This window comes from Actinomadura scrupuli, from assembly GCF_050971785.1.
GTDB lineage: Bacteria > Actinomycetota > Actinomycetes > Streptosporangiales > Streptosporangiaceae > Actinomadura_E > Actinomadura_E scrupuli.
The window spans coordinates 225,854-281,967 of record NZ_JBPCCU010000002.1; the positions used below are offsets into that span (position 1 = coordinate 225,854).

A 56,114-nucleotide genomic window follows, 5' to 3' on the forward strand; every position below is an offset into this window, starting at 1 on the left:
GTGCTCCTCCGGCTTGAGCGCGGAGTCGGAACCGGCGAAGGCGACCTGGCCAGAGGTGAAGGCCTGTACACCCGCGCCCGAGCCGCTGGGGTTGTAGTTGAGCGTGGAGCCGGCGCAGGTGGCGCTGTAGCCCTTGCTCCACTCCTCGATGGCGTTCTTCTGCGCGCTGGAGCCGGCGGCGTTCACCGAGCCCTTGACGCAGTCGCCCGAGGACGCGGCGGGGGCGGAGCTCGAGGAGCCGCCGCTATTGTTGTCAGACCCGCACGCAGAGAGTGCGAGCGCACCCGCAACGACTACGCCGCCGAGCGCGGCGAACCGAGTGCCGTTCTTCACGGGGAATTCTCCTCCTGAGTTGATGGGCGGTGGGATCCCCGTGTTTGTCCAGGCTGTGGGGCCACCGTCAGGCATGAACCTAGGGAGGAGAGGTGTCCAAGCCCCCCGATCCAGGTGAACGGGGGGTGAACTGGATTGGACGCTGCCAGGAAGAATGTCTCGATTTGATATTGACGCCAGGTGAACAGGTCACCAGATGAGGGTCAAGCCGCTGCCCGGTACATGACGTCGGTGTTCCAGCGGATGAACCCCAGGGACTCGTACAGCCGTACCGCCGCGGGATTGTCCTCGTCGACGTACAGCATCACCTGTGACAGGCCCAGCGAGCGCAGGTGGTGCAGTCCGGTGAGGGTCAGCGCGCGGCCGAGCCCGGTGCCCTGCTCGCCCGGATCCACGCCCACCACGTAGACCTCCCCGATGGGGGGATCGTCCGGGTGCACCTTGGTCCAGTGGAACCCGGCGAGTTCGCCGTCCCGCTCGGCCAGGAAGAACCCCGCCGGGTCGAACCAGGCCTCGGCCTCCCGGTCCCGCAGGTCGTCGATGGTCCAGGAGCCCTGCTCGGGGTGGTGCGAGAAGGCCCGCGCGTTGACGCGCAGCCAGGCCTGCTCGTCCCGTCCCGGCTGGAAGGTCCGGAGCCGTACGCCCGGGGGGAGGCTCACCTCGGGCAGTGGGGGGACGAGGGGGCCGGCCAGCGGGCGCCCCAACTGCAGCAGCGCGCGCGTCCGGGTGAAGCCGAGGGCGTCCGCCAGCGCGGCGGCGGCGGCCAGGTCGCCGTGCGCCCACACCCGCAGGCCGCCCGCTCGTTCCAGCAGGGCCTCGGCCAGGGCCCGGCCGTGCCCGTGCCGCCGATGGCCGGGATGGACGACGAGTTCCGCCGCGGCGGACTCGGTCCCGGTGGGCAGGTCGAGATGGCCGTAGCCGACCACGGAGCCCGCCGCCCGCACCAGCAGGCCCAGCGACCGGCCCTTGCCGCCATGGCGCAGGGCCAGCAGCGAGTGCTCGGAGAGCGGGTGGACGCCGTCGTGCCCGGCGGCGGCCTCGGCCAGCCGCAGCACCTCGTCCACCTCGTGCCCCGTCAGGCGCTCCCGTACGACCACGTCCCGCTCAGTCATGATCGTGAGCTTATGCCGGTCCGGCCGGCACCGGCCACGGGGGCGGCGTCCGTCCCGTCGGCCCGGGGGGCGGCGGTGACCTCCGGGCCAACGAAATCAGAGCGTTCCAAAATCAGGTGCGGACGGCCACCATCTCTTCGTTGTCGCCCGGACGGTGATCGGGCACGAACCGGTACCCGACGTTGCGCACGGTGCCGATGAGCGACTCGTACTCCGCGCCGAGCTTGGCCCGCAGCCGCCGTACGTGCACGTCCACGGTCCGGGTGCCGCCGAAGTAGTCGTATCCCCAGACCTCCTGCAGCAGCTGGGCGCGGGTGAAGACCCGGCCCGGATGCTGTGCGAGGTACTTGAGGAGCTCGAACTCCTTGAACGTCAGATCCAGCACCCGCCCGCGCAGGCGCGCGGTGTAGGTCGCCTCGTCGATCGTGAGATCGCCGCTGCGGATCTCGCCGGGCACGTCGTCGGGCTCGCCGACCGACACCCGCCCGACCGACAACCGCAGGCGGGCCTCCACCTCGGCGGGCCCCGCCCCCTGCAGCAGGACGTCGTCGAGACCCCATTCGGGGCTCAGTGCCGCCAGGCCGCCTTCGGTCACGATCGCGAGCAGCGGGCAGTCCAGGCCGGTCGTCCGCAGCAGCCGGCACAGGCCCTTGGCCTGTACGAGGTCACGGCGGGCGTCGACGAGAATCACATCTGCAGGTGGTGCGTCGATCAGCGCGGATGCCTCCGCGGGTGCGACGCGAATCGAATGCAACAGCAACCCCAGCGCGGGGAGCACCTCATCGGACGGCTCAAGCGCGTTGGTGAGCAACAGCAAGCTGCTCAAATGCCGCCTCCTCGTCTCCTACCAGCCCCTAAAAGACGTCAAGGACCCGGAGGCCTCATCGCCCGGATCCCTGGTTCGAGGATATCCGACCATGACTTCCCGGCAATGGGCGGCTACGGATGGATTGCCGACGTTGCGTGAATGAGACCATGACGAGATGGGCAGAGGCGTGATCAGATACTGGGCGGCGGCGCGGTCCGCCGCGGGCGTCGAGGAGGAGCCGTTCGACGCCGCGACGCTGGCGCAGGCGCTCGAAACCGCCCGGGGGACAAGGGATGCGGAGTTCTCCCGGGTCCTGGCGCGCAGCTCGTTCCTGATCGACGGCGACCCGGTCGGCACCCGGCCGCACGACACCGTCACCCTGCCCGAAGGCGCCACGGTGGAGGTGCTGCCGCCCTTCGCGGGCGGGTGACCACGTGGCGGAAGTCACACGTGACCGGCCGCCGTGGCTCTGCCGGATGATCCCTTCTCCCGGATCTCACCATGTGGAGTGACTGCCCGGACGGGCCGCCGTCGCTAATGTAAGGCCCGCCCGACGCCCTCGGTAGGGGGTCGTCCCCTGGATGGCACTGCGACCGAGGAGAGATATGCGGAAGGTACTGCTCGTACTGGTGATCCTCCTGATCGGGGGCGTCATCGCGGCGGACCGCATCGGTGTCCGGGTGGCGCAGAACGAGATCGCCAAGCAGATCGCCGCCGAGTACAACCTGCCCCGCAAGCCCACGGTGAGCATCCACGGCTTCCCCTTCCTCACCCAGGCCATCGGCGGGGAGTACGACCAGATCGACGTGGCCATCGGGGACTGGACCGAGCAGGACGTCACCGTCCGCGACCTGAAGATCGTGCTCTCCGGGCTGAAGGCGCCGCTGTCGGACGTCATCAACGGCGACGACTCGAAGATGGCCGCCCGCACCGCCACCGCCTCGGCGATCGTCCCCTACGACGTCATCAAGAAGCGGGCACCGCAGGGCGTCAAGGAGATCGCCGCCGAGGGCAAGGACCTGCGGCTGCAGGGCACCTTCGCCTTCCTCGGCTTCAACACCGACGTGACGATGGTCGTCTCGGTCAAGGCGACCCGGCAGGGCATCGCGATCACGCCGGAGTCCGTGCAGACCGGCGGGGCCACCATCCCGATCTCGATCCTGCAGCAGCGCCTGACCTTCACCGTCCCGGTGCAGAACCTGCCGATCGGATCCCGGATCAGCAAGGTGGAGGTCAAGCCGAACGGCCTGCTGGTCGCGGCGACGGCGGACAACGTGAAGTTCAACGACCTGCCGAAAGCCTGATCCGCGCAGCCCAGGTGATCTTGGCCGGGAATTGACCCGGGCTTGTGAACCGGAAGGCGATGGCGTACGTGTCGTAAGTGTGGGACCGACCGCTGATGAGCAGCTGCTCCGAGCGATGTACACCGAGCACGGTGGGCCGCTGCTGGGCTACGCCCTCCGGCTGACCGGCGGCGACCGCCAGCAGGCCGAGGACGTCGTCCAGGAGACGCTGCTGCGCGCCTGGCGCCATCCGGAGGCGCTGACCGGCCGGCCGGTCCGCCCGTGGCTGTTCACGGTGGCCCGCAACCTGGTCGTCGACGCGCACCGGGCCCGGCAGGCGCGGCCCGCCGAATCGGGTGACTCGTCGTTGGTCGCGATGCCGGCCGCCGACGACATCGACCGGGCGCTGGAGTCGTGGACCGTCGCGGAGGCCATGGCCGATCTCAGCCCCCAGCACCGCGCGGTGATCATCGAGACGTACTACCGGGGCTGCTCGGTGGCCGAGGCCGCGTCCCAGCTCGGCATCCCGCCGGGCACGGTGAAGTCCAGGACCTACTACGCGCTGCGTGCGCTCAAGCTTGCCTTGGAGGAACGGGGGTTGGCGCCGTGAACTCGTCCATGATGGGGCCGTGCCCGCAGGTGCGTTCGGCTCTGGGCGTCTACGTACTCGGTGCGATCGACCCGGCCGAGCGGAGCCAGGTCGATGCCCATCTGAGCATGTGCCCGAACTGCCGTGACGAGCTGGCCGGGCTGGCCGGGCTCCCCGCGCTGCTCGGCCGGGTCAGCGAACCCCAGATAGAGCACGTCGCGGGCCCGCCGGTGGAGCTGCTCGACTCGCTGCTCGCCAAGGCCGCGACCCGGCGCCGGTCCGAGCAGGACCAGGCCGAGCTGGCCGAGCGGGAGCTGGCCGAGCTGCGCACCCGGCGGGCCCGGTGGCGCCGCTGGCCGTCGTTCGCCGTCGCGGCGGCGGCCCTGCTGGTGGCGGGGGTGTTGCTCGGCGGCCTGCTGACCGGCGGCCTGCCGGGTGTGGGCGGCGGTGGCTCCTCCGGTGGCGTCGGTGCCTCCGCCGACCAGATCGTCGGGACGGACCCGAGCACCCACGTACGGGCCGAGATCTCGCTGGCCACGAAGGACTGGGGCACCGCGCTGAAGCTACGGGTCAAGGGCGTCCCGCCGGGATCGCACTGCCATCTGACCGCCGTGGCCAGGAACGGGGACCGCGATGTCGCGGCGAGCTGGCAGATCGAGCCCGACGAGTACGAGGAGTACAGCTTCTACGGCTCGACGATGATCCTGCGCAACCAGCTCAGGTCGTTCGAGATCGTCACCACCGACGGCCGCACCCTCGTCTCGGTCCCCGTCGGCACGTAGGGGGTGCCCCGATCTCACCCGCCCGGATGGGAATCGCCGGCCGGTCCCGTAGGTTGGACCGGACATGGTCGGTGGGATCGTCGCAGCCGTGGTGCTGCTCGTCGCAACGGTGTTCGGCCTGGTGAGGCGGCGCCGGGACGGTGTGCTGCGCCCGGTCGCGGGTTCGGCCGCCGGTGAGACGGCGGGCGGTGAGACGGTGGGCGGTGAGACGGCGGGAGACGGCGTGGCGCGGGCACGGGACGGCGACACGGCTCCGGCCGGGATCGCACTGGACGGCACGGAGCTGGGCGCCGCGCTCGGCTCCCGGGCCACGCTGGTGCAGTTCTCCACCGCCTTCTGCGCTCCCTGCCGGGCGACCAAGCGGATCCTCGGCGAGGTCACCGACATGGTCGACGGCGTGGCCCACGTGGAGATCGACGCCGAGACCCATCTGGAGCTGGTCCGCCGGCTGGGCATCGTCCGCACGCCCACGGTGCTGATCCTCGACGGCGCCGGCCGGGTGGTGCGCAAGGCCGTCGGCCAGCCGCGCAAGGCCGACGTGATAGCCGCGCTGGGCCATGCGATCTCTTGACCTTCCGGGTTCCGGACCGGTCCAATCGGCCGCCGTGACGGCAGGAAACCCGCTGACCTGCATGAAGATTGTTGTCACCGTCTCGCAAGGCGAGACAGATGTGACAACGGCCGGGCACGCGCCTAGCATCGTGTCCGTGCGTTACTGGACAGAGCAGCTCCTGACGAAGCGTCGCGCGGTGGACTTCTGCCGCGTGTCCGCTGCGCTCTGTCGCGTGGCCTGAGGCATCGAGCCCTTCTCTGACCGCTTGTGGAGGCCACGCCCCCACAACCCCGGGCCCACTCGGCTCCACGCACTTGCTCTCTGATCCAGGAGCTCCCACATGCAGGTCGATCCTCGAGGGCAGCGCTTCGCCGCGGTCCTTACCTCGGTCGTGCTCATTGTGGTTCTCGTGACGGGAAGCTGGGAGCTGCTCGCCGCTCAGGCCGTGGTGTTCGCCCTGAGCACCCTCCCCGGGCTGCGCCACTCACCGTACGGACTGATCTACAGGACGTTCGTACGGCCCCGCATCGGTCCACCCCGGGAACTCGAAGCAGCGGGGCCGCCCCGGTTCGCCCAGGGGGTCGGTCTCACGTTCGCCCTGGTGGGAGTCGTCGGGTACGCCTTCGGGAACGGTTGGGGAATCACCTGGCTCGGTATCCTCGCCACCGCTTTCGCACTGGGAGCCGCATTCCTGAACGCCGCGTTCGGGTTCTGCCTCGGTTGTGAAATGTACGTGCTGATCCAGCGTCTACGCGGGGGGCTCCGCTCCCCGCACAAGTCCAAAGCAAACTCCGACAGGGAGGTTCCCGCATGAGCCGTTCCGACGTTCTGGTGGATTCCGCGTGGGTCGAGGAGCACCTCGACGACCCGGGTCTGGTCCTCGTCGAAGTCGACGAAGACGTCTCCGCCTACGACAAGGGCCACATCCGTGGCGCCGTGAAGATCGACTGGAAGACCGAGCTGCAGGACCCGGTCCGCCGTGACTTCGTGGACAAGACCGGTTTCGAGCAGCTGCTCTCCGGCAAGGGCATCGCCAACGACGACCTGGTGATCCTCTACGGCGGCAACAACAACTGGTTCGCGGCCTACGCCTACTGGTACTTCAAGCTCTACGGCCACGGCAACGTCAAGCTGCTCGACGGTGGCCGCAAGAAGTGGGAGCTGGACTCCCGCGAGCTGGTGACCGACGTCCCCACGCGCCCCACCACGGACTACAAGGCCCAGGACCAGGACCTGGACATCCGGGCCTTCCGTGACGAGACCGTGGAGGCCATCGGCACCAAGGGCCTCATCGACGTGCGTTCCCCGGACGAGTTCAGCGGCAAGCTGCTCGCCCCCGCGCACCTGCCCCAGGAGCAGGCGCAGCGTGCCGGTCACGTGCCGACCGCGCGCAACATTCCCTGGTCCAAGGCCGCCAACGACGACGGCACCTTCAAGTCCGACGACGAGCTCCGGGAGATCTACACCGAGGCCGGCGTGGACCTGAGCAAGCCCATCATCGCCTACTGCCGCATCGGTGAGCGTTCCTCGCACACGTGGTTCGCGCTGCGCGAGCTGCTCGGCCTGCCGGACGTGAAGAACTACGACGGCTCCTGGACCGAGTACGGCTCGCTCGTCGGGGTCCCCATCGAGCTCGGCGCCCCCAAGTAACGAAGTCCGCCGTACGCGGACCTATCCGCCGTACACGGAGATTAAGGAGAGCATGATGACTCAGGGCTGCGCAGCGCCCGCGCAGACGGCGCACGTCCCGGCGACCGTCGACCTGGCCAACGAGGCTGTCATCCAGGGCACCGTCACCCGTGACGGCACCCCGGTGTCCAGCGCCTATGCCCGCCTGCTCGACTCGACCGGTGAGTTCACCGGCGAGGTCGTGACCGGTGACGAGGGCATCTTCCGGTTCTTCGCCGCTCCCGGCGACTGGACCATCCGCGTGCTCGCCGCCGGTGGGGTGAGCGTCGACCACACGGTGACCGCCGCAGTCGGCGAGGTCGCCGCCCTCGAGGTCTCGATCTGACCTGAGACACCGCAGAGCCCGCCCACGGAGGTTCCGTGGGCGGGCTCTGGCGTTCTTCCACAGATGCCGGTGATCTGGAAGGTGATCAGCTGAATCCCGGTACCATCTCCTCGATGCCCGGAATGTCGCTGTCGCCGCTCACCCTTCCGTGGGCGACCCTCAAGCTGGCCGCGCGCTTCGCCCTGCCCCTCACCCTGTGGTACACCCTGGGCGAGCTGCTGCGCTTCATCGTCCTGTGGGCCGGTTACAAGCTGGGCCAGTACAACAGCGCGATTCCGATCGCCGCGCTGAGCCTGCTGGTCATCGTGTCGCTGGGGGTGTCGCTGGCGATGATGCACAGCGTCCGCGACGGACTGGCGGCCATCAGGGAACGCGACGAGCGCGGGGCGCTGGCCTCCTGGTCGATGGCCGAGGACGAGAGCGTCTACGACGCCCTGGGCCGGGCCCTGCTGCCCTTCATCATCTTCTACCTGGCCTGGCAGTGGTACTCCCGGGACGCTCGTGAGTTCGTCGGCGCCGCGGAGGGACGGGGTTTCGCCGAGGGCGGGATCGAGGGACAGCTCCGGGGCCAGAAACTGCTCCTCGACCTCCAGCAGCATCTCTACATCGCCATCGTGCTGACCGTCGTCTTCTTCATCGCCAAGTTCATCTGCGAGCGGTATCTCCAGCCCCGGGTGCCCCGGTCCGGCGGCCTCCTCACCGCCCTCCTCGAGGTGAACTGGACCCTCTACGGCGTCTTCACGATCGACGTGCTGCGCGGCAAGGCCAGCGACTGGATCGTCGGCCGGGAGTTCTGGGGCTGGATCGGCGGAGGCCTGGGCCCCGTCCTGGACTACTGGCCGACGTTCAAGGACGCGGTGCTCGGCTCCCTGGTGTGGCTGGTGATCGCCGGGGTGATCCTCGGGGTGGACGCGGCGGACGAGCACGGCGCCCTGGGCGAGGGCCGCACCGCACGCGGGCTGGCGCGGGTCAGCGGCATCAACCGGACGCACACCCCGCACGAGGTGCTGACCCGGGAGTTCCGCGAGAAGTGGCTGCCCACCTGGTTCGGCATGCGGCTCGTCAAGCGTGCCGGGCTGGTGCTGTTCGGGACCTTCTGTGTCCTGTTCGTGGGCCTCGACGTGGCGGAGACGCTCACCCGCCGGGGGATCTACTACCTGATCGGCCCGCATCCGATCGTCTGGTGGAGCACCCGGCTGCACTTCGTCGAGTTCGGCACGGGACTGCTGTTCCAGATACTGCGGATCTGCCTGCTCGCCGCCGCGTTCAACCTGGTGGTGGCACGGGTCAGTGGGCGAAGCGCAGCACCGGAACAGCCGCCCCCCGCTTCACCAGAAAGGCCGTGGGAAGCAGCTCGAGCACTACCGAGGTGACCTTCTCGCTGGGCACCAGGGCCGTCACCTCGACCCGGGCGGGCTGCCCCGGGCTCAGCGAGTCGGGTACGTCACCGTCCGCGGTCCACACATGGCCCTCCCGGTCCCGGAGCCGGTAGACCAGCCTGGTCTTGGAATCCTTGACGCCCTGCGCGTCGAGCGGGCGCATCTCGAGCGCCAGCACGATCGTCTCGGCGCCCGGGGCCGTGCTCCGCCGGCTGCTCGCGGGCCCGCCGACCTGGCGCCCGACCATCCGCCAGGTGGCGTGTCCCAGCGTGCCGGTGCCGCCGCGCGCCACCGTGGTGAGGTGCTCGTGCTTGCGCAGCTGCTTGCCCAGCGTGTGGTCGTCGTCGTACCAGTGCAGCCCGAGCGTGGCCGGCAGCAGGACCAGCAGCACGCCGGCCTCGACCAGCCGGCGGGTCCTGGGGCTCAGCCGCCGCCGGCGCCGCGCCGGCTCCTCCGGGCCGGCCGGCTCGCCGGAGCCCGGAGGCTGAGGCTCCTCCTCCCAGGGCGGCCGATCCGGTCCCCTCTCCCACGGGGGCGGCGGTTCCGCCGGTGGCGCGTACTGCCGCCCCGGCGGTGGCCCGTACGGCTGCCGGGCGGGTGCGGGCGGGCCCTGCGGCCCGTACGGACCCTGCGGCCCGTACGGCCCCGGCGGCGGCCCCTGCGGGCCGTACCGGCCGGGCCGCGGCGGTGGGGGCGGGGGTGGCTGGGGTCCTGGCATCGGGGCCGGATTTCCCGGCGGCGGTGCGGAGGGGCCCGGCCGGCGGCCGCCCGGATAGGGGCCCTGCGGCGGCGGGCCGTAGGGCCCCTGCGGGCGCTGGTACGGCCCGTACGGCTCGGGCGGGGGCCCACCGGGGGGCGGGTGGCCGTTCATTGCCCGCCCCGGGCGGCGTAACCGTCCACCGCGTGCGCCATCATGTCGGCGGCCTTGCCGGGGGTGATGCCGAGGTCCACCTCGGTCTCGGGGCTGAGCTGGGTGAGCAGGCCGCCCTGACCGACCACCAGGCGTGCTCCGGCGAGCCGGTTCCTGGGAATCTCGAATCCGGCCAGGGCCTTCCGCCAGATCATCGGCTGGTAGGTCCCTTCGGCCGTGTTGAGGGCGTAGGTCCGGCCGTTGTCGGTGAAGGTGTAGGCGCCGCTCTCCAGCCGGACCTGGTCCATCAGGAACGGCTCCTTGGCGGCCTTGGCCTGGAGATGGACGATGACGAAGATGCCGTCGGTGCCGATGTTCGGCTGCGTGGTCACGCCGAGTGGCGGCGCCAGGGAGCGCGCCAGTTCGACGCGCTCGACCCGGATTGAGAAGGCGCTGTTGGAGAGGGACTGGCCGATCCGGCCGGAGTTGCGCAGCGGCTGGGTGTCATGGCTGCGCGCCCGCGGCTCGACCTGCTTCAGCCACATCGCCGCGGCCAGCAGCGCGGTGCCGACGACGATGATCCCTATCCGCCGGATCATGACGGACTCACCGCCAGCGTGATCTTGGCGGCGGGCTTGGTGAACTTCTTGTCGACCTTCCAGTTGTACTGCGGGTCGGTGAACCCGGTGGAGTAGTCCCACCGCCAGAGGGCGACGGTGATCTTGGCCGGGGTGTTCTGCGGGCTCAGCGGCCAGATCAGCTCCGCCTCGACCGGCAGGCCCGGCTGGACGGCCGTGGTCTCGGAGCCGTTGGCGTAACCGATGACGTTGTCCGGTGCCAGGTAGCTGCCGGGTTTCGGTTCCCCGGCGATGCCCTGGGCGAGGTCGCTGCTCAGCGACGTCGTCTTCCTGCTGTTGTTGGTCACCTTCAACCGCACGATCAGGGAGCGCCTGGTGTCCGTGCCGAACTGGCCCTTGGCCTGGCCGATCCGCGCGGACACGAAGGTGACGGTGAACCGGCGCTGGTCCACCTTCGACCCGACGGGGACCGTCTTGGGCCCGTGGGGAGCGGCGTCGAAACCGCCGACCACCCAGAGCACCGCGACGGCCAGCACGCACGCGCCCAGCACGGCAAGGGACGTCCACCGCCGGCGCGGTCTGTCCTCTCCTCCGGGCACGGGCTCTTCCACGACCCGAATCGTAGCGGTTTGCCACCCTCGACACCCTTTGGTCGCCGAGCGGCCCTGGCCCCGTCGAGTGATCTCCCCCAAGGTGATGGATCGGTGGGTACGTGACCTGGTCGTGATCCGCGTAGAGTCGCAGGACGTGATCCGCCGGTCCTTGGAAGGCTGTCTCCGCATGCGTACGTCCCGGGTTGCCTCGACGATCCGGAGAGCCGTACCGGGACTGGAGGCTCTCTGCGTGGCGCTGGTCGGTGCGGTGGCCCTCTGGCCGTTCCTGACGTCCGGGAGCGACGAGCCCGTGCCTCCCCAGGATCAGGGCCGCACGTGGCGGCTGACCTGGTCGGACGAGTTCGACGGAGTCGCGGGTGCGCCGGACCCGGCCAAATGGACCCTGGTCAACGGTCATCTCGGCTACAACGGCGAGCTGGAGTACTACACCCCGCGGAACGCCGCCGTCGACGGCCGGGGGCACCTGGTCATCACGGCCCGCAACGACGACGCGTGGCAGTACGACTGCAGTCCCAGGAAATGTGCGGCGACCTCGGCCCGGCTGTTCACGGCCGGCAAGTTCTCCCAGACCTACGGGCGGCTGGAGGCCCGGATCAAGGTGCCCAGAGGCCAGGGGATGTGGCCGGCGTTCTGGGCGCTGCGCTCTCCGGAGGGCTCGGGCCGGGGTGAGATCGACGTCATGGAGAACATCGGCCGGGAGCCGAAGCGGATCCACGGCAGCCTGCACGGCGAGAACGGCTACGACGCCACGAAGAGCCACGAGCTGCCCGGCCATCAGGCGCTGGCGGACGATTTCCACGTCTTCGCGGCCGACTGGTTCCCCGACCACATCGCCTTCTCCGTGGACGGCCGCACCTATTCGGTGAAGCACAAGGCCGACGAGCCCGGGGGCTGGAACTTCGACCAGCCCTTCTACCTGCTGCTGAACCTGGCCGTCGGGGGAGACTGGCCCGACGCCCCGGACTCGACCACGGTCTTTCCGCAGCAGATGGTCGTGGACTACGTCCGGGTGTTCTCCGCGGCGCCCGCGCCGGACGGAGCCGGCCGGCCGACCCCGGCTCCGGGCCCGGCGATCTCTGCCGGGCGATGAGGTCTGGCGATGAGGTCTCAGGTGCGCAGACGCAGGCGGAGGCGGTCGGCGTCCGTGGCGAAGTTCAGCACCAGCACGCCGGCTCCGAGCACGAGGGACAGGCCCTGCGCCAGCGCCCAGCCGGTCGCCGCGCCGGTGAGACCGTGCGGCAGCAGCAGGGCCACCAGGCCGAGGACGAGGGCGGCGTTGGCGCCGTTCATGAAGATGTAGGCCCTGGTCCGGTCCCTGCTGATCAGGATGGAGTCGACCAGGTAGTTGCCGCTGGTCAGCAGTGACCCGAGCGCCAGCACGCGCAGGCAGCCGGTGCCCCCCGTGGAGTAGCCCTCCCCGAATATCCGCAGGACGTACGGAGCGGCGAGGACGGTCACCGCGACGGCCGGGATGAGCAGGCCATAGACGCCCACCAGCGTCTTCCGCAGGTAGCGGCGCAGCGACACGCGCTGGGCCTCGGCGAAGAGGACCTGCGCGGTGGCCGACGGGATGAAGTGCAGGAAGGCGGCGACCTGGAAGGCGACGGCGAACCACGCCGTCTCGTGGGCACCCCGCATCGACAGGACCTCCAGCGGCACCACGGTGCTCGGCAGGATGCCCAGGACCGTGCCGAGATGGCTGAGGGCGGAGAACGACACGTAGCGCCTGAGCAGCCCGGCGGGACCCTCCTGGCTCCCCGCGCGGGCGACCCGTGGCCACAGCACCGCCCCGCCGAGCACGCAGGCGAGCACAGTGCCGCTCCCGTAGGCCAGGACGAGCCCGGTGACGCCGAACCGGGTGAGCAGGAGCAAGGCCACGACCTTGGTGACGCTGCCGGCCAGGTTCTTGAGCAGCAGCGGCCCGGTCGCCCGCATGGCGACGAGCCCGGCGTCCAGGGTTCCGCTGACGGCCGTGAACACCACGAGGGCGGTCACCAGGACCACGGCGCCGGCCTGCCGGGCCAGGTCCGGGAAGCCCGGGAGCAGCGGCACGAGGAACAGCTGGAAGACCACGGTGACCACGCCGCCGACCACGCTCACCGCGACGACGGCCACCTTGATGAGCTCGCGGGGGCTCTGCGCGCTCGTGAGATGGCGCAGGAGCGTGTTGGGCAGGCCGAGTGCGGCGATGGCGGCGAGCAGGTTCACGCCCGCGCTGGTTCCGGCCAGCCAGCCGACGGCGGTGGGGGAGTAGCCACGGGCCGCCAGCGTCCAGAACACGAAGCCGAACCCGGCGAGCGACACCGTGTTGGCCAGCAGGAGGAAGGACCCGCGGAAGAAGGCGTCCCGGGAGAGGGCCCCGAGCCGTGCCCGGATCCTCGGCCGCGGGCCGGCGGGCGACCCCGGCGGCGCCACGGCCCCGGCGGAACCGCCCTCCTCTAGGAGGGCGCGGAATTCGGCGTGCGTCGTCGCGGCGATCCCGGCCCAGCCGATGCCGCCCACCCCGGCCAGGGCCGCGGCCGACATGGTCTCGAGCACTGCGGTGTCGGCTTCGGCCAGGCGGCGGAGCGCGCGGGTGAGCGCGGGCACGCTGCCGTCGTAACGGATGACCGCCCCGTCGGGCAGGTCGGCCAGCGGCGCGAGCGCGGGAACGACCAGGGGCCGTCCGTGGCTCAGCGCGAGCAGCGCGCTGCCACTGGTGGTGATCCTCCGGAACGGCAGCACGACGGCGTCGGCGGCGGCGAACATCCCGGGGAGCTCGTCGTCCGGCACGTGGGCGAGGTGCAGGACGACCCGGCGGTCCGAGGCGGCGGCGAGCGCCCTGAGCCGGGCGGCCAGTGCCGGATCGCCGCAGGAACCGGCGACGACGAGACGGACGTCGAGATCGTCGGGCAGGCCCGCGAACGCGAGCAGCAGGTCCTCGACGCCCTTGTACTCCTCGATCCGCCCGAAGAACAGGAAGCGCCGGGCCCGCCCGCCGCCGCCCGGCGCGGGCAGCGCCGGGGCCGGGTAGGGGCCGTGCGGGATCACGGCCGTGCGGGAGGGGGCCGCGCCGATCGCCGCGAGCTGGTCCAGGGTGGCGGACCCGTGCGCGACGACCAGGTCGCACCGGCGTACGAGCACGCGGCGGGCGCCGGGCTCGTCGGCGAACACCGGCCGGTGCGGGAGGACGTTGTGGGCGGTCCACACCAGGCGCAGGCGGAGCAGCCGGATCACGCGGAGGACGATCCGGAACCAGAGCTGGGCGAGCCCGCGCGTCAGTGCGCCGCCCGGCAGCGCGAAGGCGAACACCCAGTGCAGATGGACCAGCCGGGCCCCGGCCAGCCGGCACACGGCCAGCTCGAACGGCAGGAGCAGCAGGTTGAGGGTGTGCGATGGCGTGAGCCGGCCGAGGTACCGCACGCTCACGCCGTACCTCGTGAGCTCGCCGTAGAGGAGTTCCTGGTAGGGATTGCCGTCGCGGGGAAGGACCAGCACCTTCATCGCCGCGACAGCTCCGCGAGGACGCCGGCTCCGTAGACGAGGTGGTCGACGAGGACCCGTACGGCACCGTTGCGCCGGTTGCGCCAGGCCGGGATGAGCAGCAGGGCGGGATAGAGCGGGAACACCAGGGTCAGCGGAAGCCCCAACAGGAACACCGGGTACACCACCACCATCGGTTCCCGGCGCAGCAGCCCGGCGCGGCGGGATCGGTGCTTGCGGTACAGCCGTGCCCGGGCCTTGCCGTAGGCGTAGGAGCGGCGTACCTGGCGGCGCCGGTCACCCCAGTCGTGGGTGACGATCGCCTCGGGTGCGCTGCGGATCCGATGACCGGCGTCCTGGAGCCGCCAGCTGAAGTCCACGTCCGAGCCGTACGCGAACGTCTCGTCGAACCCGCCGACCGAGTCGTAGGCCTCCCGGCGGAAGGCGAGGTTGATCGTGGGGCATTCCTCGAGGTAGCGGGCGGTGGCCGCGCGCCGTGTGCCCTCGTCGTACAGGCCGTCGGCGCCTTCGGGGGCGACGGCGATCCCTGCGACGACGGTCTCGCCGTCCTCCCGCAGGGGCGCGAGCAGGCGGCTCAGCCATTGCGCCTGCGGCAGGCAGCCCGCGTCGGTGAACACGATGATCTCCCCGCGGGCCGCGCGCACCCCGGCGTTGCGCTGGTGGGGGATGGTCACCCCGGCCCCGGGCGGCTGCTCGAACGCCAGCCAGCGCACGTGCGGATGGGAGCGCGCGATCGCGTCGAGGCGCCCCTGTGAGGCGTCGACGACGATGATCTCGCACGGTTCGCCGGCCGACTCCGCCTGCCGGGTGACCTCGGTCAGTGTCACGTCCAGATCGGGCTCGTCCTTGCTGATGGCGACGATCGAGATCATCGGTGGAACACCTCGGAGGATCCGTTCGTGTAGACGAGGTCGTAGTGGTCGTCGATGAAGGTGGCCGGGAAGGCGTAGATGGCCAGCCGGTTGGCGAGCAGCGACCGGGCCCGCCCGTTGACGGTGTTGGTCCGGCTGGCGTAGATCCAGGCCCGCTGGTCCAGGGTCTGTGGGGTGATGTCGAGCTGGAGGCGGGGAATGGCCGGCAGCTCGGCGGCCAGCCGCAACTGTCCGTATCGATCGGCGTAGACGAGGTCGTCGGTCCCGTTGATCCATGTGCCGAGCCAGCGCGCTCCGGCCAGCTCCGGCCGCACCATGTAGAAGCGCTCGAAGTCCTCGCCACGGTCGGTGAGGTTGGCCGCCGTGCCGCCGCCGAGCGGGACGTTCGCCAGGCCGCTGGTGTTCACGAAGATCGTGATGACCGTGGCGGCGGCCACCGCGCAGACCACGCGGTCCAGCTTGCGGACCGGCCGGCGGATCTTCATCCGGCGCATCCGCGGCGCGATCCGGTGCAGGAACCAGCAGAGGGCGACCGAGACGAGCGTCAGCGCCTGTACCTGGGCGCGGCCCTGGTTGTAGGCGGCGGCGAAGGTGCCCGACACCCGGAACAGCATCAGGCAGGCCAGCGCGGGCAGAGCGAGCAGCCCGACCTGCCGGGTCAGCCCGGGCGAGCGGCGCTTGAAGGCCATCATCGCCGCACCGGCCAGGCCGAGCAGGTTGGCCAGCTGCTGGACCACCAGCAGCAGGAGGTCGAGTGCTCCGCTGAGCGCGGGGACCACCTTCGCGGGGGCGGGCGACAACGCGTCGCCGAGCACGTAGCGGGGATCGCCGGCGTCCTGGGCGGGCACGACCGACGACTTGGGCGGGCGGTATTTCGGGATGACCTCCTTGGCGTAGTAGTAGGTGGCCAGGCGGGTCACGTCGGTGCCGCCGAGGTAGCCGGCGATGAGGCTCTTGCCGGTGGAGGCGTTGGGCAGCAACTGCAGGCCGTCGGAGCTCAGCGCCTGGCGGAGGTCGCCGACGTTCGACGCCGACTGGGTGATGGGCACGTACCAGAGCACCGCCGCCAGCGCCGCGGTGAGCAGGGACGCCGCGACAGTCCAGCGCACCGGCGAGGACCGGCGTATCGCCCAGAGCACGAACTGCAGGGCCAGCGCGCCGCCGAGCATGGCCACCGCGAAGTAGGCCGTCGAGTAGTGCGAGACGACGATGGCCGGCCCGAACAGGCACAGCAGCGCCACCTTCGGGAACGTCGGCATGCCGACCTCGAGGATGGCCCCGCACAGCGCGGCGAACAGCAGCAGTGCGATCTCCTGCCGGGCCAGTGCCGGAAGCTGCTGGGACAGGCTCCCCTGCGCCAGCACGAAGGCGGCGGCGACGAAGGCCCAGCGGCGCGGCAGGAAGCGCACGGCGATACTGAAGATCCCCACGGGGAACATCGCGAAGACGGCCGGGTAGACGAGCTTGAGCACGAGCACGTCGGTCAGCCCGGTCAGGGCGTGCAGTTGCGCGGGCAGCACCGTGATGCTGAGCATGGCGCCGTAGGCGTCGGGGTGCGGCCCGGTGCGCCAGATGCCCGCCACGATGGTCTGGTGCGCCGCCGCGTACTCGGTGGCGATGTCGTAGCCGTAGACCAGGTCGCTGCGCAGCGAGAAGGACCACATCATCGCCAGCGAGACGGCGAAGAGCAGGACGGCGAGGTGCGCGGAGCGCAGGCGGCCGGCCCTGACGGCGGCGAAGACCAGGACCAGCGCGCATCCGGCCACGGCCACCACCGCCACGGCCGGGCCGTGCCCGTGGTCCAGCCGGAGCGCTCCGGCCGCGCCCAGCAGGGGCAGCGGTATCGCCACGGCGAGCACGCCCGGCGACGGGAGCGACCGCCAGGGGATCGCCGTGGCCGGGGGCGCGGGCACCCCCGCCAGGAACAGCACGACGCAGGTGAGCTGGAGCCCCACGAGCAGCGGCGCGGGACGCAGCGGCTCGGCGGCGCCGGCGAACGGCCCGAGCACGTCCACCGCCAGCCCGGAGACCATGAGGACGACCAGTGACGCGGCGGGCACGTACAGCGGGAAGGCCGCGACCTTGTCCCCCGGCACGCGGAGAGCGCGCAGCAGCAGGCAGCCGGGCACCGTCAGCAGCAGCGGCACGAGGAGCAGCTGGGCCGCCCACAGGTCGTGCAGCAGCGTCAGCCCGACGATCAGGAGCAGCGCCGTCCCGGACGGCACCAGGCGGCGAAGCGGGGAGGGCCGCCCGCCGGCCGCGGGCGGATCGCCGGGCCGGTCGCCGGGCCGGTCCCGGGCCTCGGCGGGGCCCTGGCCCGCGGTCACGTGACCGGCTCCGGCTTCCCGCCCGGCCGCCCGGAGGGGGCCGCCGCGGGCCCGGAGACCTCTGAGGTCTCCCGGGGGAAGCGGCGGAACGCCCAGGCGCCGCGGAGGAAGCCGAAGTTCTCGCAGGCCTCCTGCACGAGCTGGAGGTACGGGTCGGCGAGGGCTTCCGGCCTGCCGTGCAGGACCGCGTTCCTAAGCCCGGCGGGGTAGAGCAGCAACGGCAGTGCGGCCGCCGCGAGGGCCGTCGCGGGCTGCCAGGCGGCGGCCGCCAGCAGGGCCGCGACGAGCGGCGGCCACGGGAAGAGCGTCGGACGCACCGACGGCCATTTCCGGTACTGCATGGCGTTGCCCCGGCCGTAGGCGAGGCTGCGCCGCAGGACGCCGCGGAGCGTGGGCTCGAACCGATGGGAGACGCCCGCCTCGGGGACGAACACCAGGCGGCCGGGATGGTCCCGGCGAAGCCGGCGCGATAGGTCCTCCTCCTCGGAGGCGAAGCGGAACCGCTCGTCGAACCCGCCGACCGCCAGCAGCGCCGCACGCCGGAAGGACATGTTCCCGCCGATGAAGGCGTACACGTCGCGGCGGGGGCGCGGCGCCGGAGCCGTCCACTGCCGCCGCAGGTAGAGGGCGAACCTGTACGGCAGCGCCTGGCCGCGGGTGAGTTCCAGCTCCAGGGGCTCGTGCCGGTTGTTGCGTTCGAGGAACCGTGCCAGGAAACCGTCGCCGGTGACCGGGAGCACGGGGCCGCCCACTCCGGCGACCTGCTCCTCGTAGCCGTCGAGCAGCAGCTCCGACCATCCCGGCACGGGCTCGCAGTCGTCGTCGAGGAACGCCACGACCGGGGCGGACGCGGCCCGCAATCCGGTGTTGCGCGCGGCCGGCGCCCCCAGGTTGCGCTCGTGCGTGATGACGGTCGCCCCGTGGGCCCGGGCGAGGTCACCGGTCGCGTCGTCCGATCCGTCGTCGACGACGATGACCTCCAGCCGGTCGCCGAGGGTCTGGGCGGCCAGCGCGTCGAGACAGCGTCCGATCCGGGCGGCACCGTTGAGGGAGCACACGACCACGCTGATGCTAGGCGGCATCGGGGTCCTTCCCCTGGGTACGGGCGCGCACGGCGCCGTACATGGTGATCGTCTCCGTCGCGACCGAGTCGAGGTCGGCCGCCCGGCCGTGGACGCCCACGGGGGACTGTGGCTCCCGGGAATCCTGGGAGGAAACAGGATAATCCTGACTGAGGAGGTCGGCGATCGCCGTCGCCAGCCGGTCCGGTGAGCGCGGGGGGACGGTCCACCGGGAGTCCGCGAACAGTTCGGCGAGCCCGCCGGCCGTGCTGGCGATCACCGGTACTCCGAAGGCACGCGCCAGGTTGGCCACACCGCTCTGCTCGGCACTCCGGTACGGCAGGACGACGGCCTCGGCCGCGGCGAACCAGGCCGCGATGTCGCCCTCGGGCACGAACCCGGTGAACACCGGGCGCAGCCCGTTCCGGCGGGCGAGATACCGTACGCGGGCCAGATGCAGCCGGTCCCGGAGCTCGAAGATCCGGAAAGGCCCCTGCCGCCGCCGGACGGTCCCGGCCACCACCAGGTGGACGTCGCGCAGCACCGCCGGGTCCGCGCGGCGCAGCACGGCCATCGCCCGGACCAGATCGTCCAGCCCCTTGGACACGTGGATGAAGCCGAAGGCGAGCAGGATGCGACCGTCACCGAGGCCGAACCGGGCGCGCTGTTCCCCGGCGGTGCTGGTCGCGGGGGGCGGCTCGGCGGAGAAGTGCGGGATGACCTCCGCCCGGGTGCCGGCCACCCCGACCTGTCCGGTGAGGGTGCCCAGGGCCCCCTGGGTGTGCACGACGACGTGGTCGCAGCACGCGGTGATCCGCTCGTACAGGATCCTGCCCGGGCGGCGCAGCAGCGCGAGGTCACGGCCGGCCTCGTGCAGGGTGGCCACCACGGGCACGCCCGGGGCCGCCGCCCGCGCCTGCTCCAGCCAGCGGGCGACCGCGATCGTCCGGGCTCCGAAGGCGGGCACCGCGAACTGCACGTGCACCACGTCGGGGGCGAACCCGGCGACGGCATCGCGCAGCCCGCGCGAGCCGCCGAGGACGCCGAAGGCGCCGATCACCTCCGCCGGAGCGTCCCCGTGCGGATGGGCGGCCACCACCGCGATCTCGTGGCCCCGGGCGCGTACGGCGCCCGCGAGCACGTGCGTGTAGGTCCCGATGCCGTCGCGGGCGGGGGGATAGGGGCTGACGTACAGCACCCTCATGGGAGCAGGACTCCCGCGACCCTCGCGGCCATCGACTCCCACGTGTACTCCGACAGCCAGGGGTCCTTGGCCAGTCCGTCCGGCGGTGCGTCGAGCGCGGCGTCGAGCGCCGCGGCGAAGGCCGGCAGCGTGTGGTCGCAGACGACTCCGCGCTGGGAGCGCAGGACCAGGTACTGCGCGAGGTTGTCCCTGGCCGAGGTCGTCACGACCGGCACCTCACAGGCGAGCGCCTCCAGGACCGCGATGCCGAAACCCTCCCGGGTCGACGGGAAGGCGAAGACCCGGCCGGCCTTGATCAGTGAGTAGACGTCCTTCTGCTCGCTGACGTCATGCCGGAAATCCACCACGTGGGCGATGCCCAGCACTGCGGCCTCCTCGTGCAGGGCGTCGCGCTCCGGCCCGTCACCGATGATCCGGCACGTCACCGGCCGCCCGCGCTCGTGCAGCAGCGCGACGGCCTGCAGCAGCAGTTCCAGGCGCTTGTGCTTCATCAGGCGGCTCACGACGACGAGGTCGGTCGGCTTGTCGTCGGGCATCGCGCTGCGCACGCCCTCGAGATCGATCCCGTTGGGGGCGATCGTGATCGAGGCGCGTGCCCCGAGCGCGTCCCGCAGGCGCGCGGCCGTCTCCGGCGAGGCCGCGATGGTGTGATCCGGTGCCCGCATCGCCAGCCACTCGATCCACCAGGCCGGCCGCCATGGCGCGCCCAGGTAGTCCCGCCAGTACGCGGGACCCCACACCTCGTGCCAGGTGGCGATCAGCGGCTTGCGCCTGAGGGTGGCCACCACCCGCAGCACCAGCAGCGGGAAGAACGGGATCTGGTCCACGTCGAGCACGTCGAAACGGCGGCCCAGCAGCCGCAGGCACGACAGTGCGAAGACCAGCGCCTGCCACGTCGAACGGACCCCGTTCCGGTAGAGCGGCAGCAGCGGGGAGATCGCGTGGAAGGTGACCGGGCCCTCGACCCGCGTCCGCGGGCCGTCCCACCAGTGCATGGTGAACACGTGGACGTCGGCGTGCTGGGCGAGGTGCCGGGACAGCTCGTGGTACCGCATCTCCCGGCCGCCGAAGCTGTAGGGATGGATGGCGTCGGTGACGAGCGCCACGATGGGCCGTGACGTCATCCGGAGCGTCCCTCGGTGTCGTCGGCGTCCGAGGTGCAGGTGGTCAGGAATCTGATGGATCTGATGCCGTCGCCCAGCCGGACGCCGACGGTGAGGGGACCTGGTGTGCACGGAATCCGGGAGAGCGGCGTGATCGTCACGGCTTGACCGTCGGCCAGAGTCGCCCGGCCGCTCGCCGCCTCGCGAGTCTGGCCTGAAGTGGTCAGCAGCAGCGACCACGTGTAGTCCTGCGGGCCGCCCATCACGTTGCGGATGACGAAGGCGGGGGCGACGAACATCGACGTGGCGGACGACCGGCGCGGCAGGGACCTGGGGTCGGCGAACGCGAGCTCGGTGTAACCGGCGGGCCGGGCGGTCAGGCCGGCGTCCCTCAGCAGATCCCGTCCCGGACGGCTCTGCAGCCCGCCCGCCACCCCGAGGAGCACGCTCAGCACGGCGGCCGCGGCCACCGCGCGCCGGACGGTTCGCCTCCCGCCGTCCAGACCGCTGTTCGCAGGCCCCTCCTGCTGTGGCGTCGCCGTCTCGCTAGGCGCCCCCATCCCGCTTCCAGCACCCTTCGTGATCCTCGTAACAGAAGGTGAATTTCGAGAAATATGGCGTTAACCGGATCCCACTGATGGTTCGTCCGGATACGACCAACTCTGGATCTTAAGCGCAGGAGGGTGTGCTGGGGCAAATGAATGCGGAGCTGAAACAAAGTTACCAATGGTGACTAAATGACCACTTCATGTGTTCGAGTGGTGAATGTCAGGAAGAGGCGCGGTAGACCCGGATCCAGTCGACGGTCATATGGGCGGGAAACCGGGTTGTGACGTCCGGCGATCCCGGCCACTCTCCCCCGACCTGCAGGTTGAGGATGAGGAAGAAGGGCTTGGTGAACGGCCATCCGGCGTACTTCTGGAATTGGGCGTACGGCATGCCGTCCACCCACCAGGTGATGCTCTGCGGGGTCCAGTCGACGCCGTAGACGTGGTAATCGCCCACGTCGGCGGGCTGCGGCAGCCGCCATATGCCGCCGCCCTTGTGCTTCAGCCCGTGCGCGTAGCCCCTGACCACGTCGGCCTGGGCGCCGATCGTCTCGATGACGTCGATCTCGCCGTAGGTCGACTTCCCCACCAGGCCGGCGTCGACTCGCTGCAGCCAGAACGCGGGCCAGAGCCCCTGGCCCTTCGGCAGCCTGATCCGTGCGGAGAACCGGCCGTACGCCTGGCTGAAGCTCGTGGCCGTCTGCAGGCGGGCGGAGCTGTACTGGCACGGGCCGTACCAGCATCGGGGGCCGCCCGGCTGCTTCGTCCTGGTCGCGGAGATCACGAGGTTGCCCCGGCCGTCCTTCTTCGCGTTGGCCCGGGTGTAGTACTGCAGCGCCTTGTGCGACCAGCCGTCCCCACCGGTGAGCGGGGTCCATTTCGCCGGAGTCCCCTTGCCCTTGAACTCATCGGACCAGGTGAGCCGCCATTTCGCCGCGGGCAGCCGGAACTGCGGAGGCGGCGGCGACTGCGACGGTTGCGGGGTCGGGGCGGGAGGTACGGCCTGGGGGCGAGTGGGCGCGGCCTCGCTCAGCCGGCGTGCGCCCATCGCGGTGACGGCCAGGACCACGACGCATATCGCGATGGCCACCAGCCATGGCCGGTGCAGTCCGGTCGCGCCTCGCGCCTCCTTCATGAACCTGCCCCACGATCGACGATCGGTTGCCGTGCCGCACCCGGCCACATATGTACGCACCTGTCGGGGTTGTTGTGCAAGCCTGCTAGGCGATTTAGCCTATTTATCCCTAAATGTCGCAATACCTGCCTGCTGGTGAACGCGGGGAGGCCGGGGCCGCCCCCCAAGTCGCGCCGGGACCAGGCGGACGTCCGTTTTCGTGCTCTTCGCATCGATAAGATCAATGCGCTGCCGGTCGGCGTACGCACCGGACTGTCCAGGACATCGGCAGCGGCGGGGCATCCTTTGTGCGGCAACGCGTACGACCCTGGGGACGAAAGGAATGATGCGGCGTGGAGCCCAACTTCCTCGGCGGCCCGCTCGAGGCACTCCATGCGGCCTACCTCGATCTGACGGCCCAGATCAATGCCGGGAGCATCAGCCTCGACGAGGCACTGGTCCAGTTGCAGGCCAGGGAGGTCGTGGACGCGGCGGGCAACACCTGGCGGATCGACCCGGTCACCCAGTCGTTCGTCCGGCGCACGCCGGGCGCCGACACCTCGTGGAAGCTGGCCGACCCCGCGGAGTTCGCCTACCAGGCGCCGCAGGGCATGGCTGGGCCCGGGCAGCAGTACTCCGCGCACGTGACCATGCCCGACGGGATCCGGAACGGTCCGCCGAACCTGCCGATGGTTCCCGACCCGGCCGCCCTGGTCCCGCTCCGGCACGATGATCAGCCCGCCTCGCGGCGACGGCTTCGCCCCGTGCTCATCGCGGGCGTCGCGGCGATCATGGTGATCGGCCTGGTCGTCGCGGGAGTGGTGTTGTGGCCGGGGAGCGAATCGGAGGGTTCGCAGAACGGGCGAGCGGCCGGACGGCTCTTCGCCGCCGACCCCGCCGCCCGCACCGACGGCCGTGACCAGGAGCTCAACCGGGTGGCCGCCGCCGGTTCCACGGTGGTCGCCATCGGCGGTGAGGACGACAACCTCGGCTACCGGGCGCAGTTCATCGTGTCGAAGGACGCGGGCCGTTCGTTCCAGCTGGCCTCCGTACGGACGCCGGGCGGTGACGTGCCGCCGGTCGACGAGACTCCGCGGCACGTCGCCGGCTCCGCCAGCGGCTGGGTCGCGCTCGGCGACCACCTCGGCGGGACGGTGGTGTGGACGAGTCTCGACGGCAGGAGCTGGACGAGGCAGCCGGACACCGTCGGTGCCGTGTTCGGAGCGCGCGACCGCGTCTTCTCGGTCGCGTGGACCGGGGCGGGCTTCACCGCGGTGGGCGCCACGTCCGCCACCGGCGACTTCACCGACGCCGCTCCGGTCGTGTGGCTGTCCACGGACGGTCAGCGCTGGCAGCGATCGGCGGGCTGGCAACTGCATCCGCCCACCGGAGAGCCCCTGTCGCTGACCGGTGTCGCGGGCGTCGACGGAGTGACCGTCGCGACGGGCGATCGCGGCGGGAAGCAGAGCGCCTCCGACATCGTGTGGTGCTCCACGAACGGCGGGCGTACCTGGGAGGAGGTCGGCGTGCCCCAGCCCGCGGGGGCGGGCCGCCTGACCGTCGCGGCGGCCGCTGACTCCCTGCTCGCCGTGCGCGAGATCCGCGACGGCGGTGGAGCCCACGGCCAGGTCCTCACCTCCAAGAACGGCCGCGACTGGACCGTGGCCGGTGATCTCCGGGTGCCGGGCTACGCGCAGGTCCTGCGGCTGTCCGGAACACCCCAGGGGGTGACCGCCGCCATCCTGGCGGACCGTCGCGTCCAGCTGGCCCGCAGCGTCGACGGCGGGTCCTGGCAGGTCGCGGGCACGGTGCCGCTGAGCCAGGGCGCGGAGATCCGCGACGCGGCGATGGCCGCCGACACCACGATCCTGGTCGGCAGGAACGACGAGGGCGGGGAAGTGGGTGCCGCTCTCGCCGTGCGCGACGCGTCGGGACAGGCGGTGGCCGCCGAGCTCTCCCGGGTGCCCGGGGCGGTCCAGCCCGACAAGGTCGTGGACGCGCTGGTCACCGCGAACGGCCGGGTGGTCGCCGTCGGCGGCACCAACGGTGACGGGGCGATCTGGACGTCGAAGAACGGTCTGGCCTGGCAGCGGGCACAGGGCGCGGGCCCGGCCCTGACCGGGCCGGGGCGGCAGCGGCTGCTCGGCGTCACCACCGGCGGCGCCGGTTGGCTGGCGGTCGGCTCCGACCGTACGGCCTCGCAGCGGCCACTGGTGGTCACCTCCGCCGACGGGGCCGCCTGGCGCCGGCTCGACGGTGACGCCGCGTTCCAGCCCACCGGCGCGAACCCCATGGTCACCTACGGTGTCGCCGCTGGCCGGCAGGGCTACGTCATCGTCGGCGACGACGGTTTCGGGGCCGGGACGTGGTATTCCACGGACCTCAAGTCATGGGCGCGCGGCATCCCCGGCGGCAAGGACAACCTCGCCGGCACCGTGGCCGCGCGGCGGTTCATGCGCGACGTCGCCGCCACGAAGTCCGGCTTCGTCGCCGTCGGCGGGGTGACCGACCCCAAGATCCCCATCGGCGTGCCCTCGCGGCGCCCCACCATCTGGACCTCTCCCGACGGCCGGAAATGGAGTCTGCAACGGCTGCCCCTGCCGCAGGGGATCCAGGAGGGCTGGCTCTCCCACGTCGCCACCCGGGGTGACCTGGTGGTGGCCGCCGGCACCTTCGCCTCCTTCAACGGCACGAAGGCCTTCGAGTACGTCTCGCGCGACGCGGGCGCGACGTGGCAGCAGGTCCCGCTGCCGACGGGCACCTCCGAGGAGTCCAGCGTCACCGCCGTGACGGCGACGTCCAAGGGGTTCGTGGTGGCCGGCGGCATCGGCCGGCCCCGGGACGCCGTGCTCTGGGCCGGCCGGGACGGCAAGGACTGGAAGGCGCAGCGACTGCGCGGCCCGGTGATGTCGGGGTCCGGTGACCAGGCGCTGATGGGGCTCACCACGCTCGGCGGAGACCTCCTCGGCGTCGGCTCCACCACCAACGGACAGGGCGACGAGCTCACCCTGTGGAGCGGCCCGATCCCCTGAGAACCTCGCGTCAGGGCGTCTCGAGGCTCCACAGGCGGAGCGTGTTGTCACGGCTGCCGGAGATGGCGAGCGGACGGCCGCCGGCCTGTCCGTAGGCGACCGACCAGACCTCCGCGGTGTGGCCGGTGATGGGCCGGCCGAGCTCCTTGCCGCTGGTGAGGTCCCAGATCCGTACGGACTTGTCCGGGCTGCTGGACAGCGCGATGGGCCTGCCGTGGACCTGCCCGTAGGCGACTTCGACGACCTCGTCGGTGTGACCGGTGTAAGGTCCGCCGAGCTGCGTGTGGCGGCTCAGATCCCACACGCGCACGGCCTTGTCCTTGCCGCCGGAGATGGCGATGGGGCGGCCGTCGATCTGCCCGAAGGCGACCGAGGCGACCCAGGCGCCATGGCCGGTGAGAGGGGCGCCGAGCTGGTCGTGATCGGCGAGGTCCCACACGCGCACGGTCTGGTCTCCGCTGCCGGAGATCGCGACGGCCCGGCCGTTCACCTGGCCGTAGGCGACCGACGTCACCCAGCCGGTGTGTCCCGTGAGGGGCCGGCCGAGCTGTTTGCCGCTGACGAGGTCCCATTCGCGTATGGTCTGGTCTCCGCTGCCGGAGATCGCCACGGCCCGGCCGTTCACCTGCCCGAAGGCGACGGACCAGACCTCCGCGGTGTGGCCGGTGAAGGGCCGGCCGATCGCCTTGCCGCTGGTGAGGTCCCATACCCGTACGGTCTTGTCCTTGCCACCGGAGATCGCCACCGGCCGTCCCTGGACGACGCCGTAGGCCACCGACAGGACCTCGCTGGTGTTGCCGGTGAGGGGCGCGCCGAGCTGCCGGTGGCCGACGAGGTCCCATACCCGTACGGTCCCGTCCTTGCTGGCGGACAGCGCCACCGGCCGGCCGTCGACCTGGCCGTAGGCCACCGAGGAGAGCGTCGCGGTGTGTCCCGTGAGCGGCGTCCCGACCGGCGTACCGAAGCTCGAGCGTGCGGTCCCGGATCCGGAGCCGGCCGCTGATCCGCCGAAAGGATTGACGAACGCGAGGACCGCCGCGGTGGCGGCGATCAGCGTCACGGCGCCGGCCGCCACCGCGAGCAGGTTCCAGCGCCGGCGGCCGTCCCGCACAGGCGGGTCCCACGGCGAGACGCCGGGGGGAGGCGCGGACGGTGTGGCCTGGACCGGTGGCGGCGTGGCCCGGGCCGGTGGCGGTGTGGACGGTGTGGCCTGGGCCGGCGGCGGGCTGAGCGGTGCCACCTCGGTGGGGAAGGTGCCGGGCGGGCGGGTGACCGGGGTGACCTCGGCCGCCTGGTCGTCCTGGCCGGGGCCGTGCGGGCGCGGGACCGGGGTGGTCACGGTGTCCTGCTCGTCGGCGTGCACGGCGGGGGCGATCGCGGCGAGCGGTACGTCGGCGGGCCGGCGGAACGGCAGCGTCGTGTTCTCCGGGCGCCGCACGGCGGGCCCGGCCTGACTCGCCGGGGTCTGGTGCCCGAGCAGGGTGAGCAGCAGGTCGGTGGCTGTGGGCCGGTCCTCGGGCCGCTTGGAGAGGGCGGCGGTGACCAGGCCGCCGAGAGGTTCGGGCAGACCGGAGATCTCGGGGTCCTGGTTGATGATGCGGTGCATCACCGTCGGGACGCTGTCGCTGCCGAAGGCCGGCTTGCCGGTCGCGGCGTAGACCATGGTGATGCCCCAGGAGAACATGTCCGAGGGGGGCCCGACGACGTGCCCGGCGATGTGCTCGGGGGACATGTAGGCCGGGGTGCCGACCAGGTCGCTGGCCTGGGTCGCGACGGCGTCGAGCGGCCGGGCGATGCCGAAGTCGATGACCCGGGGGCCGTCCGAGCCCATCAGGACGTTGCTGGGCTTGAAATCGCGATGCACGATCCCGGCCTGGTGGATCGCCGACAGCGCCGTGGCCGTCCCGACCGCCAGCCGCTCCAGCGCCCCGGCGTCCCGGGGGCCCAGCCGGACCACGAGCTGCTTGAGCGACTCGCCCTCGATGTACTCGCTGACCACGTACGGGCTGTGCCCGGTGACCGCGGCGTCCAGCACCCGGGCCGTACAGAACTGCGCGACCTGACGGGCCGCGTTGACCTCGCGAAGAAACCTTCGCATGGCCTTCTCGTCGCTCGACAACCGGGCGTGCAGGACCTTGACCGCCACCTGCCGGCCATCGGGCCCCTCACCCAGGAAGACGGCGCCCTGGCCACCCTCGCCGAGGAAGCCGATCAGCCGGTACGGGCCGATCTCTCCGGGATCGCCGGGCCGCAACGGATCTGGCATCCCAACTCCCATAGCGCCTGGTGAAGCGATAACGCCACGATAGAGGAGACTCGTCCCCCATTTCGCCGTGAGCCGTGCCGGCCTGCGCGCGCCGGACAATTGATCTTTCCGATCCCTCCTGGAACGCGTAAGGTGCCCGGGGCAATCGTGATCTTCGGAGGTTCGAGTGGCCGACAGGCGCCCGCTGGGTTCAGAGCACGGTCATGGCCCGGCCGTCCGATACGCGGGACGGGGGTTGCGCGCGCTGGTGCTCGCGGTCGTCGCGGTGATGCTGGCGGTGCCGCTGCAGGCCGCGGCGGCCGGGGGGTCGCTTCCCCGGGCGTCGGCGGCGCTGGTCACACCGGTCGTCACCTCGACGGACTATCCCGAATCCAACCCGGCCGATCCCGCCGACCCCTGGTACGACGGGGTCGGCAGGTACGGAACGTTCACGGTGAGCGCCCCCGGAGCGAGCAAGATCACCTGGGTGGTCGACAGCGACCCACGCACCTCGGGGAGCGCGCCGGTGACCAACGGCGTCGCCACGTTCGAGCTGATGCCGATCAGGTCAGGGTCGAACTTCCTGGAGGTGAGGGCGATCGCACCCGATGGGAGCAGTAGCGCACCCGTGACGTACGTCTTCCGGGTCGGCGCGGGCAAGCCGGCGGTCGCGCACTGGAAGACGGACGAGACTTCGGGCAGCACGCTGGCGGATTCGGGCGACAAGACCGGCGGGCTGGCCACCTTCGACGCCCGGACGCACGGCGGGGTCACGCTCGGAGCCCCCGGCATCCTCGGCCGGGCGATCAGCACCGACGGTTCCACGGGATACGCCGAGACCTCGGGTCCGGTGGTGGACCCGGCGGCCGGCTACTCGATAGCGGCGTGGGTGAACCTGCGGCAGGCCGGTGCGCAGCAGGCGGCGGTCAGCCAGAACGCGGGAGCCGGGAGCTCGTTCTCCCTGCGGTACTCGGCCGCGGAGAACAGATGGTCGATGTCGGCCGGAGGCGCCCAGGCGTTGTCGGCGAAGGCGCCGGTCCTCGGCACGTGGACGCATCTGATCGGTGAATACGACGTGACGGCGCGCGTGGTCCGGCTGTACGTCAACGGCGTGCTGGAGGGCACCGCGCCCCTGTCCCGTTCGCGTGATGGCCGAGCCGGGCCGCTCGTGATCGGCCGCGCCCAGGCCCACGGCCACAAGACCGACTTCTTCCGGGGCTCCGTCGACGACGTCCGCGCCTACGGGCGGATCGTCAGCGTGGTGGAGATGCCGGAGCTCACCGCCGTCCCGCATCGGGTGACGGGCCGGTGGCGGCTGAACTCGGCCGACGGTTCGCCGCTGACCAGTGCCAACGACGTGGACTCCGGCAGCCCGATGACGCTGGCGGGTCAGTCCGGCATCGACAGCGGCAACGCCTACGTCGGTTCCGGTGCGCTGTCACTGAACGGCACGGGTGGCCAGGAGGACTACGCCTCGACTCAGGGGGTGGACACGCAGGGGAGTTTCACGATCTCCGCCTGGGCGGTGGCACCCGCCGAGCCGACGCGGAAGACGACGCTGTTCAGCCTGGCGGGTTCGGACGGTGCGGGGCTGACCGTCCGCTACAACCCCACGGCCGCCCTCGGCGGGGGCGCCTGGGAGGCCGACCTCGTCAGCAAGGACGCCGATGCGACCGCCGCCACCCATCACTACGCCCACTACTACGGGTTCGGCCAGGGAGGCGGCGGCTGGGACCTCGTCACCGTGGTGTACGACTCGGTGGCCCGGCGTCTCACCCTCTACGTGGACGGCGCCCTGCAGGACACCGCCGACCCGTCCTTCCACGACGGCGTTCGGGGCTTCGCCTCGTCCGGCGGCCTGCAACTGGGCCGCGACGTCGTGGGCGATGCCGCCGGCGCGGAGTTCTGGGCCGGGAACATCGATGACGTGTGGCTGTTCGAGGGAGCCCTGACGCTCAGCGAGATCCAAATGCTCAACATCGGAGCCGAACTGGAGATCGGCGCCATGTCCTGAGCACCTCGTGACGGGCCGCCACGGCCAGGCCGGCCGGACTGGATTCGGCCGGTGTCACGCCACATCTACCCGGCATGGAGCACCACGGGCGCCCGTTGTGCCCACCGCCTGACCCTACGCTTCTGAGTCATTACAGAGAGTAACTCAGTTTCATCTGAGTATGAAGAATCAGAGTCAGATGGATCCGAGTTCGTCTACCAGGCCACTCGTGGCGAACGGCCCGAGACGGAGCGGATGAGGTTCGCGGCTGCCGTGCTGCGATCCGATCTGCCCGGCCGGGAGTTGCTGGAAGGGGTGCGCTTCGGGGACTGGTAGGCGGCGCTGCGCCAGCTTGCGGCCCGAGCGTGGCTGGGCGGCATGGCGCGGGCGCGCGATCGAGCCGATCGTGCGTGATGCCCTCGGCCGGCTGGTTCCCGACCCGCGTCTTCCTCGTACACGCATGGTCGGGGGGTGGTGGAACCGGACCAACAATCCCGAGGTCGACCTGATCGGCGCAGATCGTCAGGCACCTGCGGGCCGGGTCGGTCTGGTCGGCTCGATCAAGTGGCTGGAGAACACCCCCTTCGGCAACCGTGACCTGGGGGTACTGGCCCGCGATGCTCGGGTCGTGCCTGGGGTGACGGATGAGAGTACGGCGCTCATCGCGGTCTCGCGGTCGGGTTTCGCCACCGACGGACTACACGCCAAGGTCGGCCCAGAGGAACTCATGGACGCCTGGGCCACGGCCGGTGGCGGCTGACTGCTGAGCGCGGGCCGTAACACCGCGTGCCGGCCAGGTTTCGCCCGGATGCGGTGTCGGCGTGTCGCGGTGGCCGGATCCGGCCACCGGGACGCGAGGTATCGACCGATCCTTACCGCAGGTGACGATGATGACCGAATTGCCATGCTTGGTGGCCTGGTGCCGGGGGTGTTCCATCGAACGTGGAGCGAATACCTAGGAACCTCCTTACTCTGGAGGAAAAGACTCCGAGTGCCCAGAGGTCTGCAACGTGACCGACGTGACGATCGGGTCCGCCTATCGGAATAGGGCGATGCGGTTGATGCAGTCCGACCGCGTCTACGTGGGCTGGCGTTATGCGCAGGCGCACCAGGACCCAGGGCCGCCCCCGGCCCGGCCGGAGCCGCCGGCGGACCCGCCCGGCCCCGGCGCACAGCGGCCCGTGACACTCGGCGAGAACCTCCTCAACCGGCCCCTCAAGACCGCGATGGCCGGCACCGGAGTGGTCACCCTCATCTTCGTGGCGGCCTGGGCGTCCGGTCTGCTCCCCGGCAGGTTCGCGCTCGTCGGGCTGGGAGCCTGCGGCCTGGTCTTCGGCATCACCGGCTCCGCGATCTGGCAGGGCGAGCAGGCGGCGCGGGCCAGGCGCAGGCAGGAGCGGGACCGCACCGAGCGGGCCCGGCAGAGCCGCCAGCGCAGCGTCGACGCGGCACAGCTCGAGCACGCCATCGCCTACCGCGAGTGGGAGCGCCGGCGGCAGGCCTACCAGAGCCAGCAGGAGTGGTATCCGGTCACGGTCCCGCAGGGCGTGGACCGCGTCGACGTGGCGGGCGGCACCCTGGCCGGCTGGTCCGCGACGGTGACGATGATGGGGGCGGCTCGGCTGGCGGCCGGCTCGCAGGTCACCGTTATCGACCTGTCCGAGGGCGCCGTCGCGCACGACCTCGTACGGCTCGCGACCGAGCGCGGCGACGAGCCGCTGGTGTGGGTGCTCCCGGACGACCTGCCCCGGCTCGACCTCACCCGCAACCTGCGTGGCGAGGCGCTGGCCGACGTGCTCTCCCTGGTCGTCAGCGCCAGCGAGGAGCAGAGCACCACCCGGGACCTGTCGGTCGACAACGCCATCCTGGAGCGCATCCTGCCGGTCTTCGGCGGCACCGCCACGATCCGGCAGATCACCGCCGCGCTGCGGGCGCTCGCCCAGGTCGGCGACCCCCGCGACGACCTCGACCGAGGGCTGATCAGTGAGTCCCAGCTCGACCGCATCACGGCGCTGTTCGGCCGCAGCGCCGCGGACAAGGTGGTCATCGAGCGGGCCTGGGCGCTGGAGGCGCAGCTGCGCAAGCTGGAGGCGCTGGGCACCGACCCGGTCCACCTGCCGCCCGCGAGCCTGCAGGTGGTCTCCATGGACCGTCGCGCCGGGGTGCTCACCAACCGGGTCCTCGGCACGTACGTCACCACCGCCCTCAACCACGCCCTGCGGGCCGCGCCCGGCGGGCGCCGCTGGGAGCACACGCTGTTCCTGTGCGGTGCCGAGAAGCTGCGCGGGGACGTGCTGGACCGGCTGATCGACGCGAGCGAGACCACCGGCACCGGCCTGGTCCTGCTCTACCGTTCGATCCCCGGGCACGTGCGCAGCCGGCTGGGGCGGGGCCACGCGGCGGTCGGCTTCATGCGGCTGGGCAACGCCGAGGACGCCCGGGTCGCCGCCGAGCACCTGGGCGGCGACCACCGCCTGCTGGTGGCCGAGATCACCGAGACCGCCGGAGCGGCGCTGGCCGGGCTGGAGGGTGACCGGCACTACGCGAGCACGGTGGCGTACGCCCGCCGTGGGGAGCGCCCACTGACCGATCCGGTCTGGTCACCGGTACGCCGGGCGACGCGCGGCGGCGCGGCCCTCCTGGACGGCATCACCACGGTCACCCCCTGGGGGCACAGCGTCGCGGCCGGCACCGGTCCGGCGGACGAGCGGCAGCGGTTCCGGGAGTTCCGCGTCGAGCGGCACCAGATGCAGGAACTGCCGCCCACCGCGATGGTCTTCACCCACGCCACCTCGAACGGGCGGCGCATCCAGCTCGTGGACGCCAACCCGGGCATCATGACGCTGCCCACCGCGCACACCCTCGAATACGAGGAGTACGAGCAGGCCATGCGGGACCAGGCCGTACGCGAACGATCGGGCGTGGAGCCCGATGGCCGGCCCGCCCTGAGGCCCCCGGGCGAGACCGCCGGTGAGGTGCCCGTGACGGAGCCGCCCCGGCCGGACGCGGACCCGCCGGCTCCGGCCCCGCGCGCCGCCGAGCCCTCCCGCGCCCGGCACGCCGCCCCGCAGACCCCCGACGCCCCGCGTACCCCCGGTGCGCCCGACGCCGAGACCCCGGCCGCAGCCGCGCAGCGACCCGGCGGAAAACACGCCAGGCACGCATAACCCCCACCCTCCAACCCCCACGCCTCCATGATCACGGAGAGCGGGAGCGGGGGCGGCGGGGAGCGAGGGCGGCGGCGGAGGAGCGTGGGTGCGGGTGAGGGGTGATGGTGGCGCTCGGGGGCGGGCACTGGTAGTCATGCAGAAGTGACCGACCTCCCCGGGCCCTGGTACCGCATCCAGGCGATCCCCACCCCCGAGCGGATCTCCTCCGCCGAGTGGGACTTCGTGACCGTGCTGCCCGCGGTGCTGTCCGCGGCCCAGCGGCGGCGTCCCTTCGTGGCCGGCTGGCTCTCCCTGGGCCATGGGGCACCGCTCGAGCTCATCACCAACGCGGGGCCGGTGACCCCGGCGGCGGGCCACGACCAGGGACTGCTGTTCCCGAACGGCGCCAGCGGAGTCGAGATCGGCGACCACTGGCTCGCCCAGGCCGGGCAGCTGGTCTGGACGCGCTGCCCCGGAAGGCTCGCGGCGCCGCTGACCGGACCCGGCCACGACGGGCCCAGCATGTTCGAGTCGACCCTGGTCACGCTGATGGACCGGCCCTTCGGCTGGCTGGTGGTCGCCGCCCAGTGCGAGGAGCGGGTCCTCGACGCCGAGGTGCGGGAGCTCCAGCACGACCTGCGGATGCTCCGGCGGCCCGGCGACGACCAGGTGCGGCTGTCGGTGGAGCGGGCCGAACGCCGGCTCGCCGAACTCGACGCCTTCCGCGAGGCCGGGCTGTGGAACGTCCAGGTGCTGGCGGGGGCCGCCTCTCCGCAGGAGCTCGACCAGATAGCGCCGGTGCTCGTCGGCTCGATGGAGATGGGCCACCACCCGTACCGGCTGCGCTCCGGCCAGCAGCAGATGCGGCTGGCGCAGGCGCTGGCGGCCGACACCGCCGGCTTCCCGCCGGCCGGCGGCGGGGCCTCGCCGACCAGGTCGGACGGCACCGAACTGCGGTCGCCGTTCCGGGTCACCGCGGGCGCCCTGGCGGGGCTCACCGGGCTGCCGCGGCGCGAGGTCCCCGGCCTGCGGGTCCTGGACCCCGGCTACTTCGACGTCACCGCGGAGAACAGCGGCCCCCGGGGCGGGAGCCAGGACATCGAGCTGGGCGCGATCCTGGACGGGCAGAACCGGCAGGTCGGCACGTTCAGAATCCCGCGGGCGACCCTCAACCGGCATGTCTTCGTCACCGGCGCGACCGGGGCCGGCAAGTCGCAGACCGTCCGGCACCTGCTGGAACAGCTCACCCGCGGCGGCGTCCCGTGGCTGGCCATCGAGCCGGCCAAGTCCGAGTACGCCTCGATGGCCGGCCGGCTGGAGGACCTCGGAGCCCCCGTCACCGTGATCAACCCCTCGGATCCGGGTGCCGTCCCCCTGTCGGTGAACCCGCTGGCGCCCGAGCCCGGCTATCCCGTGCAGGCGCACATCGACATGGTGCGCGCGCTGTTCCAGGCCGCGTTCGACGCCGACGAGCCGTTCCCGCAGATCATGGCGCAGGCGTTGCAGCGCGTCTACGAGGACAACGGCTGGGACGTGGTGACCGGCGGCGGCGTGCCCGGCTCGCTGATCGAACCCGCGGTGCCCACCCTGGAGCAGTTGCAGCACGCCGCCCTCCAGGTCATCAGCGACGTCGGCTACGGCCGTGAGCTGATGGCCGACGTCAAGGGCTTCGTGGACGTACGGCTGCGCTCGCTGCGGATCGGCTCGGCCGGACGCTTCTTCGAGGGCGGCCACCCCGCCGACATCGGCGGGCTGCTGCGCGACAACGTCGTGCTGGCCATCGAGGACGTGGCCAACGACGAGGACAAGGCCTTCCTCATGGGCACGCTCATCATCCGGGTCGTCGAGCATCTGCGCATGCGCGCGCGCCGGGAGCGGCCGGAGGACGGCATGGGCGGTCTCCGCCACGTCATCGTCATCGAGGAGGCGCACCGGCTGCTGCGCAACCGCGGCTCGGAGCGGGCCGGCGCGCACGCGGTGGAGCTGTTCGCCGGGATGCTCGCCGAGATCCGGGCCTACGGCGAGGGCATCGTGGTGGCCGAGCAGATCCCCACCAAGCTGGTGCCCGACGTCGTGAAGAACACCGCACTGAAGATCGTGCACCGGCTGCCCGCCTTCGACGACCGGCACGTCGTCGGCTCCGCGATGAACCTCGACCCCGACCAGTCCCGCGAGGTGGTGTCGCTGCAACCCGGCGTCGCCGCGGTGTTCGCCGACGGGATGGACCGGCCGCTGCGGGTCCGGGTCCCCCTGGGGGAGCGGCGGGAACACGCGCGGCCCGGCCCGCCGCCGCCCATCGCCGGACGCCGGTCGGCGGCCTGCGGGCGCGAGTGCCGCTCCGGCCGGGCCTGCACCCTGTACGAGCTGCGCGAGGCGGACCTGCTCGCCACCGGGACCGAATGGGCCTGGCTGCGGCTGTGGGCCGACACGCTCGTCCTCGCCCACGTGGTCGATCGCCCGCTGCCCGCCGTACCGCCCGAACTCGGCCGCGGGTGGTCCCGGCTCGCCTCCCGGCTGCGCGAGTGCGTGCTGGCCACCGTCGTCGACCGGTGCGTGGCGCGGCGGGCGGCTGCGCTGCGGCGGTCGTACGCGCCCGAGGAGCTCGGCTCGGCCGTCGCGGCCGTGGCCCAGCGGATGCTCGGCGGGGAGCCCGGCCTCGCGGGGACCCTCCCCGGCGCCGCCTGGGTCATCCCCCAGGTGCGGTGGCTGCACGAGATGGACCGGCTCTTCCCCTACGGCGGCGGGGATCCCGACAAGCACGCCCTCGCGCCGCCGATGGACTACCCGCTGCCCGGGCTCAAGCAGCAGCCGGACGCCAGACTCGGTCACCGGCTGCGCGCCCTGCGCCGGCACCCGCTGTCGATGGAGCTCGAGCACAACCGGCCCATCGCCTCGACCGCCATCACCGGCGACGACGAGCACCGGGAGTTCGGCAAGGACCTGGCGATGGTGGCGCTCGGCTACGACCTCGACGACCAGCTCGGCCAGGTCGTCGAGGCCATGCGGGTCGGCTCGTGGCTGGAGCCCGTGCTCAGCTGGCCCCGGACCTTCGTGCACCCGTACGACGAACCCCCCGACCCCCCGCCCTTCGTGACCGAGTGACCCCGCGTACTCCCCTTCCCGCGCCTTCCCTTCCGTGATCATGCAATCAATCGACGATTGATTGCATGATCACGGAAGGGTGCCGGGTTAGATGTGGTCCCGGTCGCGGGCCGGCTGTCCCTCCTTGCGGGCGATCGGCGCCCACAGGGCGAGGAACTCCCGCTTGGCCGGGCTGGCCCGGTCGGCCGAGATGTCGTCGCCCCGCTCGAGGTCGGAGTCGACGGGGGTGTCACCCGAGCAGCCCTGCGCGTTAGTGGCCCATTTCAGGTAGGCGCGGTCGGCGTCCAGCGAGGCCTGCAGCGCCCGGGTCAGCGCGTCCTTGAGCCGGTCTCCCGACTCGAGCGCGCCGACCTCCAGGCTCTTGGCCTTGGCCAGTTGCCGCTCGCGTTCTCCGACGACCTTCTGGATGGTCGGGAGGGCGTCGGGCAGCGCGGAACAGCTCGCCGCGTCCGACATGGCGCCGCCGAGCTCCGAGCGGCTGGCGGCCATGTCGTCCAGCACCGAGTTCACCTCGGCCGCCTGGGCGCTGCCGTCCGGGGCGGCCTCCGGCGAGGGGGTGACGGTGCCGGCGGAGGTGGGGGCGGTGCCGCCCGCCTGCGGGGAGACCGCGCCCTGCGGCGTGGAACCGCCCGTCGGCCAGAAGGCGATCCCGATCGCGACCACCGCGGCGACCAGCACGATCGCCGCAGCCGCCAGGAGCAGCGGCGTGAACCGCCGCTTCGGCCTGGGCGGCGGCCGCCAGGGGGCCGGCGGCTCGAGGCCACGGGGCGGTACGTACGCGGGCGCGGCACCCGGCGACCGTGCCGCCGCGGCCGCGACGGCGGGGTCGAGCCGCCACGGCTGGTCCGACGGCATCGGCTCGGTGCCCAGCGTTCCCGGCTCCCACGGCGTCGTCCCCGGGTCGGGCGACTCCGGCGGCCAGGGGTCGGGCTGCCACGTCCGGGCCTGGCCCGGATCGGCGTCGGGGGCCTCCTGCCCAGCGTCCAGCGCGGTGGGCTCGGGCTGCCAGGGTGCGGGCTCCCAGGGCTTCGACTGCCAGGTCTGCGCCTGGCCCGGATCGGCGTCGGGGGTCTCCTGCCCAGCGTCCAGCGCGGTGGGCTCGGGCTGCCAGGGTGCGGGCTCCCAGGGCTTCGACTGCCAGGTCTGGGCTTGGCCCGGATCGGCCGAGGACGTTTCCGGTCCGGCGTCCAGTGAGGTCGGGTCGCTGCTCGTGGCGGTCTGGTCGCCGCCGGGCGAGGCCGGCAGGGGCCGCCACGGCTCGAAGGGTGCCCGCTCGGTGGGTGCGTGTTCGGTGGGTGCGTGGTCGGCCGGTGCCGGCTCGGGCTGCCATGGTTCGGGAGGCCAGGGCTCACGGCGGAGCACCTCGGAGTCCCAGGGCTCGGCCCGCCGGGTCTGGGCACCCTCGGACGTCGCAGCCGAGATCGTCGGCGCTTCGGCCGTCGGAACCTCGACCGTCAGCGCGTCATTCGTCGGCGCATCGGTCACGGGCGCGTCGGTCGTGGGAACCTCGACCGTCGGCGCATCGGTCAGGGGGGCGTTGCAGCGCGCGCACCTCGACATCGTCGGGGTCGTGTCGCTGCGGCATACCGGACACCGCATCTGGAAGCCCTCGCTGTCGGACCGACTGGTGCCACTGTAACGCCCGGATCGGACAGCGGTCCGCTCAGATCGGACGTGAGGACCGCCGGCGACCAGGATGGGTCAGAACGAGGTCGGCCCGCGGCGGGGCAGGCCCTCCTTCTGCGCCACCGGCGCCCACAGCCCGGCGAACTGCTGCTTGGCGGCACTGGCCTGGGCGGACAGCCGGGCACCCCGCCTGGAGTCGGCGTTCGGCTTGGGCCTGCCCCGGCAGCCGTTCTGGGAGGCCTGCGCCCACGCCAGGTAGGCCTTGTCCACCTCGAGCGAGTAGTTGATCGCCTTGGCGAGGGTCGACCGGATCCGCGCGCCGTTCGCCAGCCCGTCGACTTTCAGCGCCCTGGTCTGGCTGATCTGCGTCTGGCGCTGCTGGGCGACGTTCTGCATCCCGGCGATGGCGCTGCCGAGCCCGTCGCACTTGCGCGCCGAGGCCAGGGCCCGGCCGAGCTCGCCCCGGCTCGTGCCGCTGGCGTTGAGGATGGCGTTCACCGCGACCGCCTGCTGGTGCGCCCCGGCGGACGAGCCCTTGGAGGTCTTCTTCACCGCCGCCGGCGATGAGGTGGTGGTGGTCTTGGAACCGCCGTCCGGCCACATGACGAACGCCACGGCCGCCAGTGCCGCGACCACCAGCGCGGTCACCGCGATGATGAGCGAACGGCTCGCCTCGCTCCGCTTCGGCGGATGGTGGGCGTCCGGTATGCCGGGTCCGGTGCCCAGATGCGTCACCTGATAGGCCGGTGGCAGACCGCCGCCGGGTCCGGGATCCGGCAACAGGGCCGTCTCGTTGCGGCCGGGCCCGCCCGCCCAGCCGTTCTGCGGCTCCGGGCTCCAGCCCGGCCCTGCGGGTCCAGAGCCGAACTGCTGCTGGCCGCCAGGGGGCGGACCGAACTGCTGCGTGCCCTGATCCGGCGCGCCGAACTGCTGGGCGCCCTGACCCGGTCCGCTGAACTGCTGCGGCCCGGGGGGTCCGAACTGCTGCTGCCCGGGCGGTGGCCCGAACTGCTGGGGCCCGGCGGGCGGCGCCTGGGACTGGGCGTTCCAGGGCACCTGCATGGTCGCTTCGGAGTCTCCCGGCGGGGGAGTCCACACCGCCGGGCCCTGAGCCTCCGTACGGGGATCGGCGGCCCGGGGACCGGCGAACCACGAATCCGGCACGATCGATTCGCCGCCCTGGGGAGCCTCCTCCTGCGTGGACCAGGCGTCCCGTACGGTCGGCTCGGCGGCCGGCTCGGGAGGCCTGGCATAGGGGCCGGAAGGGGTCTCCTCGGCCAGCGACCACGCGGCGGTCGACTCGGGATCGAACGACTGCTGGGCGGGCTGAGCCGGCTCCTGGGCGTTCCACTGGTCGGGCGGCGCGACGGGTGCGCCGTGACCGTTGTAAGCCGTCTCCGGCTGCCCGGTGTCGTACGGCGTCCCGCCGGGTGGCGTGCCCTGCGGGGGAGCGCCGTTGGACAGCGCCGTGTCGGCGGGCTTGGCGGCCTGCGCGAACCAGGACTGCTGGTGCAGGGAACCCTGCCCCGGCGCCTGGCCGAAGTCCGAGGGCCCCGGCGCCGGTCCGAACTCCGAGGGTGCCGAGCCGAAGTCGGACGACGTGGACCTGAAGTCGGGAGACGTCGGCCCGAAGTCGGAGGGCGCCGAGCCGAAACCGGGGGACGGCGGCCCGAAGTCGGAGGACGGCTGGCCGAAGTCGGCGGACGGGCCGGGCTGGGGGGCCGGCCGGGGCTCGGGGTTCCAGGGCTCCGGCTCGGGTTTCCAGGGCTCGGGCGGCCACGGCTCGGAGCCCGGCTGCAACGGCGGGGAGAGCGGCCCGGTGCCGCCGGAGGGGGTCCACGAGTCGGGGGACTGGACCGGCGCGGACAACGGCTCGGAAGGCGCCGGGGACCAGGAGTGCGAGCCGTCGGTTGCGGGCTCCTGGGCGCGCGGGTCGGACAGCGACGCCAACGGCGCCGAGAGCGGGTCGAGCGGCGCGGGCGCCGGGGGCTGCCCGGTCTGCTGCTGCGGCTCGGGCGTCCACGACTGCTGGTCCGGCTCGGGCTTCCACGGCTCCGGCGGCCAGGGCTCGGCGGTGAGTGGAGACGAGGACGGGAACGCGGAGTAGCCGTTGTCCGGCTGGGCGGACCCGGAGGCGGAGGCCGGCCAGGACTGGCCCGCCTGGGAGGGCGACGAACCGGCCGGGGCGGTGGCGTCGGTGGCGGAGGGCCAGGGCTGCGGCGCACCGGGGGAGGCCGCGGGCCAGGGCTCGGGTGCGCCGCCCGGCGCGTCGTGCCGGGCCCAGGAGTCGGCCTGCGGTGAAGAAGGCGGGGAAGCGGAGTGGTCAGGCGGCAGGGACCCCGGCGCGGAAGGTCCCTGCTGCGCTGACCCCGGCATTCGGTCCTGCGACGCGGGTGGCTGTTGGAGGGGTGCATCGCAGTGCACGCAGCTGGACAGCGTCCCAGGCGTGTTCTGGCCGCACGTCCAGCACTGCATCGCTCTCAGACCTCACATACATCGCTAGTTTCCGACAAAAGTACTGCCTCGGCGGGGACCCTTGTTGGGCGATCCGCGTTGTCCGACACCAATGTCCGATATCCGATCTTGCCTCGCCTCCACCCCTCCGCGCTGAAGAACAGGCGACAGCGCCGTGGTTCCACCGGGATTGTCGGTGGCCGATGTGAGGCTCGAGGAGTGAGATACCTCGCACTTCCGCTCGTCGTCGTGTCGTCCGCGGGCTGCGGACAATCTCCGTCTCAGCTGCCCGAAGGCGTACGGGCCGAGGTCGTCCGAGTGGTCGACGGGGACACCCTCGTCACCAGGATGGCAGGACAACGGCTCCGGGTGCGCCTGATCGGGGTCGACGCGCCCGAGATACGTCATCGCGGATCCGTCCTGCCCGGCGAGTGCTTCGGCACCGCCGCGACCGCCGCCCTGCGCCGGCTTGCGCCTCCCGGCAGTGTGCTCAAGGTCACTCCCGACCGCCGCCGGCGGGACCCGTACGGCCGGGAACTGCGCTACGCGTGGACCTCCGGTGGGCTTTTCGTGAACGAGGCGCTGATCCGCGGCGGCTATGCGCGGGCGATGGCGGTGCCACCCAACGACCGCTTCATCGGGCTCTTCCGTGCCGCGGAATCCGCCGCTCACCAGGCACGTTCCGGTCTGTGGTCCGCGTGTCGGTGGCCGGCCGGGGACGTTGACCGGCCAAACCGGCAAATCGGTCGATGGGAAGTCGGTGCGGGCCGCGTCCCGTCGCAGGCCGACCCGCCTCGAATCACAGCAAATGATGCGCTGCGCAGCACTAGGCTGGCGGGAACGCCGTCCGGGTGGGTTTCCCCGGACGTCCCAGGCTGACCAGGAAGAGATCAGGGAGAGCATGAGCGACCTTCCGCTGCGTGCCCAGCTCGCTGTGGCGCTCGGCCGCACCGCTTCGAAGATGTCCCGGCTGGCCGGCCGGGGAGACGGTTCGGTGATCGGGGGCAGGATCGGGCTCAAGCTCGACCCGGAGCTGCTGACCCGCCTGGCCCACGACCGCAAGCTGGTGCTCGTCAGCGCCACCAACGGCAAGACGACCACGACCCGGCTCATCGCCTCGGCGATGAGCGGGCTCGGCGAGGTGGCGACCAACGCCTTCGGCGCGAACATGCCGACCGGCCACGTCTCCGCGCTGGCCGCCGCCCCGGACGCCAGATACGGCGTGCTCGAGTGCGACGAGAAGTACGTGCCCATGGTGCTCAAGGAGACCGGGGCCAACGTCGTGCTGCTGATGAACCTCAGCCGCGACCAGATGGACCGCGCCGGGGAGATCTGGCAGCTGGCCGGCAAGTGGCGCAAGGCGCTGGACGGGGCCGACACCCATGTGATCGCCAACTGCGACGACCCGCTCGTCACCTGGGGCGCGCAGACCGCCAAGCGGGTCACCTGGGTGGCCGTCGGCCAGCACTGGCGCGAGGACTCATGGTGCTGCCCCGAGTGCGGCGGCCCGCTGGACCGCGAGGGCGCCAACTGGGCCTGCCGGCAGTGCACCTTCGCCCGGCCCAAGCCCGACTGGATCCTGCACGGCAACCGGGTGACGGCACCCGGCGGCCGGGTGTACGACCTGGCCCTGCAGCTGCCCGGGCGCGCCAACCGCTCCAACGGGGCGATGGCGCTGGCGGTGGTGGCGCAGTTCGGCGTCGAGCCGGAGGTGGCCATGCCGCTGCTCGGCAAGGTGGCGTCGGTGGCCGGCCGCTACACCACCGTGCAGCACGAGGGCCGGGACATCAGGCTGCTGCTGGCCAAGAACCCGGCGGGCTGGCTGGAGGCCTTCGACGTGCTCGAGCCCGCGCCGGGCCCGCTGGTGCTGTCCATCAACGCGCAGGGTCCCGACGGCCGCGACACCTCCTGGCTGTGGGACGTGGACTACCGGATCCTCAAGGGCCGCCCGGTCTGGGTCACCGGAGAGCGCCGGATCGACCTGGCCGCCCGGCTGGAGGCCGCCGAGATCCCCTTCACCCTCATCGAGGACATCGAGCAGGCGGTCATGGCCGTGCCTCCGGGCAAGCTCGACGTGATCGCCAACTACACCGCCTTCCAGAACATCCGAACGAGGTACGGCCGTGCCCTCTGACCGCATAAAGATCGTCTGGGTCTACCCCGACCTGCTCAGCACCTACGGTGACCAGGGCAACTGCATCGTCCTCGAGCGTCGCGCCGCGCTGCGCGGCATCTCCACCCGGACCGTCCACGTGCGCTCCGACGAGGCGGTGCCGGTGGACGGTGACATCTACCTGCTCGGCGGCGGCGAGGACCGGCCGCAGATCCTGGCGGCTCAGCGGCTGCGCGCCGACGGCGGGCTGGCGCGGGCCGCCCAGTACGGCTCGGTCATCTTCGCCGTGTGCGCCGGTTACCAGCTTCTCGGCACCGAGTTCGGCGGCGAGGAGGGCCAGCCCGTCGAGGGCCTCGGCCTGCTCGACATCCGCAGCGGGCGGGGGGAGAAGCGCGCCGTCGGCGAGATCGTCGGTGACGTGTCCCCGGAGCTCAGGGTGCCGCGCATCACCGGCTTCGAGAACCACCAGGGCGTCACCCGGCTCGGCCCGGGGGTCCAGCCGCTGGCCAAGACCGTGCTCGGCCTCGGCAACGGAGACGGCTACGAGGGCGCGTACAAGGACCACATCGTCGGCACCTACATGCACGGTCCGGCGCTGGTCCGCAACCCGGGCCTGGCCGATCTGCTGCTGCGCTGGGCCGTCGGGCGCGAGCTCCAGCCGATCGACGACTCCTGGGCCGGCAAGCTCCGCGAGGAACGCCTCCGGGCCGTGCTGCCCGCGTAGCCGCCCGCGCCATGCCGCCGGGTCCCCGTTCCCTGTGGACCCGTTTGCCGTGACCACCCATGCGCGGCCCGCCCGTACCGGTGGACACGTTTGCCGTGACCATCCATGCGCGGCCGGCCGCGTACCGGTGGTCACGGCAATGACAACAGCACGCGCTGGGCCCCGATCGGCCGGATGTGGGCAAGCGGCAGGACTGTTCGTGTTCACCGCGAAGATCTAACTTCCGTGCATGATCTGTTGCAGGCCCGGCCGCCGTGAGCTGCTTCGCTGGAGCGCGATCGTCGCGGCCGCCTCCCTCGTACCGCTGGCCGACCCCGACCGGAGCTATGCCGCCGCCCGCGCGGCGGGTCCCGACGCCGTGGCACCGGTCGACCTCGAACTGGTCACGCTCACCGAGACCACCGCCGTCCTCACCTGGTTCACCGGTGTCCCGGGCACCGACGACGGGCTGGGCCGCATGCTGCCCGCCCCCGCCGACGGCGAGGTCGTCTACGGCACGCACCCGTCCCGGCTGAACCGGCGGGTGACCGGCGGGTCCGGCACGCCCTATCACCACGTGGAGCTCACCGGGCTGGAGCCCGGCCGGCGGTACTACTACCAGGCCCGCTCGCGGGGGAGGGCGGCCGCCGCGACGTTCATCGCCGGGGGCGACGCCGCGGGCGCGTTGTCCGGGCCGTGCACGTTCGCCTTCACCACCCCGCAGCCGCCGCCGGGCCGCTTCCTGTTCTCCGTCGCGCTCTGCAACGACCTGCACCTGGGCGAGACGGTCGCCGGGCTGGTGGGCGGGCTGCCCGGCATCAAGGGCATCTCCCAGGTCCCCGGCCGCCCGCCCTACCCCGAGATCATGGCGACGGCCCTCGTCGACGACGCGCACCGGCGCGGCGCGACGTACCTGCTCGCGGCGGGCGACGTGTCCAGTGAGGCGGCTCCGGGCGACGTCGGCCGCGCCAAGGCCCTCCTGGACCGCTTCGGGCGCTACCGGGAGGACTACTTCGTCGCCCGGGGCAATCACGACCGTGCGCACGCGGGCGATCCCTACGCCTCGTGCGGCACCGGGCAGTGGCAGGGCAACGACTGCTTCCGCGACGGCTTCTTCGACGGCGGCGGCCCGACCTACTTCTCGCGGGACCTGCGCGGCCTGCACGTCATCGGTCTCGACACCTACGACAAGCCCGGTGCCGGCGGTGACGCGGGCGGCCTGTCCGGGGAGCAGCTCGCCTGGTTCCAGGCCGATCTGAAGGCCCACCGGGATCAGCCGACGATCGTGTTCGGCCACCACCCGCTGTTCGTGGAGGCCTCGCCGCTCGCGGCCTCCGGAGGGCAGTCGATCGAGGCCGGGCAGGCACTGACGATCCTCGGCACGTACGCCAGGACCCCGGGCGTCTTCCTGCACCACGCCGGTCACACCCACCGCAACCGGCGTTCGGTGTTCGCGCCCGCGCCGGGGGTGACCCAGCAGGAGGTCAGCGCGGTCAAGGAGTACCCGGGCGGATTCAGCCTGCTCAGGATCCACACCGGCGGCTACGCGCTCAACTACTACAAGACCCGCTCGGACCTGGCCAGGGAATGGAGCGAGCGCACCCGCCAGGAGCTCGGCGGACTGTGGCCGCAGCTCTCCTTCGGCGCGCGCATCGCGGACCGCAACAGCGTTGTCGCCCGGGACCTGTCCGGCCTCACCGCCGCCACGGCATGATCACGCCGCCCTGCGGCGGGCCCGCAGTCGCCGGCGGTCAGTACACCAGGGCCTGGGCGCCTTCCAGGGAGATCTCCTCCACGAAGGTGGGCGCACCCGCGATCCGGACGCCTTCGATCACGTCCTCGGCGCCGATGTCCCGCCGGGCCGCGCACTGCGTGCACACCGTCACCTGGCCACCGGCCAGCACGATGCCGAGCAGGTCCTGGAGCGGGGTCGCGTGCGGCAGGTCGAAGTCGTTCGCCCGGCCGGGCAGGCCGTACCAGGCGGCCTCTCCGGTCAGCCAGAGCGAGACCTTCAGTCCGCTCGCCACCCCCGCCGCCGCGACCGTGAAGGCCTGGTTGCATCGCTCCGCGCCGTCAGCGCCCGCCGTCGCCTTGATCACCAGTGATCGAGCCATATCCGAACATTAGCCGTTCCTGATCGCCCGGACACCCATGGCGGTGCCGGCTCTCAGGCCGTGACCGGAGCCCGGGTGCTCTTGCCGACGACGAAGGGGCGCAGCGCCGGCTTGCCGAGCACCACCTCGCCCGCCTCGGTACGGGGCTGCCCGACGACGTGGATCTCTTCGCCCTCGCGGACGACCCATTCCTCGACCAGGAAGCCGATCGTCATGGCCTGGTGGCGGGCTCGCAACGGGCCGCCCAGCAGCCGGCCCACCCGGTCCAGCAGGGCGCCGTCGCCGGTCCGGCCCTCGAAGCCGCTGTAGGAGGTCGTGCCGAGCTCGAGGGCGGCCCCGGCCGGGTCGACCCGCACCTCACCGGTGGCGTCCCGGATCAGCAGCCGGCCGGCCGACCGCTCGGCCACCATGATCTGCCGCTCCACCTTGGCCGGTCCGAGCGGGCCCGGCCGCCAGGCGTAGAAGCGTTCGTACACCCGCACGACGTACCAGACGCACTTGGCGCCGGACAGCGGCGCGATGACCAGCTCACCGGCGGCCCGTGCGTTGACCTCCGCCGCCGGGGCCTGGCCGGGCGCTCCGGCCAGCGCCACCAGTTCGACGCAGGTGTGTGGCTCGGCCCGCTGTACGGCTCGTTTGGTGCGCGCCTTTGACACGCTGCGGGCGGCCGTGGTGACTCCGACCTCGATCGTCTGCGCCAGCAACGTCATGAGCGCGTACAACGCATTCCTCCTCAGCCTGGAAACAGAGATCAGACGTTTCCCGAGGCTTCGTGGTTCAACCGAAATGTAATGATCATCGGCGGCATTCAGCGTACCGGTGGCGGAGGCTCCGTGGGGCGTACACTCCAGGCCGTGATGGGCATTGTGAACGTCGGAGCTCTCATTCTGGTCCTGGCGGGTCTCGCGGGGCTGGCGGTGCTGCTGGTCGTCGGGCTCTTCCGGGTCCGCTGACCGGCCACTCCGCGCCGACGGCCACGCCGACGGCCACGCGAGGTCCACCTGGGCGGCACGCGCGCCCGCAGGGGCCGATGCACGCTAGTCTCGGCGGATATGGAGCCAGATCTGCATCCTGACCTCGAGCCCCTGAAGTTCCTGCTCGGAGAGTGGGAAGGCGCCGGAGTCGGCGGCTATCCCACCATCGAGAGCTTCCAGTTCGGCCAGGAGATCTCTTTCTCGCACAACGGCAAGCCGTTCCTCATCTACACCAGCAGGACCTGGCGGCTGGACGAAGGCGTCGTCGGGGCACCGCTGGGCACCGAGACCGGCTACTGGCGGCCGCGGCCGGACCACAAGGTCGAGGTGGTGCTCGCGCATCCGACCGGGATCGCGGAGATCTACCTGGGGGACGTCGCCTTCTCCCGGGTGGAGCTGAGCACCGACCTGGTCGCGCGCACCGAGTCGGCCAAGGAGGTCACCGCCGGCCACCGGTTGTACGGCCTGATCGGCGAGGACCTCGGCTGGGCTTACGACATGGCGGCGTTCGGCCAGCCGCTGCAGTCGCACCTGTCCGCTCAGCTGAAACGGGTCGGATAGGCCGGACGTTCCGGAGGCCGGGTGGCACGGGGTGCCCGGTCGGCGGCGGGGCCGGACATGGAAACGGCCCCCGGATCCTTCCGCCGAGGCGGGTGACGGACAGGACGAGTCCATCGGATCCGAGGGCCGGGTGTCTGCCTGGTATTCGCCGGCCGCCATCGCGACCCCGTCAGGGGTCCGGAGGTCTCCCTCCGGGCCGGCTTGGCGAAGGGGTGGTGGCGTGAAGCACACCTGACCCAACCCCGCGCCGGGGACGGCGACTAACGGACAGCCACCTCGCGTGTCCTAGAGCTATGCATACTGTTGGACCACCTCCCTTCCTGCGTACTTGCACGCTATGCGAGCCGCCCGGGGGTGGCAAGCGAATTTATCGCCCTCTGTTTCGTGACCAGGCCCACATAGACTTCCGGTATGACCGGGACGTGGCAGGAAGAGTTGCGGGCCAAGGGCTACCGGGTGACCCCGCAGCGCCAGCTCGTGCTCGAAGCCGTCACCGCGCTGCAGCACGGCACACCGGAGGAGATCTGCACGGCGGTGCAGCGCACGGCCCAGGGGGTCAACATCTCCACCGTCTACCGCACGCTCGAGCTGCTCGAGGAGCTCGGACTGGTCAAGCACGCCCACCTCGGCCACGGGCCGCCGACCTACCATCTCGCCGTGGACGCCGAGCATGTCCATCTGGTCTGCCGGGGGTGCGGAGCGGTCAGCGACGTCCGGCCCAACGTCGCGGACGGGCTGGTGGAGGCCCTGCGCGCCGAGCACGGGTTCGAGACCGACGTACAGCACCTGACCGTCTACGGACTGTGCCGCGGCTGCCACTCCTGACCGCCCCGGGCCGGGACCACGCCCGCATCCCTAGCTGATCTTGGCAGGTCGCTGAAGCCGGCAGCCCATCGAAGCCGCCAGGCCGGGGAAGCCGGCGTGGCCGGGTCGCCGTGCAGGGAAGACCCGGTGGCTGCCACACTGCGTGGTCATGCGCGCAGTGGTGCAACGGGTCAGTCAGGCGAGCGTCACCGTCGGGGGGCGCGTCGTGGGGTCCATCGACGAGACCGGTCTGCTCGCGCTGGTGGGGGTGACCCACGACGACACTCCGGCACGGGCCGCGCGGCTGGCCGCCAAGCTGTGGGGGCTGCGCATCCTGGAAGGGGAGCTGTCCTGCTCGGACGTCGGCGCACCGCTGCTGGTCGTCAGCCAGTTCACTCTCTACGGCGACACCCGCAAGGGCCGCCGTCCCAGCTGGATCAACGCCGCGCCGGGACCGGTGGCGGAGCCGCTGGTCGGGGCGGTGGTGGCGGAGCTGGGCCGGCTCGGTGCCCGGGTGCAGACCGGGGAGTTCGGCGCCGACATGAAGGTCGCCCTCGTCAACGACGGCCCCATCACACTCATCCTCGAAGCCTGACCGGTCCTCGGAGCCCGATCGGCGCGCCCGGCACCGCGGAGGCGAGGCGAGGCAAGGCGAGGCGAGGCGAGGCAGGCAAGTAAGGCGGGGCACGGCAGGCAAGGCGGTCAGGCCACCAGGCCGTAGGCCATGCCGATCACGACCAGGAGGGTGGCCACCGCGGTCAGCAGCACCATCCGCTCGTCCTCCAGGCTCAGGATCCGGCGGACCCGCTGCGGTGCCCTCGGTGCCGCCCGCCCACCGGCGGCGGGCTGGGCGCCCGCGACGGGCTGGGTCCCGGCGGCGGGCTGGGCGCCCGGCACGGGCTGGGTTCCCGCGGCGGGTTGAGCGCCCGGCACGGGCTGTGCGGCCCCTGGAACGGGCTGGGCGGTCCCCGCGACGGGCTGCGCGGCACCGGGAAGCGGCTGGGCGCCCCCCGGAGGGGGCTGGGCGCCCTGATCGGGCGGGATGATCAGCGGGGGCTGGCCGCCCTGAGGAGGCTGGGCGCCCTGGGCGGGCGGTGGACTCTGCGCGGGCTGGGCGGGCGGGGGGTTCTGGGCGGCCTGTTTCCGCCCGCGCATGTGCGGAGCCCACACGATCTCGCCCGTCGCCCGGTTGGGGTCGGGCGCGACCGGGCGCTGGACCGGATTGGCCAGCCGGAACAGCCGGAACAGCTGGTCGGTCTTCAACCGCTGGTGGCCGGGGTTGCAGGCGAACAGCCGGCCCCGCACCGGCTCCGCACAGACGAAGCCGTCGCGGGGTGAGATGTTGCACTTGGTCGGTATCAGCACGAACTCGTACAGACACCAGAGCGCCAGGACGAACAGCGGTCCTCGCCAGGACCAGCCCAGCCAGGAGACGAGGGTCAGCCCGGCGAAGAGGATCCACCACAGCCAGGCCGGCTCGCGCGTCGGCCGTCCCCGTGTGCCCATGGTCCCCTTCCGCGTGGAGGACGGTACCTCTTGCTCCTGGTTTGCCACCATCGGTAGAGACCACCTTCTCACTTGCGGGGCCACTTCGATCTTCATTCGGGCGGATGACCGGAGTCGGCTAAGGGCGGGTCATGGGGACGTGTGCCCGTAACGGTGGGAGCTTACGCGTGCTGTCTGGGCAACCTGCGGACATTGACCTGTACGTTGGCGCCGGTGTCGGGCGAGACCACGACCTCCTGGGCGGCGGGCACCCCGCCGGCCATCAGGGTCGCCTCGACCGGCACGGTGCGCTTGACCAGCGCCAGGGCGATGGGACCGAGCTCGTAGTGCCGGGCGGCGGAGCCCACGAACCCCACCTGGCGGCCGTTCAGCTCCACCGGCTCGCCGTGGGCGGGCAGCCGGTCGACGCTTCCGTCCAGGTGGAGGAAGACCAGCCGGCGCGGGGGGCGGCCCAGGTTATCCACCCTCGCCACCGTCTCCTGGCCCCGGTAGCAGCCCTTGTGGAGATGCACCGCGCCACCGATCCACCCGGCCTCGTGCGGGATGGTCTTGTGGTCGGTGTCGAAGCCCAGCCGGGGCACGTGCGCCGCGATGCGCAACGCCTCGTACGCCCACAGCCCGGCGGGCCGGGCGCCGAGATCGTCGGTGACCGTGGCCAGCCGCTCGCGGGGGATCAGCCAGTTGGTGCCGACCGCGTCCCGCAGCGCGAGCGTGCCCGCCGGGAGGCCGCCGCCGTCTCCGCCGCCGCTCACGACCGCGTACGACTCCGTCAGGTCGGCCACCTCCACCCGCAGCAGGAAGCGCATCTTGTCGAGGAACTCCACCAGGGGGGCGGCGGTGCCCTGCTCGACGTGCGCCCAGACGGCCTCGCCGTCGTCGATCAGCTGGAGGTGGTGCTCGACATGGCCGTGCGGGCTGAGCAGCAGCGCCTCGGTGGTCTCATGGGGCGGCAGTTGCTCCAGATGCTGGCTCAGCAGGCTGTGCAGCCAGCGCAGCCGGTCCGGGCCCGAGACCCGGATCACCCCGCGGTTGCTGCGGTCCACGACCGCGGACCCGGGAGACTCCGCCAGGGCACGCTGCTCCTGGGAGGGCTCTCCGTAGTGGGCGGCGACCGCCTGGTCGGGTGAATCGGCGGGTACGGCTCCGGGCAGGCGCAACAGCGGGCTTTCCATGCCCCCAGACTAAGCGCAGCATGAGCACCCTGGGCAGGGAGGAGGATGGGGAGCCGATGACCTTGAGGGGGGATGATGAGCGGCGATCCGGTTCTGGTGGAAGTCGAGCGCTCGGGCTTCGTGGAGTCACGCCATCGGGGTGCGGTGACGGCGCTCGCCGCCGACGGCTCCGTGGCCGTACGGCTCGGCGCCGCAGGCGACCCGGTCTTCCCGCGCTCGGCGAACAAGCCCCTCCAGGCGGTCGCCATGGTGCGCGCCGGGCTCGCGCTGGAGGGGGAGCTGCTCGCCCTGGCCGCAGCCAGTCATTCCGGTGAGGACTTCCACGTCGAGGGGGTCCACAAGATCCTCGCCGGTGCGGGCCTCGGCCCGGAGGCGCTGCGGTGCCCGGCCCAGTGGCCGCTGGAGAGCCGTACCGCCTTCGAGCTCGCCGCGGCCGGCGGAGGCCCCAGCAGGACCCGGATGAACTGCTCGGGCAAGCACGCCGCGATGCTCGCCACCTGCGTGCTCAACGGCTGGCCGGCCGGACCGGACGCCGAGTCGTCCTATCTCGCGGCCGGCCATCCGATGCAGCTGGCGGTGCGGGCCGTGGTCGAGGACCTGACCGGCGAGCGGATCGCGGCGGTGGGCGTGGACGGCTGCGGCGCACCGCTCTTCGCGGTCTCCCTCGACGGCGTGGCGCGCGCGTTCCACCGCCTGGGGGTGGCCGAGCCGGGCACTCCCGAACGCAAGGTCGCCGACGCCATGCGCGCCCATCCCGAGTGGACTTCGGGCACGGACCGCGAGGAGCGGCGGCTGATGGACGCGGTTCCCGGCCTGCTGCTCAAGTGCGGAGCCGAAGGCGTCGACGCGTTCGCCCTGGCGGACGGCCGGGCCGGCGCGCTGAAGATCGAGGACGGTGCCATGCGGGCCCGTACGCCGGTGACCGTGGGGCTGCTGCGCGCCCTCGGCGTGGCCGGGGGGCCGGTGCTGGACGAACTCGCGGCCGTTCCGCTGCGCGGGGGCGACGAGATCGTCGGCTCCGTCCGGCTCGCCCCCGGAGTCCTCGCCCCCACCCCGGCGACCTGACTCCCCTCACCACCACCCACTCTCCACCGTGATCATGCAATCGTTCGTCGAACGATTGCATGATCACGGTGGATGTTCGCTCGCTCGCGCGGGGGATCGGGCGGGGCGGGGTATCGGGGCGGTGGGGTCAGTCGGAGATCTGGACGCGGACCCGGCGGAAGCCGCGGCCCTTGTTCTCGACCTTGGTGACCTTGATCCGGCCGATCTGCTTGGTGGATCCGACGTGGGTGCCGCCGTCGGCCTGGGTGTCCAGTCCGACGATGTCCACGATGCGTACCTCCTGCACCTCCGGCGGCACCAGATTGGTCGCCGTGCGGATGATGTCGGGGATCGCGAAGGCCTCGCTCCGCGGCAGCGTGCGGACGTCGATGCGCCGGTCGGCGTCTACCTCGAGGTTGCAGGCCGCCTCGACCGCCTCCTTGAAGCCCGGCGGCACCTCGGGCAGGTTGAAGTCCATCCGCGCGGTCAGCGGCTCCATGTTGCCGCCGGTGACCAGGCAGCCGTAGTCGCGGAAGACCACGCCGCACAGCAGGTGGAGCCCGGAGTGGGTGCGCATCAGGGCGCTGCGGCGGGCGTCCTCGACCGCCCCGGTGACCGCGGTGCCGGCCGGCGGGATCGGGTCGCCCTCGGCCGGGATCAGCACCAGGTCGTCGGCCTTGCGGACACCGGCGATCCGGGTCTGTACCCCCTGCCAGAGCAGAACTCCGTGATCGGGTGGCTGGCCGCCGCCACCTGGATAGAATGCGGACCGATCCAGGACGATCCCCTCCGGCCCGGACTCCAAGACGATCGCGTCCCATTCGCGGAGGGATTGGTCGTCCAATTCGAGTCGGTACGTGCGTCCGTGGTGTTCTGTCCCCATACTCTTCACCCTAAAGCTTTCCAGGGTCGCGGGCCGGGCAGACGCGATCAGCGGCAGAGAGGGCAGCGTTGCGCCGATCGTTCTTCTGCGCCCTCCTTGTGCTGGCGCTCGCCGGGTGCGGTGGCGGTCCCGCCGCGACGCCCAAGGTCAAGGCCCCGCAGGCGCGGATCAAGGTCGCGCGCGCACCGGTGGTGATGGTGCTCGGCGACAGCTACACCGCGGGGATCGCGGGCATGCCGCCGGAGAAGACCTACGCCGCCGAGGCCGCCCGCAGGCTCGGCTGGCAGCTCGTCGTCGGCGGGTACCGCGGTACGGGCTTCGTCGCGCACGGCAAGATCAAGAAGGACTTCACCACCCTGTACGACGAGGAGCTGTCCTGGCGGCCGGCCCCCGACCTGGTGGTGGTCTCGGGCGGTCACAACGACTGGCAGAAACCCCCGGCGCAGGTCGGAGACGCTGCGCAGCGGCTGCTGCTCAAGATCAAGCAGCGGTGGCCCGGCACCCCGATGGTGGTGCTGGGGCCGATGTGGGGAGGCGACCCGCCACCCGCGGCGCTGTCGATCCGGGACACGGTCCAGTCGGCCGCCGCCGTGGCCCAGGTGCCCTTCATCGATCCGCTGCAGGAGAAGTGGATCACCGGAAGCGTGCGGCTCGGAACGGGGAACGCCCCGGAGTACATCCGGGCGGACGGCGTCCATCCCACCGGTGCGGGCTGCCGCTATCTCGGGACGCGGTTCGTGTCCGCGTTGCAGCGGCTCGGCCTCGCCAGCCCCTTCCGCGCCTGACCGGCCAGGGGCCCGCGCCTGTTCGGCGGCGTCCGCGTCTGACCGGCCAGGGGTCTGCGCCCGTCCGGCCCGGGGGGGTGCGGCCGGACTACCAGGGTCCGTACGGGCCCGTGTTGGAGGAGCCGCCGCGCCGGTTCCGGAACTGCTTGACCGCCGGCCGTACGTCGGCCAGGTAGATCGCGGCGGCGATGAACGCGGCGATCGGCAGCAACGACAGGATGGTCAGGAAGTTGGCGGCGCCGCCGAGGCCGACCACGTTGGCGATGCCCAAGATGATCAGCCAGATCTGCTTGGTCTGCTTGCCCGCCGCCTCGTAGGCGGGAGCCGGGGTCCGGACCGCGTCGATCAGCGCCCAGACCTCGAAGACGAAGGCGATGATCGCGATCACCCAGAAGACGTAGGCCAGCGTGCTTTGAACCTGGAACACCTGTGATCACTGCTCCTGCCGACCGGGCGGCGCGCCGGGTCGCGTACGCCGCGAGGACTTCATTTTCCAGACTATGCGCAACGGCTGTGCGGAAAGGGCCTGTCGGCCGCCCCGCGACGAGCGTTTCGGGCTCCTTCCCGGATTTCCCCCGGGACGGGAAGACCCGGCCGGGGGAATCCCCGGCCGGGCCTTTTCGATGCTGATGGGGCGGTCAGTTGCCGACCTTCTTGGAGGCGTCGCCGGCGGCGCGGGAGGCGGCCTGAGCCGTCTTCTTGGCCTCGCTGACGGCGGCCTTGGTCTTGCGCGTGGTCTTGTCGGCGCTCTCCTTGAGCTCCTGCGTCGCGACCTGGCGCTCCACGCGGTTCACGATCTTCTGGCCGCGCTCGGCGAGCTCATCGAAGATCTCGATGACCCGCCCGCCGACGGAGGTCACGTACGAGACCGCCGCGCCGGGGATGTCCCGGGCGTCGACCCGGTCCTGGTACTTGTTGACGGTGCCCTTGAACTCGTCCTGGTACTTGACCACGGTCTCGCGGACGTCCACGCGGTACTTGTCCGCGGTCTCCCGGAGCCTGGTCACCGTCTCCGGCAGCTCCCGGATCTTCTCGGCCGCGAGGTCGCCGGCTCCGGCGGCCGCGTAGACGGCCTTGTTGTCACGCAGCTTGGTGGCGAGGGTCATTCGACTTCTTCCTTCCCTGAGGTTTCGTGCACCTGGTCGTGGATGGCTGCTTCGTTCTCCCTGCCGAACGACGCGTAGATGTCGAGCAACACCTGCTTCTGCCGTTCGGTGAGGATGAGGTCGGCCCGGATCGCGGCCTGCACGTCGGTGTCGGCCTCGCGCTCCTCCAGGATTCCGGCCTGCACGTACAGGACCTCGGCGGAGATGCGCAGTCCTTTCGCGATCTGCTGCAGGATCTCCGCGCTCGGCTTGCGCAGACCTCGTTCGATCTGACTGAGGTACGGGTTCGAGACTCCCGTCGCCTCGGCCAGCTGACGAACCGAGATCTTCGCCCGTGTCCGCTGCTCCCGGATGTACTCCCCGATGGAGCCGACCTTCGAACTTGCCATGTCTCCACCCTGCGTCAGGATGCTTGCTATTGCAAGCGCTGTAGCTAGCACTTACCCGTGAGGCTGCTCACAGTGGGCACGACGACGGTCACACCGGCCCCGTCGGGCCGGTGTGCCGCAAAGACCTCGATGACCCCGATGACCTCGGCGGAACCGGGGAAAGCGTCAGGACACCGCGGAGGGAGGCGCGGTCCAGGTGTTGCAGGCCGACAGCGTCAGCCTGGTGTAACCGGTGACGACCCAGCCCGCGTAGTGCTTGCTCGAGCCGTGATCGCGCTTGCCCGCGGGCTGGTTCTCGTCGCCCCGGCCGCGGACGTCCAGCAGCAGGTAACGGGTCTGCTCCCGGGTCATCGGCAGGGAGTTCTTCTCCGAGCCCAGGAAGGCGCCCGCGAGGCACTGGGCCTGGAGTTCGATACGCCGGCTGGCCTGGTTGCGCTCCTCGATGCCGCTCTGGGACATCAGCTGGTGCCCGTAGTCCAGGATGCCCGCCTGCTCCTGCACATGGTGGCCGTACTCATGGGCGATCACCCGGGCGTAGACCGCGTAGTGCGACACCGGCTCGTCCCCGGCGGTCTCGATCACATGCCGGAGTCCCACGTACATCGTGTTGTTCGCCGGGCAGTAGAACGCCGCCGCGCCGGGCGCCGGGTACGAGCCGCAGGCCCCGCTGCCGGGCTGGGTCCAGAACATCCGCTGCGGGGCGATGAAGTCCAGCCGTGCCTTGCCGAACTGCTGCCGCCAGGTCCGGTCGAGACAGTCGGTCAGCTCGTCCATGAACGTCTTCATGGAGCCGGTGTCGCCCTCGGTGATCTGCGGCAGCCGGCAGCTCACCGAGGTCAGCCGTCCTGACTGGTAGAGCTTGCTGTCGGTGGCCTGTGCCTGCGGCGACTGGGGGCCCGACCTGCTGCCGGGGGTCGTCGTGGAGCCGCTGCTCCGGTCCCCGACGATCGACATGACCAGGACCGCGCCCACGAAGATGGTCGCCAGGACCCCCAGGACCGCCACCACCGAGCCGGCCGCCGAGCGCCGGGGCGGCCGGTGCCGCAGCGGCATGGCGTACGGCGTCTGGTAGGGCCCCTGCCAGGGCCGGCCGTACGGAGGGGGGCCGAGTTGCGGTGGGCCTCCGTACGGCGGCGGGTAGCCGGCCGGTGGGCCGCCGTAGGGCGGCACTCGCCCGTAAGGCGGCATGCGGCCGCCGCCTGGTGGGGGCGGCGGCGGGTACGGGGGGTAGCTACCTGCCATGGCAGGAAATCATTGCATACCTGGGAAAACAACGGCATAGGTCGCGTTGGCGACCTTGGGTGGCAACGGACCGGTACGCTTTCCGGCCATGCAGCGTCATTCGCGGTCGGGTCGTCTTCGGGCCCTGCTTGCTCCGCTCACCATCGCCGGTCTGATGGTGCTGACCACTCCGGCATCGGCGCAGGTGCTGGCGCCCGAGCGGGTGGTCAAGGACGAGGTCGCGCTGACCGTCGGCACCGACGGAGTAGTGCACGCCAAGGAAACGATCACCTACGACTTCAACGGCGGGCACGGCTTCGAGCGCTGGTTCGTCACCAGAATCCGCGACAACGACACCCGGGACCGCATCTTCAAGATCGAGTCGGTCACCGCCTCGAGTCCCGACGGCGGTCCGGCCAAAGCCTCCGTCGTCACCGACGGCAACCGTACGCTCGTGAAGGTCACCGGAAACGGCGCGATCAGCGGCCGGCACACCGTCGCCCTCGCCTACGACGTGCGGGGCGCGGTCGC

52 protein-coding genes (2 of these 52 running past the window's edge) are annotated in these 56,114 nt (G+C 71.9%); 26 read left to right on the top strand and 26 right to left on the bottom strand.

Annotated elements, in window-relative coordinates:
* The 3 genes from pstS to ACRYCC_RS08735 form a co-directional block, all read right to left on the bottom strand.
* A protein-coding gene (gene pstS / locus ACRYCC_RS08725; protein WP_433810135.1) for a phosphate ABC transporter substrate-binding protein PstS crosses the window boundary here: on the bottom strand, positions 1–333 show its beginning. The gene continues 774 nt to the left of window position 1, outside the view; the window shows 333 of its 1,107 coding nt (coding positions 1–333); its start codon is at positions 331–333; its stop codon lies beyond the left edge, outside the window.
* Between the two features lie 203 nt (positions 334–536).
* Positions 537–1,445 carry a mycothiol synthase gene (mshD, locus tag ACRYCC_RS08730; protein WP_433810136.1) on the bottom strand — a complete coding sequence of 303 codons (909 nt, stop codon included), beginning with the start codon at positions 1,443–1,445 and terminating at the stop codon, positions 537–539.
* Between the two features lie 112 nt (positions 1,446–1,557).
* A complete protein-coding gene (locus ACRYCC_RS08735; protein ID WP_433810138.1) occupies positions 1,558–2,271 on the bottom strand; it encodes a winged helix-turn-helix transcriptional regulator in 714 nt (237 codons plus the stop codon).
* Positions 2,272–2,428: 157 nt separating this feature from the next.
* Between ACRYCC_RS08735 and ACRYCC_RS08740 the strand changes: the two genes are divergently transcribed.
* The 10 genes from ACRYCC_RS08740 (at position 2,429) to ACRYCC_RS08785 (ending at position 8,847) form a co-directional block, all read left to right on the top strand.
* Positions 2,429–2,683 (top strand): MoaD/ThiS family protein, encoded by a 255-nt coding sequence (locus tag ACRYCC_RS08740; RefSeq protein ID WP_433810140.1) that lies wholly within the window; start codon positions 2,429–2,431, stop codon positions 2,681–2,683.
* Between the two features lie 175 nt (positions 2,684–2,858).
* Entirely contained in the window at positions 2,859–3,557 is a 699-nt protein-coding gene (locus ACRYCC_RS08745) for an LmeA family phospholipid-binding protein (protein ID WP_433810141.1), read from the top strand.
* Between the two features lie 115 nt (positions 3,558–3,672).
* A complete protein-coding gene (locus tag ACRYCC_RS08750; RefSeq protein WP_433810143.1) occupies positions 3,673–4,146 on the top strand; it encodes a sigma-70 family RNA polymerase sigma factor in 474 nt (157 codons plus the stop codon).
* Entirely contained in the window at positions 4,143–4,907 is a 765-nt protein-coding gene (locus tag ACRYCC_RS08755) for an anti-sigma factor family protein (protein WP_433810145.1), read from the top strand. The genes ACRYCC_RS08750 and ACRYCC_RS08755 overlap by 4 nt, the downstream gene beginning before the upstream one ends.
* A 64-nt stretch (positions 4,908–4,971) precedes the next feature.
* A complete protein-coding gene (locus ACRYCC_RS08760) occupies positions 4,972–5,478 on the top strand; it encodes a TlpA family protein disulfide reductase (protein ID WP_433810146.1) in 507 nt (168 codons plus the stop codon).
* 61 nt (positions 5,479–5,539) lie between these two features.
* A complete protein-coding gene (locus ACRYCC_RS08765) occupies positions 5,540–5,701 on the top strand; it encodes a putative leader peptide (RefSeq protein ID WP_433810148.1) in 162 nt (53 codons plus the stop codon).
* A 99-nt stretch (positions 5,702–5,800) separates the two neighbouring features.
* Positions 5,801–6,274, top strand: coding sequence for a DUF4395 domain-containing protein (locus ACRYCC_RS08770; RefSeq protein ID WP_433810150.1), 474 nt, complete (start codon positions 5,801–5,803; stop codon positions 6,272–6,274).
* Entirely contained in the window at positions 6,271–7,110 is an 840-nt protein-coding gene (locus ACRYCC_RS08775) for a sulfurtransferase (protein ID WP_433810151.1), read from the top strand. The genes ACRYCC_RS08770 and ACRYCC_RS08775 overlap by 4 nt, the downstream gene beginning before the upstream one ends.
* A 55-nt stretch (positions 7,111–7,165) precedes the next feature.
* Entirely contained in the window at positions 7,166–7,474 is a 309-nt protein-coding gene (locus tag ACRYCC_RS08780) for a DUF1416 domain-containing protein (protein ID WP_433812121.1), read from the top strand.
* A 113-nt stretch (positions 7,475–7,587) separates the two neighbouring features.
* Positions 7,588–8,847, top strand: coding sequence for a hypothetical protein (locus ACRYCC_RS08785; protein ID WP_433810152.1), 1,260 nt, complete (start codon positions 7,588–7,590; stop codon positions 8,845–8,847).
* Here ACRYCC_RS08785 and ACRYCC_RS08790 read toward each other — a convergent pair.
* The 3 genes from ACRYCC_RS08790 to ACRYCC_RS08800 all read right to left on the bottom strand — a co-directional run bounded on the left by ACRYCC_RS08790 (position 8,762) and on the right by ACRYCC_RS08800 (position 10,892).
* Positions 8,762–9,571 carry a hypothetical protein gene (locus ACRYCC_RS08790; protein ID WP_433810154.1) on the bottom strand — a complete coding sequence of 270 codons (810 nt, stop codon included), beginning with the start codon at positions 9,569–9,571 and terminating at the stop codon, positions 8,762–8,764. The genes ACRYCC_RS08785 and ACRYCC_RS08790 overlap by 86 nt on opposite strands.
* A gap of 149 nt (positions 9,572–9,720) precedes the next feature.
* Positions 9,721–10,302: a hypothetical protein gene (locus tag ACRYCC_RS08795; RefSeq protein WP_433810156.1), complete on the bottom strand. Its 582-nt coding sequence runs from the start codon at positions 10,300–10,302 to the stop codon at positions 9,721–9,723.
* Positions 10,299–10,892 carry a hypothetical protein gene (locus tag ACRYCC_RS08800; RefSeq protein ID WP_433810158.1) on the bottom strand — a complete coding sequence of 198 codons (594 nt, stop codon included), beginning with the start codon at positions 10,890–10,892 and terminating at the stop codon, positions 10,299–10,301. Before ACRYCC_RS08800 ends, ACRYCC_RS08795 begins: the two co-directional genes overlap by 4 nt.
* A 232-nt stretch (positions 10,893–11,124) precedes the next feature.
* Here ACRYCC_RS08800 and ACRYCC_RS08805 point away from each other — a divergent pair, with 232 nt between their 5' ends.
* Complete coding sequence (locus ACRYCC_RS08805) at positions 11,125–11,985, top strand: glycoside hydrolase family 16 protein (protein WP_433810160.1); 861 nt, start codon at positions 11,125–11,127, stop codon at positions 11,983–11,985.
* A gap of 17 nt (positions 11,986–12,002) precedes the next feature.
* On the opposite strand, the gene ACRYCC_RS08810 is transcribed toward ACRYCC_RS08805, so the two are convergent.
* The 8 genes from ACRYCC_RS08810 to ACRYCC_RS08845 all read right to left on the bottom strand — a co-directional run bounded on the left by ACRYCC_RS08810 (position 12,003) and on the right by ACRYCC_RS08845 (position 22,628).
* On the bottom strand, positions 12,003–14,378 hold the full coding sequence (locus ACRYCC_RS08810) for a glycosyltransferase (RefSeq protein WP_433810161.1): 2,376 nt from the start codon (positions 14,376–14,378) through the stop codon (positions 12,003–12,005).
* Positions 14,375–15,250: a glycosyltransferase family 2 protein gene (locus ACRYCC_RS08815; protein ID WP_433810163.1), complete on the bottom strand. Its 876-nt coding sequence runs from the start codon at positions 15,248–15,250 to the stop codon at positions 14,375–14,377. Before ACRYCC_RS08815 ends, ACRYCC_RS08810 begins: the two co-directional genes overlap by 4 nt.
* A complete protein-coding gene (locus ACRYCC_RS08820; protein WP_433810165.1) occupies positions 15,247–17,577 on the bottom strand; it encodes a hypothetical protein in 2,331 nt (776 codons plus the stop codon). Before ACRYCC_RS08820 ends, ACRYCC_RS08815 begins: the two co-directional genes overlap by 4 nt.
* Positions 17,574–18,659, bottom strand: coding sequence for a glycosyltransferase family 2 protein (locus ACRYCC_RS08825; RefSeq protein WP_433810167.1), 1,086 nt, complete (start codon positions 18,657–18,659; stop codon positions 17,574–17,576). The genes ACRYCC_RS08820 and ACRYCC_RS08825 overlap by 4 nt, the downstream gene beginning before the upstream one ends.
* Positions 18,649–19,842, bottom strand: a complete 1,194-nt coding sequence (locus tag ACRYCC_RS08830; protein ID WP_433810169.1) for a glycosyltransferase — start codon at positions 19,840–19,842, stop codon at positions 18,649–18,651. The genes ACRYCC_RS08825 and ACRYCC_RS08830 overlap by 11 nt, the downstream gene beginning before the upstream one ends.
* Positions 19,839–20,966 (bottom strand): glycosyltransferase family 4 protein, encoded by a 1,128-nt coding sequence (locus ACRYCC_RS08835; protein WP_433810171.1) that lies wholly within the window; start codon positions 20,964–20,966, stop codon positions 19,839–19,841. The genes ACRYCC_RS08830 and ACRYCC_RS08835 overlap by 4 nt, the downstream gene beginning before the upstream one ends.
* Positions 20,963–21,505 (bottom strand): hypothetical protein, encoded by a 543-nt coding sequence (locus tag ACRYCC_RS08840; protein ID WP_433810173.1) that lies wholly within the window; start codon positions 21,503–21,505, stop codon positions 20,963–20,965. Before ACRYCC_RS08840 ends, ACRYCC_RS08835 begins: the two co-directional genes overlap by 4 nt.
* 208 nt (positions 21,506–21,713) lie before the next feature.
* Complete coding sequence (locus ACRYCC_RS08845; RefSeq protein ID WP_433810175.1) at positions 21,714–22,628, bottom strand: glycoside hydrolase family 16 protein; 915 nt, start codon at positions 22,626–22,628, stop codon at positions 21,714–21,716.
* A gap of 332 nt (positions 22,629–22,960) precedes the next feature.
* Between ACRYCC_RS08845 and ACRYCC_RS08850 the strand changes: the two genes are divergently transcribed.
* Positions 22,961–25,639 carry a hypothetical protein gene (locus tag ACRYCC_RS08850; RefSeq protein WP_433810177.1) on the top strand — a complete coding sequence of 893 codons (2,679 nt, stop codon included), beginning with the start codon at positions 22,961–22,963 and terminating at the stop codon, positions 25,637–25,639.
* A gap of 10 nt (positions 25,640–25,649) precedes the next feature.
* On the opposite strand, the gene ACRYCC_RS08855 is transcribed toward ACRYCC_RS08850, so the two are convergent.
* Entirely contained in the window at positions 25,650–27,905 is a 2,256-nt protein-coding gene (locus tag ACRYCC_RS08855; protein ID WP_433810178.1) for a protein kinase domain-containing protein, read from the bottom strand.
* Between the two features lie 166 nt (positions 27,906–28,071).
* On the opposite strand from ACRYCC_RS08855, the gene ACRYCC_RS08860 reads away from it, so the two are divergent.
* The 4 genes from ACRYCC_RS08860 (at position 28,072) to ACRYCC_RS08875 (ending at position 36,128) form a co-directional block, all read left to right on the top strand.
* A complete protein-coding gene (locus tag ACRYCC_RS08860) occupies positions 28,072–29,898 on the top strand; it encodes a LamG domain-containing protein (protein ID WP_433810179.1) in 1,827 nt (608 codons plus the stop codon).
* Between the two features lie 439 nt (positions 29,899–30,337).
* Entirely contained in the window at positions 30,338–30,637 is a 300-nt protein-coding gene (locus tag ACRYCC_RS08865; protein ID WP_433810181.1) for a hypothetical protein, read from the top strand.
* A gap of 292 nt (positions 30,638–30,929) precedes the next feature.
* Positions 30,930–33,044 carry a hypothetical protein gene (locus ACRYCC_RS08870; protein WP_433810182.1) on the top strand — a complete coding sequence of 705 codons (2,115 nt, stop codon included), beginning with the start codon at positions 30,930–30,932 and terminating at the stop codon, positions 33,042–33,044.
* Positions 33,045–33,188: 144 nt separating this feature from the next.
* Positions 33,189–36,128: an ATP-binding protein gene (locus ACRYCC_RS08875; protein ID WP_433810184.1), complete on the top strand. Its 2,940-nt coding sequence runs from the start codon at positions 33,189–33,191 to the stop codon at positions 36,126–36,128.
* Positions 36,129–36,215: 87 nt separating this feature from the next.
* On the opposite strand, the gene ACRYCC_RS08880 is transcribed toward ACRYCC_RS08875, so the two are convergent.
* Both ACRYCC_RS08880 and ACRYCC_RS08885 read right to left on the bottom strand, forming a co-directional pair.
* Complete coding sequence (locus tag ACRYCC_RS08880; protein ID WP_433810186.1) at positions 36,216–37,613, bottom strand: hypothetical protein; 1,398 nt, start codon at positions 37,611–37,613, stop codon at positions 36,216–36,218.
* A gap of 216 nt (positions 37,614–37,829) precedes the next feature.
* The gene (locus ACRYCC_RS08885; RefSeq protein ID WP_433810187.1) at positions 37,830–40,130 is read right to left on the bottom strand and encodes a hypothetical protein; all 2,301 of its coding nucleotides are present in this window, start codon (positions 40,128–40,130) and stop codon (positions 37,830–37,832) included.
* A 396-nt stretch (positions 40,131–40,526) separates the two neighbouring features.
* On the opposite strand from ACRYCC_RS08885, the gene ACRYCC_RS08890 reads away from it, so the two are divergent.
* The 4 genes from ACRYCC_RS08890 (at position 40,527) to ACRYCC_RS08905 (ending at position 44,738) form a co-directional block, all read left to right on the top strand.
* Complete coding sequence (locus tag ACRYCC_RS08890; protein WP_433810189.1) at positions 40,527–41,087, top strand: thermonuclease family protein; 561 nt, start codon at positions 40,527–40,529, stop codon at positions 41,085–41,087.
* A gap of 22 nt (positions 41,088–41,109) precedes the next feature.
* Complete coding sequence (locus ACRYCC_RS08895) at positions 41,110–42,342, top strand: MurT ligase domain-containing protein (RefSeq protein ID WP_433810191.1); 1,233 nt, start codon at positions 41,110–41,112, stop codon at positions 42,340–42,342.
* Positions 42,332–43,045, top strand: coding sequence for a type 1 glutamine amidotransferase (locus tag ACRYCC_RS08900; RefSeq protein ID WP_433810192.1), 714 nt, complete (start codon positions 42,332–42,334; stop codon positions 43,043–43,045). The genes ACRYCC_RS08895 and ACRYCC_RS08900 overlap by 11 nt, the downstream gene beginning before the upstream one ends.
* 229 nt (positions 43,046–43,274) lie before the next feature.
* Positions 43,275–44,738 carry a purple acid phosphatase family protein gene (locus ACRYCC_RS08905; protein WP_433810193.1) on the top strand — a complete coding sequence of 488 codons (1,464 nt, stop codon included), beginning with the start codon at positions 43,275–43,277 and terminating at the stop codon, positions 44,736–44,738.
* A gap of 37 nt (positions 44,739–44,775) precedes the next feature.
* On the opposite strand, the gene ACRYCC_RS08910 is transcribed toward ACRYCC_RS08905, so the two are convergent.
* Together ACRYCC_RS08910 and ACRYCC_RS08915 are read right to left on the bottom strand one after the other, a co-directional pair.
* Positions 44,776–45,138 carry a DsrE family protein gene (locus tag ACRYCC_RS08910; protein ID WP_433810195.1) on the bottom strand — a complete coding sequence of 121 codons (363 nt, stop codon included), beginning with the start codon at positions 45,136–45,138 and terminating at the stop codon, positions 44,776–44,778.
* 53 nt (positions 45,139–45,191) lie between these two features.
* Complete coding sequence (locus ACRYCC_RS08915) at positions 45,192–45,860, bottom strand: GIDE domain-containing protein (protein WP_433810197.1); 669 nt, start codon at positions 45,858–45,860, stop codon at positions 45,192–45,194.
* Positions 45,861–46,190: 330 nt separating this feature from the next.
* On the opposite strand from ACRYCC_RS08915, the gene ACRYCC_RS08920 reads away from it, so the two are divergent.
* The 3 genes from ACRYCC_RS08920 (at position 46,191) to dtd (ending at position 48,072) form a co-directional block, all read left to right on the top strand.
* Positions 46,191–46,673 (top strand): heme-binding beta-barrel domain-containing protein, encoded by a 483-nt coding sequence (locus ACRYCC_RS08920; protein ID WP_433810198.1) that lies wholly within the window; start codon positions 46,191–46,193, stop codon positions 46,671–46,673.
* 411 nt (positions 46,674–47,084) lie between these two features.
* Positions 47,085–47,498: a Fur family transcriptional regulator gene (locus ACRYCC_RS08925; protein WP_433810200.1), complete on the top strand. Its 414-nt coding sequence runs from the start codon at positions 47,085–47,087 to the stop codon at positions 47,496–47,498.
* Positions 47,499–47,646: 148 nt separating this feature from the next.
* A complete protein-coding gene (dtd, locus tag ACRYCC_RS08930) occupies positions 47,647–48,072 on the top strand; it encodes a D-aminoacyl-tRNA deacylase (protein ID WP_433810202.1) in 426 nt (141 codons plus the stop codon).
* Between the two features lie 107 nt (positions 48,073–48,179).
* Here dtd and ACRYCC_RS08935 read toward each other — a convergent pair whose 3' ends face one another.
* Positions 48,180–48,983 (bottom strand): hypothetical protein, encoded by an 804-nt coding sequence (locus ACRYCC_RS08935; protein ID WP_433810204.1) that lies wholly within the window; start codon positions 48,981–48,983, stop codon positions 48,180–48,182.
* 161 nt (positions 48,984–49,144) lie between these two features.
* The gene (gene ygfZ / locus ACRYCC_RS08940; protein WP_433810205.1) at positions 49,145–50,155 is read right to left on the bottom strand and encodes a CAF17-like 4Fe-4S cluster assembly/insertion protein YgfZ; all 1,011 of its coding nucleotides are present in this window, start codon (positions 50,153–50,155) and stop codon (positions 49,145–49,147) included.
* Between the two features lie 75 nt (positions 50,156–50,230).
* Between ygfZ and ACRYCC_RS08945 the strand changes: the two genes are divergently transcribed.
* Positions 50,231–51,220, top strand: coding sequence for an asparaginase (locus ACRYCC_RS08945; protein ID WP_433810207.1), 990 nt, complete (start codon positions 50,231–50,233; stop codon positions 51,218–51,220).
* A gap of 127 nt (positions 51,221–51,347) precedes the next feature.
* On the opposite strand, the gene ACRYCC_RS08950 is transcribed toward ACRYCC_RS08945, so the two are convergent.
* Positions 51,348–52,043: an alanyl-tRNA editing protein gene (locus ACRYCC_RS08950; RefSeq protein WP_433810208.1), complete on the bottom strand. Its 696-nt coding sequence runs from the start codon at positions 52,041–52,043 to the stop codon at positions 51,348–51,350.
* Positions 52,044–52,150: 107 nt separating this feature from the next.
* Here ACRYCC_RS08950 and ACRYCC_RS08955 point away from each other — a divergent pair, with 107 nt between their 5' ends.
* A complete protein-coding gene (locus tag ACRYCC_RS08955; protein ID WP_433810210.1) occupies positions 52,151–52,867 on the top strand; it encodes an SGNH/GDSL hydrolase family protein in 717 nt (238 codons plus the stop codon).
* 88 nt (positions 52,868–52,955) lie between these two features.
* On the opposite strand, the gene ACRYCC_RS08960 is transcribed toward ACRYCC_RS08955, so the two are convergent.
* The 4 genes from ACRYCC_RS08960 to ACRYCC_RS08975 all read right to left on the bottom strand — a co-directional run bounded on the left by ACRYCC_RS08960 (position 52,956) and on the right by ACRYCC_RS08975 (position 55,604).
* Positions 52,956–53,294, bottom strand: a complete 339-nt coding sequence (locus tag ACRYCC_RS08960; protein WP_433810212.1) for a DUF2516 family protein — start codon at positions 53,292–53,294, stop codon at positions 52,956–52,958.
* Positions 53,295–53,505: 211 nt separating this feature from the next.
* Positions 53,506–53,973: a hypothetical protein gene (locus tag ACRYCC_RS08965; RefSeq protein ID WP_433810214.1), complete on the bottom strand. Its 468-nt coding sequence runs from the start codon at positions 53,971–53,973 to the stop codon at positions 53,506–53,508.
* The gene (locus ACRYCC_RS08970) at positions 53,970–54,362 is read right to left on the bottom strand and encodes a helix-turn-helix domain-containing protein (RefSeq protein WP_433810216.1); all 393 of its coding nucleotides are present in this window, start codon (positions 54,360–54,362) and stop codon (positions 53,970–53,972) included. The genes ACRYCC_RS08965 and ACRYCC_RS08970 overlap by 4 nt, the downstream gene beginning before the upstream one ends.
* A 165-nt stretch (positions 54,363–54,527) precedes the next feature.
* A complete protein-coding gene (locus tag ACRYCC_RS08975) occupies positions 54,528–55,604 on the bottom strand; it encodes a neutral zinc metallopeptidase (protein ID WP_433810218.1) in 1,077 nt (358 codons plus the stop codon).
* Between the two features lie 88 nt (positions 55,605–55,692).
* On the opposite strand from ACRYCC_RS08975, the gene ACRYCC_RS08980 reads away from it, so the two are divergent.
* On the top strand, positions 55,693–56,114 hold the 5' end (the start) of the coding sequence (locus ACRYCC_RS08980) for a DUF2207 domain-containing protein (protein WP_433810220.1). The gene runs 1,303 nt beyond the window's last position; only the first 422 of its 1,725 coding nucleotides appear in the window; its start codon is at positions 55,693–55,695; its stop codon lies off the right edge, out of view.

Excerpts from the sequence above, each read along its gene's own strand:
- mshD (WP_433810136.1), bottom strand. The coding sequence starts at position 1,445 with ATGACTGAGCGGGACGTGGTCGTACGGGAGCGCCTGACGGGGCACGAG.
- ACRYCC_RS08740 (WP_433810140.1), top strand. The coding sequence starts at position 2,429 with ATGGGCAGAGGCGTGATCAGATACTGGGCGGCGGCGCGGTCCGCCGCG.
- ACRYCC_RS08745 (WP_433810141.1), top strand. The coding sequence starts at position 2,859 with ATGCGGAAGGTACTGCTCGTACTGGTGATCCTCCTGATCGGGGGCGTC.
- ACRYCC_RS08750 (WP_433810143.1), top strand. The coding sequence starts at position 3,673 with ATGTACACCGAGCACGGTGGGCCGCTGCTGGGCTACGCCCTCCGGCTG.
- ACRYCC_RS08760 (WP_433810146.1), top strand. The coding sequence starts at position 4,972 with ATGGTCGGTGGGATCGTCGCAGCCGTGGTGCTGCTCGTCGCAACGGTG.
- ACRYCC_RS08765 (WP_433810148.1), top strand. The coding sequence starts at position 5,540 with ATGAAGATTGTTGTCACCGTCTCGCAAGGCGAGACAGATGTGACAACG.
- ACRYCC_RS08770 (WP_433810150.1), top strand. The coding sequence starts at position 5,801 with ATGCAGGTCGATCCTCGAGGGCAGCGCTTCGCCGCGGTCCTTACCTCG.
- ACRYCC_RS08775 (WP_433810151.1), top strand. The coding sequence starts at position 6,271 with ATGAGCCGTTCCGACGTTCTGGTGGATTCCGCGTGGGTCGAGGAGCAC.
- ACRYCC_RS08780 (WP_433812121.1), top strand. The coding sequence starts at position 7,166 with ATGACTCAGGGCTGCGCAGCGCCCGCGCAGACGGCGCACGTCCCGGCG.
- ACRYCC_RS08785 (WP_433810152.1), top strand. The coding sequence starts at position 7,588 with ATGCCCGGAATGTCGCTGTCGCCGCTCACCCTTCCGTGGGCGACCCTC.
- ACRYCC_RS08790 (WP_433810154.1), bottom strand. The coding sequence starts at position 9,571 with ATGCCAGGACCCCAGCCACCCCCGCCCCCACCGCCGCGGCCCGGCCGG.
- ACRYCC_RS08795 (WP_433810156.1), bottom strand. The coding sequence starts at position 10,302 with ATGATCCGGCGGATAGGGATCATCGTCGTCGGCACCGCGCTGCTGGCC.
- ACRYCC_RS08810 (WP_433810161.1), bottom strand. The coding sequence starts at position 14,378 with ATGAAGGTGCTGGTCCTTCCCCGCGACGGCAATCCCTACCAGGAACTC.
- ACRYCC_RS08815 (WP_433810163.1), bottom strand. The coding sequence starts at position 15,250 with ATGATCTCGATCGTCGCCATCAGCAAGGACGAGCCCGATCTGGACGTG.
- ACRYCC_RS08825 (WP_433810167.1), bottom strand. The coding sequence starts at position 18,659 with ATGCCGCCTAGCATCAGCGTGGTCGTGTGCTCCCTCAACGGTGCCGCC.
- ACRYCC_RS08830 (WP_433810169.1), bottom strand. The coding sequence starts at position 19,842 with ATGAGGGTGCTGTACGTCAGCCCCTATCCCCCCGCCCGCGACGGCATC.
- ACRYCC_RS08835 (WP_433810171.1), bottom strand. The coding sequence starts at position 20,966 with ATGACGTCACGGCCCATCGTGGCGCTCGTCACCGACGCCATCCATCCC.
- ACRYCC_RS08840 (WP_433810173.1), bottom strand. The coding sequence starts at position 21,505 with ATGGGGGCGCCTAGCGAGACGGCGACGCCACAGCAGGAGGGGCCTGCG.
- ACRYCC_RS08845 (WP_433810175.1), bottom strand. The coding sequence starts at position 22,628 with ATGAAGGAGGCGCGAGGCGCGACCGGACTGCACCGGCCATGGCTGGTG.
- ACRYCC_RS08855 (WP_433810178.1), bottom strand. The coding sequence starts at position 27,905 with ATGCCAGATCCGTTGCGGCCCGGCGATCCCGGAGAGATCGGCCCGTAC.
- ACRYCC_RS08865 (WP_433810181.1), top strand. The coding sequence starts at position 30,338 with ATGGTCGGGGGGTGGTGGAACCGGACCAACAATCCCGAGGTCGACCTG.
- ACRYCC_RS08870 (WP_433810182.1), top strand. The coding sequence starts at position 30,930 with ATGCGGTTGATGCAGTCCGACCGCGTCTACGTGGGCTGGCGTTATGCG.
- ACRYCC_RS08885 (WP_433810187.1), bottom strand. The coding sequence starts at position 40,130 with ATGCCGGGGTCAGCGCAGCAGGGACCTTCCGCGCCGGGGTCCCTGCCG.
- ACRYCC_RS08895 (WP_433810191.1), top strand. The coding sequence starts at position 41,110 with ATGAGCGACCTTCCGCTGCGTGCCCAGCTCGCTGTGGCGCTCGGCCGC.
- ACRYCC_RS08905 (WP_433810193.1), top strand. The coding sequence starts at position 43,275 with ATGATCTGTTGCAGGCCCGGCCGCCGTGAGCTGCTTCGCTGGAGCGCG.
- ACRYCC_RS08910 (WP_433810195.1), bottom strand. The coding sequence starts at position 45,138 with ATGGCTCGATCACTGGTGATCAAGGCGACGGCGGGCGCTGACGGCGCG.
- ACRYCC_RS08920 (WP_433810198.1), top strand. The coding sequence starts at position 46,191 with ATGGAGCCAGATCTGCATCCTGACCTCGAGCCCCTGAAGTTCCTGCTC.
- ACRYCC_RS08925 (WP_433810200.1), top strand. The coding sequence starts at position 47,085 with ATGACCGGGACGTGGCAGGAAGAGTTGCGGGCCAAGGGCTACCGGGTG.
- dtd (WP_433810202.1), top strand. The coding sequence starts at position 47,647 with ATGCGCGCAGTGGTGCAACGGGTCAGTCAGGCGAGCGTCACCGTCGGG.
- ACRYCC_RS08935 (WP_433810204.1), bottom strand. The coding sequence starts at position 48,983 with ATGGGCACACGGGGACGGCCGACGCGCGAGCCGGCCTGGCTGTGGTGG.
- ygfZ (WP_433810205.1), bottom strand. The coding sequence starts at position 50,155 with ATGGAAAGCCCGCTGTTGCGCCTGCCCGGAGCCGTACCCGCCGATTCA.
- ACRYCC_RS08945 (WP_433810207.1), top strand. The coding sequence starts at position 50,231 with ATGAGCGGCGATCCGGTTCTGGTGGAAGTCGAGCGCTCGGGCTTCGTG.
- ACRYCC_RS08965 (WP_433810214.1), bottom strand. The coding sequence starts at position 53,973 with ATGACCCTCGCCACCAAGCTGCGTGACAACAAGGCCGTCTACGCGGCC.
- ACRYCC_RS08970 (WP_433810216.1), bottom strand. The coding sequence starts at position 54,362 with ATGGCAAGTTCGAAGGTCGGCTCCATCGGGGAGTACATCCGGGAGCAG.
- ACRYCC_RS08975 (WP_433810218.1), bottom strand. The coding sequence starts at position 55,604 with ATGGCAGGTAGCTACCCCCCGTACCCGCCGCCGCCCCCACCAGGCGGC.